At 61.9% G+C, this 53642-nt stretch carries 47 protein-coding genes; 22 read left to right on the forward strand and 25 right to left on the reverse strand.

The annotated features are described in order from the left end of the window. Positions 1 to 42 precede the first annotated feature (42 nt). The 7 genes from NA645_RS19345 to NA645_RS19375 all read right to left on the reverse strand — a co-directional run bounded on the left by NA645_RS19345 (position 43) and on the right by NA645_RS19375 (position 7358). Positions 43 to 1029 (reverse strand): TRAP transporter substrate-binding protein, encoded by a 987-nt coding sequence (locus tag NA645_RS19345; RefSeq protein WP_256050296.1) that lies wholly within the window; start codon positions 1027 to 1029, stop codon positions 43 to 45. A 55-nt stretch (positions 1030 to 1084) separates the two neighbouring features. Further along, the gene (locus tag NA645_RS19350; protein ID WP_256050297.1) at positions 1085 to 1912 is read right to left on the reverse strand and encodes an HpcH/HpaI aldolase/citrate lyase family protein; all 828 of its coding nucleotides are present in this window, start codon (positions 1910 to 1912) and stop codon (positions 1085 to 1087) included. Positions 1913 to 1946: 34 nt separating this feature from the next. Then, a complete protein-coding gene (locus tag NA645_RS19355) occupies positions 1947 to 3152 on the reverse strand; it encodes a CaiB/BaiF CoA transferase family protein (RefSeq protein ID WP_256050298.1) in 1206 nt (401 codons plus the stop codon). Positions 3153 to 3397: 245 nt separating this feature from the next. Next, positions 3398 to 4750 carry an MmgE/PrpD family protein gene (locus tag NA645_RS19360; protein ID WP_256050299.1) on the reverse strand — a complete coding sequence of 451 codons (1353 nt, stop codon included), beginning with the start codon at positions 4748 to 4750 and terminating at the stop codon, positions 3398 to 3400. After that, positions 4747 to 5139 carry a VOC family protein gene (locus tag NA645_RS19365; protein WP_256050300.1) on the reverse strand — a complete coding sequence of 131 codons (393 nt, stop codon included), beginning with the start codon at positions 5137 to 5139 and terminating at the stop codon, positions 4747 to 4749. The genes NA645_RS19360 and NA645_RS19365 overlap by 4 nt, the downstream gene beginning before the upstream one ends. Before the next feature lie 73 nt (positions 5140 to 5212). Further along, on the reverse strand, positions 5213 to 6376 hold the full coding sequence (locus tag NA645_RS19370; RefSeq protein ID WP_256050301.1) for an acyl-CoA dehydrogenase family protein: 1164 nt from the start codon (positions 6374 to 6376) through the stop codon (positions 5213 to 5215). 160 nt (positions 6377 to 6536) lie between these two features. After that, entirely contained in the window at positions 6537 to 7358 is an 822-nt protein-coding gene (locus NA645_RS19375) for an FAS1-like dehydratase domain-containing protein (RefSeq protein ID WP_256050302.1), read from the reverse strand. A gap of 208 nt (positions 7359 to 7566) precedes the next feature. On the opposite strand from NA645_RS19375, the gene NA645_RS19380 reads away from it, so the two are divergent. Together NA645_RS19380 and NA645_RS19385 are read left to right on the forward strand one after the other, a co-directional pair. Beyond that, positions 7567 to 8475 carry a LysR substrate-binding domain-containing protein gene (locus NA645_RS19380; protein ID WP_131650406.1) on the forward strand — a complete coding sequence of 303 codons (909 nt, stop codon included), beginning with the start codon at positions 7567 to 7569 and terminating at the stop codon, positions 8473 to 8475. A gap of 257 nt (positions 8476 to 8732) precedes the next feature. Continuing rightward, on the forward strand, positions 8733 to 10043 hold the full coding sequence (locus tag NA645_RS19385) for an MFS transporter (protein ID WP_256050303.1): 1311 nt from the start codon (positions 8733 to 8735) through the stop codon (positions 10041 to 10043). Between the two features lie 16 nt (positions 10044 to 10059). Here NA645_RS19385 and arfB read toward each other — a convergent pair whose 3' ends face one another. Then, positions 10060 to 10473, reverse strand: coding sequence for an alternative ribosome rescue aminoacyl-tRNA hydrolase ArfB (arfB, locus tag NA645_RS19390; RefSeq protein ID WP_256050304.1), 414 nt, complete (start codon positions 10471 to 10473; stop codon positions 10060 to 10062). A gap of 136 nt (positions 10474 to 10609) precedes the next feature. Between arfB and NA645_RS19395 the strand changes: the two genes are divergently transcribed. Further along, complete coding sequence (locus NA645_RS19395) at positions 10610 to 11650, forward strand: metal-dependent hydrolase (protein ID WP_256050305.1); 1041 nt, start codon at positions 10610 to 10612, stop codon at positions 11648 to 11650. On the opposite strand, the gene NA645_RS19400 is transcribed toward NA645_RS19395, so the two are convergent. The 7 genes from NA645_RS19400 to NA645_RS19430 form a co-directional block, all read right to left on the reverse strand. Next, positions 11637 to 12962: an APC family permease gene (locus NA645_RS19400; RefSeq protein ID WP_256050306.1), complete on the reverse strand. Its 1326-nt coding sequence runs from the start codon at positions 12960 to 12962 to the stop codon at positions 11637 to 11639. The two genes, NA645_RS19395 and NA645_RS19400, sit on opposite strands and share 14 nt — an antisense overlap. A 181-nt stretch (positions 12963 to 13143) precedes the next feature. Continuing rightward, the gene (locus NA645_RS19405) at positions 13144 to 15093 is read right to left on the reverse strand and encodes a HAMP domain-containing methyl-accepting chemotaxis protein (RefSeq protein ID WP_256050307.1); all 1950 of its coding nucleotides are present in this window, start codon (positions 15091 to 15093) and stop codon (positions 13144 to 13146) included. Positions 15094 to 15253: 160 nt separating this feature from the next. Further along, on the reverse strand, positions 15254 to 17035 hold the full coding sequence (locus NA645_RS19410) for an ABC transporter ATP-binding protein (RefSeq protein WP_336605282.1): 1782 nt from the start codon (positions 17033 to 17035) through the stop codon (positions 15254 to 15256). Next, positions 17028 to 17660: a DsbA family protein gene (locus NA645_RS19415; protein WP_256050309.1), complete on the reverse strand. Its 633-nt coding sequence runs from the start codon at positions 17658 to 17660 to the stop codon at positions 17028 to 17030. Before NA645_RS19415 ends, NA645_RS19410 begins: the two co-directional genes overlap by 8 nt. A 53-nt stretch (positions 17661 to 17713) precedes the next feature. After that, positions 17714 to 18649: a rhodanese-related sulfurtransferase gene (locus tag NA645_RS19420; RefSeq protein WP_256050310.1), complete on the reverse strand. Its 936-nt coding sequence runs from the start codon at positions 18647 to 18649 to the stop codon at positions 17714 to 17716. Positions 18650 to 18782: 133 nt separating this feature from the next. After that, entirely contained in the window at positions 18783 to 19082 is a 300-nt protein-coding gene (locus NA645_RS19425) for a BolA family protein (RefSeq protein ID WP_256050311.1), read from the reverse strand. Positions 19083 to 19097: 15 nt separating this feature from the next. Next, positions 19098 to 19622 carry a DUF2059 domain-containing protein gene (locus NA645_RS19430; protein WP_256050312.1) on the reverse strand — a complete coding sequence of 175 codons (525 nt, stop codon included), beginning with the start codon at positions 19620 to 19622 and terminating at the stop codon, positions 19098 to 19100. Between the two features lie 148 nt (positions 19623 to 19770). Between NA645_RS19430 and NA645_RS19435 the strand changes: the two genes are divergently transcribed. Continuing rightward, the gene (locus NA645_RS19435; protein WP_256050313.1) at positions 19771 to 21162 is read left to right on the forward strand and encodes a class II fumarate hydratase; all 1392 of its coding nucleotides are present in this window, start codon (positions 19771 to 19773) and stop codon (positions 21160 to 21162) included. A gap of 179 nt (positions 21163 to 21341) precedes the next feature. Here NA645_RS19435 and NA645_RS19440 read toward each other — a convergent pair whose 3' ends face one another. Together NA645_RS19440 and pap are read right to left on the reverse strand one after the other, a co-directional pair. Next, positions 21342 to 22526: a thiolase family protein gene (locus tag NA645_RS19440; protein WP_256050314.1), complete on the reverse strand. Its 1185-nt coding sequence runs from the start codon at positions 22524 to 22526 to the stop codon at positions 21342 to 21344. Positions 22527 to 22655: 129 nt separating this feature from the next. After that, on the reverse strand, positions 22656 to 24143 hold the full coding sequence (pap, locus tag NA645_RS19445) for a polyphosphate:AMP phosphotransferase (RefSeq protein ID WP_256050315.1): 1488 nt from the start codon (positions 24141 to 24143) through the stop codon (positions 22656 to 22658). A 156-nt stretch (positions 24144 to 24299) separates the two neighbouring features. On the opposite strand from pap, the gene mnmC reads away from it, so the two are divergent. Beyond that, a complete protein-coding gene (gene mnmC / locus NA645_RS19450) occupies positions 24300 to 26273 on the forward strand; it encodes a bifunctional tRNA (5-methylaminomethyl-2-thiouridine)(34)-methyltransferase MnmD/FAD-dependent 5-carboxymethylaminomethyl-2-thiouridine(34) oxidoreductase MnmC (protein WP_256050316.1) in 1974 nt (657 codons plus the stop codon). Between the two features lie 9 nt (positions 26274 to 26282). On the opposite strand, the gene NA645_RS19455 is transcribed toward mnmC, so the two are convergent. Then, positions 26283 to 26522: a DUF1127 domain-containing protein gene (locus NA645_RS19455; protein WP_256050317.1), complete on the reverse strand. Its 240-nt coding sequence runs from the start codon at positions 26520 to 26522 to the stop codon at positions 26283 to 26285. Between the two features lie 94 nt (positions 26523 to 26616). Between NA645_RS19455 and NA645_RS19460 the strand changes: the two genes are divergently transcribed. The 6 genes from NA645_RS19460 (at position 26617) to NA645_RS19485 (ending at position 35836) form a co-directional block, all read left to right on the forward strand. Next, positions 26617 to 27471, forward strand: coding sequence for a LysR substrate-binding domain-containing protein (locus tag NA645_RS19460; protein WP_256050318.1), 855 nt, complete (start codon positions 26617 to 26619; stop codon positions 27469 to 27471). A 247-nt stretch (positions 27472 to 27718) separates the two neighbouring features. Next, positions 27719 to 29491 (forward strand): N-acetylglutaminylglutamine amidotransferase, encoded by a 1773-nt coding sequence (locus NA645_RS19465; RefSeq protein WP_256050319.1) that lies wholly within the window; start codon positions 27719 to 27721, stop codon positions 29489 to 29491. A 90-nt stretch (positions 29492 to 29581) separates the two neighbouring features. After that, positions 29582 to 31324: an N-acetylglutaminylglutamine synthetase gene (ngg, locus tag NA645_RS19470; protein ID WP_256050320.1), complete on the forward strand. Its 1743-nt coding sequence runs from the start codon at positions 29582 to 29584 to the stop codon at positions 31322 to 31324. A gap of 114 nt (positions 31325 to 31438) precedes the next feature. Next, on the forward strand, positions 31439 to 32629 hold the full coding sequence (locus NA645_RS19475; protein ID WP_256050321.1) for an osmoprotectant NAGGN system M42 family peptidase: 1191 nt from the start codon (positions 31439 to 31441) through the stop codon (positions 32627 to 32629). 210 nt (positions 32630 to 32839) lie between these two features. Continuing rightward, the gene (locus NA645_RS19480) at positions 32840 to 35596 is read left to right on the forward strand and encodes a hybrid sensor histidine kinase/response regulator (RefSeq protein ID WP_256050322.1); all 2757 of its coding nucleotides are present in this window, start codon (positions 32840 to 32842) and stop codon (positions 35594 to 35596) included. Positions 35597 to 35605: 9 nt separating this feature from the next. Then, complete coding sequence (locus NA645_RS19485; RefSeq protein ID WP_131650387.1) at positions 35606 to 35836, forward strand: YheU family protein; 231 nt, start codon at positions 35606 to 35608, stop codon at positions 35834 to 35836. A 3-nt stretch (positions 35837 to 35839) separates the two neighbouring features. Here the strand turns inward: NA645_RS19485 and NA645_RS19490 are convergent, their stop codons facing one another. The 5 genes from NA645_RS19490 to NA645_RS19510 all read right to left on the reverse strand — a co-directional run bounded on the left by NA645_RS19490 (position 35840) and on the right by NA645_RS19510 (position 40623). Further along, positions 35840 to 36262 (reverse strand): hypothetical protein, encoded by a 423-nt coding sequence (locus tag NA645_RS19490; RefSeq protein WP_256050323.1) that lies wholly within the window; start codon positions 36260 to 36262, stop codon positions 35840 to 35842. Positions 36263 to 36391: 129 nt separating this feature from the next. Next, positions 36392 to 37537 carry a CynX/NimT family MFS transporter gene (locus NA645_RS19495; protein ID WP_256050335.1) on the reverse strand — a complete coding sequence of 382 codons (1146 nt, stop codon included), beginning with the start codon at positions 37535 to 37537 and terminating at the stop codon, positions 36392 to 36394. 110 nt (positions 37538 to 37647) lie between these two features. Then, entirely contained in the window at positions 37648 to 38454 is an 807-nt protein-coding gene (locus NA645_RS19500; RefSeq protein ID WP_197445711.1) for an SDR family oxidoreductase, read from the reverse strand. A gap of 199 nt (positions 38455 to 38653) precedes the next feature. Continuing rightward, entirely contained in the window at positions 38654 to 40309 is a 1656-nt protein-coding gene (locus tag NA645_RS19505) for a cation acetate symporter (RefSeq protein ID WP_256050324.1), read from the reverse strand. Then, on the reverse strand, positions 40306 to 40623 hold the full coding sequence (locus tag NA645_RS19510; protein WP_131650383.1) for a DUF485 domain-containing protein: 318 nt from the start codon (positions 40621 to 40623) through the stop codon (positions 40306 to 40308). The genes NA645_RS19505 and NA645_RS19510 overlap by 4 nt, the downstream gene beginning before the upstream one ends. Before the next feature lie 256 nt (positions 40624 to 40879). Here NA645_RS19510 and NA645_RS19515 point away from each other — a divergent pair, with 256 nt between their 5' ends. The 4 genes from NA645_RS19515 (at position 40880) to NA645_RS19530 (ending at position 44356) form a co-directional block, all read left to right on the forward strand. Beyond that, positions 40880 to 41104 carry a DUF2061 domain-containing protein gene (locus NA645_RS19515; protein WP_256050325.1) on the forward strand — a complete coding sequence of 75 codons (225 nt, stop codon included), beginning with the start codon at positions 40880 to 40882 and terminating at the stop codon, positions 41102 to 41104. Between the two features lie 260 nt (positions 41105 to 41364). Next, positions 41365 to 42657 carry a serine/threonine protein kinase gene (locus NA645_RS19520; protein ID WP_256050326.1) on the forward strand — a complete coding sequence of 431 codons (1293 nt, stop codon included), beginning with the start codon at positions 41365 to 41367 and terminating at the stop codon, positions 42655 to 42657. Next, entirely contained in the window at positions 42623 to 43420 is a 798-nt protein-coding gene (locus tag NA645_RS19525; protein WP_423836588.1) for an MlaA family lipoprotein, read from the forward strand. The genes NA645_RS19520 and NA645_RS19525 overlap by 35 nt, the downstream gene beginning before the upstream one ends. A 90-nt stretch (positions 43421 to 43510) precedes the next feature. After that, the gene (locus NA645_RS19530; RefSeq protein ID WP_256050327.1) at positions 43511 to 44356 is read left to right on the forward strand and encodes a pirin family protein; all 846 of its coding nucleotides are present in this window, start codon (positions 43511 to 43513) and stop codon (positions 44354 to 44356) included. On the opposite strand, the gene NA645_RS19535 is transcribed toward NA645_RS19530, so the two are convergent. Further along, on the reverse strand, positions 44346 to 45296 hold the full coding sequence (locus NA645_RS19535) for a lipid A biosynthesis lauroyl acyltransferase (protein ID WP_256050337.1): 951 nt from the start codon (positions 45294 to 45296) through the stop codon (positions 44346 to 44348). The two genes, NA645_RS19530 and NA645_RS19535, sit on opposite strands and share 11 nt — an antisense overlap. A gap of 189 nt (positions 45297 to 45485) precedes the next feature. Here NA645_RS19535 and minC point away from each other — a divergent pair, with 189 nt between their 5' ends. From minC to NA645_RS19565, 6 genes are all read left to right on the forward strand, one after another. Continuing rightward, on the forward strand, positions 45486 to 46217 hold the full coding sequence (gene minC, locus NA645_RS19540) for a septum site-determining protein MinC (RefSeq protein WP_256050328.1): 732 nt from the start codon (positions 45486 to 45488) through the stop codon (positions 46215 to 46217). A 91-nt stretch (positions 46218 to 46308) separates the two neighbouring features. Continuing rightward, positions 46309 to 47124, forward strand: coding sequence for a septum site-determining protein MinD (gene minD, locus NA645_RS19545; RefSeq protein ID WP_131650377.1), 816 nt, complete (start codon positions 46309 to 46311; stop codon positions 47122 to 47124). Then, positions 47121 to 47378: a cell division topological specificity factor MinE gene (minE, locus tag NA645_RS19550; RefSeq protein ID WP_131650376.1), complete on the forward strand. Its 258-nt coding sequence runs from the start codon at positions 47121 to 47123 to the stop codon at positions 47376 to 47378. Before minD ends, minE begins: the two co-directional genes overlap by 4 nt. Before the next feature lie 198 nt (positions 47379 to 47576). Continuing rightward, on the forward strand, positions 47577 to 48212 hold the full coding sequence (locus NA645_RS19555) for an RluA family pseudouridine synthase (RefSeq protein ID WP_256050330.1): 636 nt from the start codon (positions 47577 to 47579) through the stop codon (positions 48210 to 48212). Next, positions 48212 to 48784, forward strand: coding sequence for a class I SAM-dependent methyltransferase (locus tag NA645_RS19560; protein WP_256050331.1), 573 nt, complete (start codon positions 48212 to 48214; stop codon positions 48782 to 48784). Before NA645_RS19555 ends, NA645_RS19560 begins: the two co-directional genes overlap by 1 nt. 80 nt (positions 48785 to 48864) lie before the next feature. Continuing rightward, complete coding sequence (locus tag NA645_RS19565) at positions 48865 to 50154, forward strand: M18 family aminopeptidase (RefSeq protein WP_256050332.1); 1290 nt, start codon at positions 48865 to 48867, stop codon at positions 50152 to 50154. Between the two features lie 36 nt (positions 50155 to 50190). On the opposite strand, the gene NA645_RS19570 is transcribed toward NA645_RS19565, so the two are convergent. Further along, complete coding sequence (locus NA645_RS19570) at positions 50191 to 51153, reverse strand: NAD(P)H-quinone oxidoreductase (RefSeq protein ID WP_256050333.1); 963 nt, start codon at positions 51151 to 51153, stop codon at positions 50191 to 50193. Between the two features lie 286 nt (positions 51154 to 51439). On the opposite strand from NA645_RS19570, the gene NA645_RS19575 reads away from it, so the two are divergent. Then, on the forward strand, positions 51440 to 53536 hold the full coding sequence (locus tag NA645_RS19575; RefSeq protein WP_256050334.1) for a carboxy terminal-processing peptidase: 2097 nt from the start codon (positions 51440 to 51442) through the stop codon (positions 53534 to 53536). Positions 53537 to 53642: the final 106 nt, after the last annotated feature.

Raw genomic sequence — 53642 nt, forward strand, 5'->3', positions numbered from 1 at the left:
AGTCTGGTTACGCGGGCCTTTCTCATTGGGCGTCAGCGACTATCAGGACTCGTTGGTTGCCATCGCGGCTTCAATCAGATCCTTGCCGATCTCATTCTCGAACTTCTTCCAAACCGGCTGCATCGCCTCGCGCCACTTGGCGCGCTGTTCGGGGGTCAGTTCGATGATTTCACTGGTACCTGCCTTGGCGATGGCATCACGCGCTTCGCGGTTCAGGTCGTCGGCCTGGCGGTTCACTTCGACGGTGACCTCATCCATGATCGCTTTCAGCTCGCTACGAACGTCCTCCGGCAGCCCTTTCCAGAACTTGGTATTGGTGATCACCATGTAGTCGATCACACCGTGCTCGGAGTTGGTGAAGTACGGCTGCACTTCATGCACCTTCTGGCTGAAGTAGTTGGACCAAGTGTTCTCGGTACCGTTGACCACACCGGTCTGCAGCCCTTGATAAACCTCGGCGAAGCTCATCTTGCGCGGGTTGGCGCGTAGCGCCTTGAACTGCTCGTCGAGCACGTTGGAGGCTTGGACACGGAACTTCAGGCCACGCGCGTCCCTGGGCTCGTGCATCGCCTTGTTGGATGACAGCTGCTTCATGCCGTTGTGCCAGTAAGCCAACCCGGTGATGCCCTTGTCTTCCATGCTGCTCAGCAGCCCCTGGCCATGCGGGCTCGCCTGAAAGCGGTCGACCGCGGCGATATCGTCGAACAGGAACGGCAGATCGAAGATCTGGATGGGCTTGGCGTAATGCTCGAACTTGGCCAGCGACGGCGCCAGCATGTGAACGTCGCCCAGCAGCAGGGCTTCCATTTCCTTGCCGTCGCCGAACAGCGAAGAGTTCGGATAGACCTCGACCTTCACCTTGCCCGGCAGCCGTTCCTCGGCAAGCTTCTTGAACATCAGGGCGCCCTGCCCTTTCGGCGTGTTGTCCGCCACCACATGGGCGAACTTGATGGTGATCGGATCGGCGAAGGCCAGGCCGGCGGTGAGGGAAAGCGCGCAAGCGAGTGCTTTTACGGTGGTTTTCAGCATGGTGGTACCTCTGTTGTTTTTGTCAGATTTGGTACGAGTGCCGGGTGGATTGCCGTCAGGACACTCCTTGCCCGGCACGCTGCAGCAGACGACGGGCGCGACCGATGACGGGCGCATCGACCATCTGTCCGTCCACTACGAAGACCCCATCGCCGGACGCGCCGGCGGCGAGGATGCGTTGTGCCCAGTCGAGTTCTTCAACACTGGGCATCAGCGTTTCGTGCACCACAGCCACTTGGCTGGGGTGAATACACAGCAGCCCGCCGAAGCCCATGTCGCGGGCATCGGCAACCGCCTGGGCGAGGCCGTGCAGGTTCTTAATGTCGGGGAAAACGCTGTCCAGCGGCGGCGCCAGGTCAGCCAGCCGGGACTGCAACAGCACTGCATAGCGGGCCTGGTCAAGGATGCGCTCGGCGCCTGCGGTGCCGCTCGCGAGCCCCAGATCCAATCCCAGGTCCAGGGCGCCGAACGACAGACGCTCGACACCCTTTGCATGGGCGATTTCCGCTAGATGAGCAAGCCCGCGGGCGCTCTCGATGATCGGCCACACCGGTTTGCCGCAGCCAACCGCCAGCGCCACTTGCACCGCACTTTCCACCTTCGGCAGCAGGACGCCGATCACACCGGCGTGCCGCGCGCAGAGGGCTAGGTCTGCGGCCTGTTCGGCGTGGGTCGGCGCATTGATGCGAACCAGCACGCGGGCCTGCGGATGGGTATGGAGAAACTCGTCGAGATTGGCGCGCGCCTCGCTCTTCTGGCTCTCGGCGACCGCATCCTCGAGGTCGACGATCACCGCGTCGGCACCGGTCGCCAGTGCCTTGGGAATACGCTCGGGGCGGGTCGCCGGGACGAACAGAGCGGTGCGGATGATGGCAGATGTCATGCTGCGTTCCTTCTCGAATCGATTACACGGCGGTTTACACCGCGCCCTGCTCATGCAAGCGCTGGATATCACCGGCCGCATAGCCCAGCTCGGCGAGCAGCGCATCGGTGTGCTGGCCCAGCGCGGGGATCGGGTCCATACGCGGCTCAAAAGCGGTATTGCGTCCTGGAGGCAGTAACGCAGGTAACTTGCCGGACGGGCTGTCCACCTCGCTCCAGCGCTGGCGGGCCTGAAGCTGCGGGTGCGCCCAGACGCCGGCCATGTCGTTGACGTGGGCGTTGGCGATCGGTGCGTTGTCCAGACGAGCGATCACCTCTTCGGCGGTTAGCCTGGAGAACGCCTCGACGATGATGGCGCGCAGCTCGGCACGATTTTCCGAGCGCTTGGAATTCGCCGAGAAACGCTCGTCCTGGGCCAGTTCCGGCTGCAGCAGGACCTTCTCGCAGAACAGCAGCCATTCGCGCTCGTTCTGCAGGCCGAGCATCACGGTGCCGCCGTCGCCGGTGGGGAACGGTCCGTAGGGGTAAATGGTGGCGTGGGCGGCGCCAGCGCGCGGCGGCGGTGTGGCACCCTGATAAGCGTAGTACAGCGGGTAGCCCATCCACTCGACGAGGCTTTCCAGCATGGAGACGTCCACGCGGCTGCCCTCGCCGGTCTTGTCGCGCAGCATCAACGCCGAGAGCACGCCGGTGTAGGCATACATACCGGCGGCGATGTCGGCGATGGAGCAACCGGCCTTGGCCATCTCGGTCTCACCCGGCCCGCCGGTGACGGAGAGGAAGCCCCCCTCGGATTGGATCAGCAGGTCGTAGGCCTTCTTCTGTTCGTAGGGCCCTCCTTCGCCGTAGCCGGAAATGTCGCAGACGATCAGGCGCGGGAAGCGTTCGTGCAGCGCCTCGAAGGACAACCCCATGCGCGCGGCGGCACCGCGCGCGAGGTTCTGCACCAGCACGTCGGCCTTGGCCAGTAACTGGTCCAGCACCTGCGAGGCGGCGTCCTGTTTGACGTCCAGGGTCAGGCTTTCCTTGGAACGGTTGGTCCAGACGAAATGTGAAGCCAGACCGTCGACGCGCTCGTCATAGCCCCGGGCAAAATCGCCAGAGCCGGGCCGCTCGACCTTGATCACGCGGGCACCGAGATCGGCCAGCTGGCGCGTACAGAACGGCGCGGCGATGGCATGTTCGAGGCTGACCACGGTGATGCCGTCGAGGGGCCGGGGTTTGGTGGTTATGTCGTTCATTTCGTTTTCCTGCAATTCGGTTCAGGCCAGACGGTGCGTTCGCGGGCCATGCTTGTAGGAGCGAGCTTGCTCGCGAACGCTTCGGCGATAATTCGCGACCAACGTCGCTCCTACGGGTTGTTTCCCTTTTCGTCTTTCGCCGTCCTGGTGGGCTGAAGCGGAACGCCACCCGGCCCACCCTACGAGTTGCCTTCAGCACATTGATCCAGCCCGTAGGGTGGGCTTCAGCCCACCAGCTATCGCAATCAGCGGAAAACGTTCAGATCGTCGATCTCACGCAGCCGCCACACCTGCTCGATCAAGGCGTTCGCCTCATCCGCACTGCGCGCACCGGAGAACTGCACCAGGCGCTGGAACTTGTCCTCCAGCTCGGCGCGGCTCAGGGTGTTGCCCGGATCGCCCTTGGGCTCGTCGATGGTGCCGTGCAGCGTGCGGCCGTCGGTGGTGGTTACCTCGACGCGGCCCAGCCAGCGCGCCGGATAGGCGCCATCCACCTCAGAATCGAGCGTCATCGAGACCTTCTCGCGGAACTGGCCGACACGCGGGTCGGTAAGGGCGTGGGTATGGAATTCGGTCAGCCCGGCCTTGCCATACAGAGCGATCAGGCCCAGCACCGTGCCCATGGAGAACTTGGCCTGGTGCACGGTCTGCGGCACCACCACGCGGCCGAGCACGTCGATGGCGCCCTGGTGCACGTGGGTGGTGACGCTGGCGATATTTTCGGCGGTGAGCTTCTCGCGCTGCATCAGGTCCAGCAGCGCATCGGCCGCCGGATGGGTATGGCGACAGGAGGCGTGGAACTTGAACGAAGTTTCGGCCAGCGCCCAGCGGCTGCCGAGGCGATCGGAGAGCGCACTCGGATTGGCGTCCTTCGACATCCCGGCGGCCATGCCCTGCTCGCCTTCGAGAATGTTCTGCGCGCCCGTCAATCCTTCAGCGGTCAGGTAGGCCGCAAGCAGACCATCGGCGGCAGCCTTGGCGGTGTGCAGCTGCTTGGAGTCGGCGGCATCACGGAGGAATTCCCACAAGCCAGCGGCCTGAGTGCCGGCACTGCCCAGCAGATTGGTGAACTGCTTCTGGTCGAAATCCATCAACTTGCCCACCGCCACCGCGGCAGCGAGGGTGCCGACGGTCGCGGTGGTGTGGAAAATGCGGTAGTGCGAACGGCCGAGGAATTCGCCGATGCGAATGCCCGCCTCGTAGCCAGCGACCGAGGCAACCAGCAGGTCGCGACCAGACTTGCCCAAGTCCTGCGCCGCTGCGAGTGCAGCCGGGAACACCACGGTGGCCGGGTGCAGTACCGAGCTGTTGTGCAGGTCGTCCTGCTCCACCAGGTGCGAGCTGGCGCCGTTCACCAGCGCGGCAAAATAGGCGGAGCTGCTGCTGCGATTGACGAAGATGTGCGATGCACCGGACGCCGGACCCATTGTCTGCGCATAGCGCTCGAACAGAGGGATCGGGTGCGAACCGGCGCTGGCCAAAGCGGAGCCGAGCCAGTCGAGGAAAAGGTCTTCGGTGCGGGCAAGCACCGCATCGGGAATCTGCTCGTAGTGCAGCCCGGCGAGAAATTCGGTCAGCGCTTGGGTGTGCTGGCTCATGCGGTCGGCTCCAGTGAATTGGATAGTTCGATCAGGTTCAGGTCAGGGTCGCGCAGATAGACGGAGCGGATCGGCCCGGTGGCGCCGGTACGCTGGACCGGGCCTTCGAGAATGGCGACGCCTTGCCGCCCGAGGTGCGCGATGACTTCCTCCAGCGGCGTGGCGACGATGAAGCAGAGGTCCGCCGAACCCGGCATCGGGCGCTCGGCCTTGGGCTCGAATTCACGCCCGGCCTGGTGCAGGTTGATCTTCTGCCCACCAAACGCCAGCGCCTTGCGTCCTTCGCCGAAGGTCACCGCCTGCATGCCGAGCACGCGGCTGTAGAAATCCGTCGTGACGTCGAGGTCGGCAACGGTTAGCACCAAGTGGTCAAGGTGGTCGATGTGCATGGCGTCTCTCCTTTCGCTCCTTTGGTGGGCTGAAGCCCACCCTACAGTCCAGCGGTAGGGTGGGCTGGGAGCGTTAAAAAGAGCGCGGCAGCTCGAGCAAGTGCTCGGCCACGTACGACAGGATCAGGTTGGTGGAGATCGGCGCCACCTGATACAGCCGGGTCTCGCGGAACTTGCGCTCGACGTCGTATTCGTTGGCGAAGCCGAAACCGCCGTGGGTCTGCAGGCAGGCGTTGGCCGCTTCCCAGCTCGCCTTGGCCGCCAGGTACTTGGCCATGTTGGCCGCGGCACCCGCGTTGCGGCCGGCGTCGTATTCCTCGCAGGCGCGCCAGCGCATCAGGTCGGCCGCTTCCAGCTCGATGTGCGACTCGGCGATCGGGAACTGCACACCCTGGTTCTGGCCGATCGGGCGACCGAACACCACGCGGTCGCGGGCGTACTGGGCTGACTTCTGGGTGAACCAGCGGCCATCGCCGATGCACTCGGCGGCGATCAGCGTGCGCTCGGCATTGAGGCCGTCGAGGATGTAGCGGAAGCCCTTGCCCTCTTCGCCGATCAGGCTGCTGGCCGGGATTTCCAGGTTGTCGAAGAACAGCTCGTTGGTTTCGTGGTTGACCATGTTGGCGATCGGCTGCACGGTCAGGCCGTTACCGATGGCTTCGCGCAGGTCGACGAGGAAGATCGACATGCCGTCGGCCTTACGCTGCACTTCGGCCAGCGGCGTGGTGCGCGCCAGCAGGATCATCAGGTCCGAATGCTGGATACGGGAGATCCACACCTTCTGGCCGTTGATGACGTATTTGTCGCCCTGCTTGACGGCGGTGGTCTTGATCTTGGTGGTGTCGGTGCCAGTGGTCGGCTCGGTCACGCCCATGGACTGCAGGCGCAGTTCGCCGCTGGCCAGCTTCGGCAGGTAGTAGCGCTTCTGCTCCTCGCTGCCGTTACGCAGCAAGGTGAACATGTTGTACATCTGTCCGTGCACGGTGCCGGAGTTGCCGCCGCAACGGTTCACTTCTTCAAGGATGATCGAGGCTTCGGCCAGGCCCAGACCCGAGCCGCCGTACTCTTCCGGGATCATCGCCGACAGCCAACCAGCTTCGGTCAGTGCCTTGACGAAGGCCTCGGGGAAGCCCTTTTCCTCGTCGATCTTGCGCCAGTACTCGGCGGGGAACTCGGCGCAGAGGGCGCGCACGCCTTCGCGGATGGCGTTGTATTCGTCGTTCAGGTACGGGTTCATGTTTCTGGTTCCTCGAATCTTCATGTACGGGTGGCGGTTTTCCCCTCACCCCTACCCTCTCCCCTGAGGGGAGAGGGGGTTGGTCTATGCTGCTCTTGGGCTACGCAGCCCGGCGACTCTCTTCAAGGGAGGGCTAGGCTGAGGGCCGCCGCCACCCACCTCACTCAAATTCCACTTCGGCTTTCTGCGCCAGGCCGTTGTGGTCCCCGGCCCAGAGTTCGGCCTTGCCCGGCGCAACGGTGCGGCCACCGACCTCGAACGGCTGCGGCGCGATCAGCGGGCGCAGGCCGCGATAGGCGAAGCGCCGGAGACGCATATCGGGATTGGCGCGGCAGAACGCACGCAGATTGAGGGTGGCGATCAGAGGGCCGTGCACCACCAGCCCCGAATAGCCTTCGGTTTCGGTGACGTAAGGCCAGTCGTAGTGGATGCGGTGGCCGTTGAAGGTGACGGCGGAATAACGAAACAGCAGCGTCGGGGTCGGTGTTACCGCTTCGCGCCAGTCACCGGCGACCATCGGTTCGCCACTGACGGTTTTCGGCGGGCTGGGCTCGCGGTAGACGATGTCCTGTTCTTCACGAATCGCCAGGCGGCCGTCCTGCAGATACTCGTGCTGCACGGTGACGAACAGCAGCGCGCCGGTGCGGCCGTGCTTCTCCTCAATGTGCTTGATGGTCGAAACGCGAGTCGCCTCACCGCCGGCCCGCAAAGGCTCGAAGAACTCCACGCGGCCACCGGCCCACATGCGGTTGCGATTGTCAGCCGGCGGCAGGAAGCCTCCGCGCGCCGGATGGCCGTCTTCACCCAGCCCGCTTTCGGCGACCGCATCCTGAAAGAAGCACCACTGCCAGAGCGGCGGCAGCGGCTCGCCATGGGCCGGCGTCGGTTCGCCGAGCGTCGCCGCGATGCGCTTGAGCATATTGCGGCTGAGCTGGTCATGGGTTTCTTCGGTGCGGCCAATCCAGGCTGATAGGTCGGTCATCGCGAGCTTCCGGCTGTGTTGTTTTGCCGCAGCATGCTCCGAAGCCGGCGTTCCGAGAATTTGTATTTACCGACACCGGCGTTCGGCTATCCTGAACGCCGTTTCACCTCATACCAACCCGTAGGAGCGAGCTCGCTCGCGAATCGCAGCCACACAAAGCATCACCAGGGACACGGCCCCTGGCTTTTACAGACTCTAGGAATTCCGCATGCACTTCGATCTGGCCGATCTGCGCCTGTTCATTCATATCGCCGAATCCCCCAGCCTGACCCAGGGTGCACGCCGTGCGCATCTCTCGCCAGCGGCCGCCAGCGCACGGATCAAGGCCCTGGAAAGCCAGCTCGACAGCCGCCTGCTGTACCGTGACAGCCGCGGCGTGGAGCTGACACCGGCAGGCAACCGGTTACTGCAACACGCGCGGCTGATCATGCGCCAGGTCGATTACCTGAAAAGTGAATTCACCGAATACGGCGCGGACAATGCCGGGCACATCCGCATCTTCGCCAACACCACGGCGGTAACCGAATTCCTGCCCGAGGTGCTGGCGGGCTTTCTGGCCCAGCGCCCCGGCGTCACCGTCGATCTGCAGGAACGCCTCAGTCGCGACATCGTCCGTGGCGTACTCGATGGCAGCACGGACATGGGTATCATCGCCGGCCCGGTGCGTGCACAAGGCCTGCAGGTGCTGCACTTCAGCACCGATCGCCTACTGTTGGCAGTGCCAGTCGGCCATCCGCTGGCGACCGAAAAGCGTGTCAGCCTGCGCCAGACGCTGGCCTACCAGCACATCGGTCTGCACGAGGGCAGCACCCTGCTGACCTTTCTGCGCAACCAGGTGGAAAAGCTCGGCGGCAACCTGTCGCTGCGCATCCAGCTGTCCAGCTTCGAGGCGGTGTGCCGGATGATCGAGGCAGGTGTCGGCATCGGCATAATTCCCGAGTCCGCCGCGATCCGGCACAGTCGCACGATGCAGCTGGCGACGGTGGAGCTGGACGAGCCCTGGGCGGTGCGCGAACGCAGCATTCTGGTGCGCGATCTGGAGGCGTTGCCGGGTAGCGTTCGCGCCCTGATCGCAACACTCCTACCGGGACAAAACGGAAAGCTTGAGCCAAGCTGAACGCTTATATGGGCGGAGCCGCTCAGCCGTAACGGCTTTGCTGGACGCTGAGTCGGCACGTTGAAGCAGCAAGCCGCGCTGACAGGCTTCACTGGAGATTGCCGGGCGTTTTGAATCCTCAGCGCAAACTGCTGCCCAAACCGCATACGCTGAACGCAACGGTGATGCAGGTTGTCACCCGTTCTGGATGCTTTAACGGTTAGCCGCTTCTAGTCGATCGGCTCGTCACCCAGACCATTTGCATAAGGTTGTTCGCCATGACGTCGTTATTAGCCCCCATCAGTTCACTGCTGGGTGGCGTTGCATTACTACTGCTCGGCCACGGCTTGCTGAATACGCTGCTAACGCTTCGCGGCATCGCCGAGGGCTACTCCACCGGGATGATCGGCCTGCTGATGTCGGGTTACTTCGCTGGCTTTCTCGTCGGCACCTGGCTCGCCCCGTCATTGATCCGACGTGTCGGCCATATCCGCACCTTCGCTTTTTACGCCGCACTGGCAGCGATCGCCGTGCTGCTACACGTGATGATCGTCAACCCCTGGGTATGGCTGATGTTGCGCGTACTTTACGGTGTCGCGCTGGTCACGCTGTACATGGTCATCGAGAGTTGGCTCAACGCCCAGGTCAGCGGTGAAAAACGCGGCCAGGTATTCGCTCTGTACATGGCAGTCAACCTCGGCTCGCTGGCGGCTGCTCAGCAATTGCTGAGCCTCGATAGCCCGATGAATTTCACCCTGTTCGCTCTGGCCGCCATTCTTATCTGCGCCGCGCTGATGCCGATCACGCTGACCCGCCAGGCGCAGCCCGCACAGCCCGACATGCCGGCGACCGACTTGCTGCAACTGGCTCGAATCGCCCCGCTCCCCTTGATGGCTGCGGGAATTTCGGGCCTGACCCTCGGCGGTTTCTGGGGCCTGGCGCCTGTCTACGCTTCGCAGAGCGGCTTCGATGCGTCCGGCGTGGGTCTGCTGATGAGTATCACCATCCTCGGCGGCGCCGTTCTGCAGTGGCCCATCGGGCTGTTTTCCGACAAGCATGACCGTCGCCTGGTGATGCTCTGGGTCGTAGCGATCGCGGCAGTCCTTGGCGGCCTGATTACACCGCTGTCATCCGGCCCGTTGATGCTGGGCATGATGTTTCTCTGGGGCGGTCTGGCTTTCTCGATCTATTCCATCGCCGTGGCGCAGATGGTCGACCAGTTGCATCCGGACGAAATTCTGTCCGGCTCCAGCGGCCTGCTGCTGGCCAACGGTTTCGGCGCCGCCTTCGGTCCGGTGGTCGCCGGCGGCCTGATGAGCGTTCTCGGCCCCAAAGCCCTGCCGGTGTTCTTCGCCGTCACGCTGGCGTTTCTCGCCATCTATTCCTACTTCCGCTCTCGCCGGGTAATCGATCTGGTCACCGAGCCGCATGGCCACTTCACGCCGATGCTGCGTACCAGCCATACGGTGCTGGAGCTGATGCCCGATACGCCTGAAGGCGATAGCACGGAAACCCCGGCCACCGAGCCGGAAGCCGACGACGGCGTGCCCAACGATACAATCGTCGAGCAGCGCACAGGCACGCACTGACACGCCTGAGCGGCGCCTAGAAATCCACCTTCCCGCGCCCGGCCTTGATCGCGGCGCGTTTGCTCTTGCCCTCGAGGCGTCGTTTTTTCGACCCCAGCGTCGGCCGTGTCGGCCGCCGCGCCTTTTCGACTTTCGCCACGCTGCGAATCAGTTCGGCCAACCGCTCGAGCGCATCGGCGCGGTTCTGTTCCTGAGTGCGGTATTGCTGGGCCTTGATCACGATCACGCCGTCGCTGGTGATGCGGCTGTCACGCAGCGCCAGCAGGCGCTCCTTATAGAACGACGGCAAGGAAGACGCGTTGATGTCGAAGCGCAGATGCAGCGCGCTGGAAACCTTGTTGACGTTCTGGCCGCCAGCACCTTGAGCGCGAATAGCGGTCAGCTCGATCTCGCTGTCAGGTAGCTGCACGCTATTGGATATGTCGAGCATCGGCCCTTCATAAATCAAAAATGAACAAGCATTGTCCACGAGCCGGGCGACGTGGACACGTTTTTATATGATTTCGAGCCGCTACAGGCGAGTCGGTTCGGCTACTGTAGCCCGCTCGCAACAGATGGATTTCTGCATGGACTCGATTACCCAGGCCCTTCTCGGCGCTACCGTTCACGCATCCCTGCTCGGTCGCTGGCAAGGACGTAAAGCCCTGCTGTACGGCGCGGTACTCGGCACGCTACCCGACCTCGACGTGGTAATCGACTACGGTGACGCAGTCGCCGACATGACCTATCACCGCGGCTTCAGCCATTCGCTGTTCGTGCTCAGCCTGCTTGCCGTAGCGCTGGCCTGGCTGGCTCGACGAATACGGCCGAATCCGAATTACACCGGCATACGGCTGTTTTTTGCGATCTGGCTGGTGCTGATAACCCACGTCCTGCTGGATGCGTTCACCAGCTACGGCACTCAGCTGTTCTGGCCCCTAACTCCGCCACCGGCGGCCTGGTCCAGCGTCTTCATCATTGACCCTTTGTACAGCGTGCCTTTGCTGCTTGCTGTGCTTGCCGGAGCCATATTCGGCTTGCAGGGGCGCAACGTCCGCGGGCCGGCGCTCGCACTGATCGTGTCATCGCTGTATCTGGGGTTCACCCTGGCGGGCAAGCAGATGGCCGAGCGACAAGTCGAGGCTGCGATGGCCAGCAACGGCATCGAAAACGCACGGGTATTCACCACGCCCACGCCCTTCAACAGCCTCCTGTGGCGGGTCATTCTGGTGGACGGCGACGTCTACTACGAGACGCTGGTCAGTTGGTTCGACGAGACGCCGCCGCAACTGGTGCGCATCCAGCGCGGAGAACGCCTCGCCGCGCATCTCACGAACTCGCCGCAACACACCCGCTTGCAGTGGTTTACCGGAGGCGTGCTGCGTTATGACGAGATCGACGGCCAGATTCTGGTTACCGACCTGCGCCTTGGCATGACCGGTTTCCACCCCTTCCGTTTTGCCCTGGCCGAGCACAACGGCGATGACTGGCAGCTGATCACGCATGTCGAGCGGCTGCCCGCCGAGCGTGGTGACATGGATCGCCTGATGCAGATCTGGCAGCGTATCTGGCAACAGGAGCCGGGACTGCCACTCGCCGAGTGGGCGGCTGATCTCAACGCGCGCTAGCCCGACGATTCTTGTGCCAACGGCCAAAACCGTAGAGCAAGGCGCCAAGCGCCATCAACAATCCTGCTCGCAGCCAGGTGCCCGCGTCCTGCTGCGAAAGCAGTACCAGACAGGAGCCGATCGCTAGTATCGGCAGTAGCGTAGGCGTACGGAAGTGCGGCGCGGCCACATGATCCCTGCGCAGCACCAGCACCGCCACGTTGGTGCTCATGAACACGAACAACAGCAACAGCACCACGGTTTCGGCCAGCGCCGCCAGCGTACCGGTCACGGTGAGAATCATCGCCAGCAAGGTGGTGACGATGATCGCCAGCCAGGGCGTACGCCGCTCGGGTAGCACGCGAGTCAACATTGACGGCAATAGCCCCTCATCGGCCATGCCGTAGGCCAGGCGGCTGGACATGATCATGGTCAGCAGCGCGCCATTGGCCACCGCCACCAGCGCCACGGCAGCGAACAGCCAGTCCGGTATGGCATAGCCGGTCGCGCGTACGACCTCCAACAAGGGCGCAGAGGATTCGGCCAGCGTCGCTGGGGAAAGGATGGCCGTTGCCGCGACGCCGACGCCCACATAGACCAGCCCGGCCACCAGCAGCGCACCGAACAAAGCGCGCGGGTAGTTGCGCCGGATATCCTTGACCTCTTCGGCAACGTTGGCCGAAACCTCGAAGCCGACGAAGGAATAGAAGGCAATCAGCGCCGCACCCAACACGGCGATGGCCGGCGACACGCCGGGGGTGAATTCCATCACCCGCGCCGGCTCGCCCTGCCCGCTCAGAAGAAAGCGCGCAGCCAGCACGATGACGAACAGCAGACCCGAGACTTCGACGACGGTCATCACCGCATTGGCGCCGAGGGATTCCTTGATGCCGCGCGCATTGAGCAATGCGACGACCGTCAGGAACACCAGAGCGGTGGGCACCGCCGGGGTGTCCAGAAAGGCGCCGAGATAATCGCCGGCAAACGCCAGCGAAAGCCCGGCCGCGCTGGTCACGCCGGCCGCCAGCATGCAGAACCCCACGAGAAAAGAGATTAGCGGCTTGCCGAATGCACGCTCCGCGAACACGGCGGCGCCACCGGCTTTGGGGTATTTGGTGACCAGCTCGGCGTAGGACGCCGCGGTCAGCATCGCAAAGCCCAACGCAACCAGCAGCGGCACCCAGACCGCGCCGCCCGCCTCGCCGGCAATCTTGCCCACCAACGCATAGACACCGGCGCCCAGCACATCGCCAAGGATGAACAGGAACAGCGCCGGGCCGGTAATCGCCCGCTTCAACCGGGATTCGCCTGCAACGAACGCGGTGGTTTTCATCGGCGGATCGCTCCCGGAACGGGAATGACGATAACGAGCGACGGGGTGTTCAATCGAGCATCTCCACGGCGGGCGGCGACGGCCGCGTTTCTTTCTAGAGCGGTGGAGGCTCAATGGAGTTCAGCGTCATAAACGACAAAGCCCCGGCGGGCCGGGGCTTCATTGCAACAAGCGGGCAGTATCAGGTGCGGAAACGCGCCACCAGCCCCTGCAATTCGACGCCCAGGCGCGCCAGTTCCGCACTCGACGCGGCGGTCTGCTCGCTACCGCTGGCGCTCTGCTCACCGATGTCGCGCACCCGCGTCACGCTCTCGGAAATGTTCTCCGCGACCGCGCTCTGCTCCTCGGCAGCGGCGGCGATCTGCTGGTTCATCTGCTCGATGGTCGACACCGACTCGGTGATGCGTTCGAGTGCGGTACCGGCTTCGCTGGCCAGATCGACCGTGCGCTGGGTCAGCTCACGGCTGGTCTGCATCTGCTCGACGGCATTTTGCGCAACACGCTGCAGATTGCCGATCAGGCCTTCGATTTCTTCGGTGGAATCGTGGGTGCGACGCGCCAGCGCGCGCACTTCATCGGCCACCACGGCAAAACCGCGGCCCTGCTCACCCGCGCGAGCCGCTTCGATCGCAGCGTTGAGCGCGAGCAGGTTGGTCTGTTCGGCAACCGCGCGAATCACCTCCAGCACGCTACCGATGCGTCCACTTTCAGTATTCAGCTCTTCGATGGCATGGGCCGACTGCTCTACTTCGCCGGACAGGCTGTCGATCTGGCCGATAGCTTCCTTGACAACCAGATCGCCCTGACGGGCCTGCTGATCCGCTTGGCGAGCAGCGTTAGATGCCTGCTCAGCGTTCTGCGCGACTTCCTGCACGGTTGCGGCCATCTCATGCATCGCGGTGGCGACCTGATCGGTCTCCTCACGCTGCTTCTGTACACCAACGCTGGTTTGCGCGGTGACGGCCGACAGCTGCTCGGCGGCAGCGGCAATCTGCCCTACGCCACCGCCGATGCGACCGATCAGGGTACGCAGGCTTTCGGTCATGCCAAACATGGCCTGCTGCAACTGGCCAAGCTCATCACGGCGCGTGACCTTTTGCGATTGAGTGAGGTCACCGTCCGCCACGCGCTGCGCCAGCTGCACCGTATAGCGCAGCGGCACGACGACCATGCGGGAAATCGCCGTAGCCGCCGCCAGACCGATGATGACAGCCAAGGCCGTGATGACCGCGAGCAACCAGTAGGCACTGCTGCGTTGGCTCTGCATCGCCTGGTTAGCCACTGCCAGAGCCTGGTCGGCGGTATCGAGTATCCGCTGTGCCTGACCGACCATGGCCTCTTCCAAGGCAACCCGCTCCAAGCGATAACGCTGGAACTCGCCGAAGGCTTGTTCGTAGATGGCAAGCGCGGCTAGCGCGCCATCCATGGTGGCTTTCTGTTCGTCGTTGATCCAAGTCTTCAGACTGGTGCCAATGGTAGTGACATCGCCATAGGCCTCGTTCCAGGCGTCCTTGGCTTCCTGGGAGCTGTCGCTGATGAACAGGTTTTCGAAGGTGCGCAGATCGAGGATGCGCTTGGTCAGGCCCGATGCCGCCTCGGCGACCGTCAATGGATCACTGCCCTTGAGGTGATCGCCCTCAAGTCGCAGGACGCGCACCGCGTCGTACATGTCCAGTTCGATGTATTCGAATTCTTCACGGCTGGTCTGCGCGGCATCGGCCATGCGCTTACGCAGTTCCACGCCTTTGCTAATCAGTACGCCATAGTCGGCAAACTGTCGGGCATAGATCGCCGCGTCACTTCGGATCTGCTCAAGCGCCGCCTGTTCCTCAGCGCTAGAGACTTTGGCGAGATCGTCCAGGTCCCTGTTGAGCTGGTCCAGAATATCGCGCAGCGCAGCGGCCGAAGCGTCGCTGCGGGTCAGGGCGTAATCGCGCTCCTGACTGCGTGCGTCGAGAATCGCGGCGTTGATGGCCGCCAGCTGATCCGTCTGAGACGAGCGGGTCAGGATCGAATCCACGGCAAAGAAGCCGGTCCCGGCGACTCCCAGGGTCAGCAACAGCACCATGGCGAAGCCGAGCAACAGCTTCTTGCCCACGGAGAGGTTGGCGAATATGTCGACAGACTGCATCAGAAAATCCCTTGAAAGATAAGCGCACGTCATGGAGTCGGCCGGTGCTGGCCAAAGTTGAGCGCAAAAACAGGGCAATTTTAAACAACTTGCAATGGCTATTTGCCAGCGATCATTCCAAAGAATCGAACAAAACACACAGCGAAACGGAAAGCGCGACTCAATGCTGCTGCAAATGCCCGTAAAGCTTGGCGTAGAGCCCTCCGTCGGCGATCAGCTGCTGATGGTCGCCCTGTTCGGCGATACGCCCGCCATCGAATACCAGGACCCGATCGGCCTGCTTAACAGCCGAAAGCCGGTGGGCAATGATCAGCGTCGTGCGGCCCTGAAGGAAACGGCTCAGCCCTTGATGCAGCGCATACTCGGTAGCGGCGTCGAGGGCGGAGGTCGCCTCGTCGAGAATCACCACCTTGGGTTCGGCCAAGACCATTCGCGCCACCGCTAGCCGCTGCCGCTGGCCACCCGACAGGCGTACCCCGGACCGGCCGACGACACTGTCGAGCCCCGCCGGTAGCTGGCGAATGGTCTCGGCCAGCTGCGCGATCTCCAGCGCCTGCCAGCAGGCCTGATCATCGCGCTCGCGGCCCATCAGCAGATTGGCGCGCACGGTGTCGTTGAACAGCGCGGGATGCTGCAGCACCACGGCAACGTTGTCGCGAACCGTGCCCAGGCCAATGTCCTGCACATCGATCCCAGCGAAGCGAATCTGCCCTGCCTGCGGCTGATACAGGCCCAGCAGCAGCTGGACCAGCGTGCTCTTGCCCCCACCGCTGGCGCCAACGATCGCAACCTTTTCACCCGCCGCGATGGACAGATCCAGGCCCTCCAGCACCGGCTCGTCCTGATAGGAGAAGCACAGCCCGCGGACTTCGATATCCACCGTCTCCCGTCCCGCGAACGGGTCCTGCCCGCCGGCATATTGAGGCTCATCAGCACGCGCCAGTAGCTGGTTGATCCGGCTGAGCGCGCCACCGGCGGCATAGAAGGCGTACTGCAGATTCAGCAGTTGCTCCACCGGCCCGATCATGAACCACAGGTAGCTGAACACCGCGAGCATCTGCCCGATCGACAGGTCGGAAAACAGCACCGTAAGCATCGCTGCGGCGCGGAAGATATCGATGCCGAACTGGAACAACAGCCCGCTGGCACGGTTGGAGGCGTCGGTTCGCCACTGCGAGGCCACCGCATAGTCACGTACCTCGCGAGCCCGCAGGCCCAGACGGCCAAGGAAAAATCCCTGACGGTTGCCGGCTCGCACTTCCTGGATCGCATCAAGGGTTTCGGTCAGCGCCTGGGTAAACAGCGAAGTGCTGTCGTTCTCCAGTTTTTTCAGGTGCTTGACGCGCTTGCCCAGTTGCACCGTGGCGTAGATCACCAGCGGGTTGAACAACAGGATCAGCAGTGCCAGCTGCCAGTGCATCCAGACCAGAATCGCCGCCGTGCCGGCGATTGAAAGCAGTGCCACCAGGAGACGGCTGAGGGTCTCGCCGATGAATTTGTCGATGGTTTCCAGATCGGTGACCAGGTGCGCTGCAACCGTGCCGCCGCCGAGGCTTTCGTACTCGCTCAGGGCAATACGCTTGAGCCGCTCGATGAGACGGATGCGGATGCGATAGACCAGATCCTTGGACAGCCGCGCAAACAGCCGCGCCTGCAACACGTTGAAGATCAGTGCGAAGGCGCGCAGCAGCAGCGTTGCGCAGAGCATCAGGCCGATATAGCCGATCGCCGTCTCCCAGTCTGTGGGCAGCACGCGATCCATGATCTGCAAAGCGGTATCGCCCTGCCCCAACAGCACCTCGTCGACCAGCAGGGGCAGCAACAAGGGGATCGGCACGCTACACAAGGTCGCCAGCACGGCCACCAGATTGGCGAGGACCAGCGCCTTGCGATGACGCAGCGCGAGGCGACGGATCTCCGCCCAACTGAGCTGATCAGGCACGGACATTGTGTTCCAGCCAGCGATTCAACAGAGGCGAAAGCGCGTCGAGGGGCTGATAGCCGTTGGTCAGCAGAGCGAGCTGGCCGTCGTGCTCGGCAAGCAAGGTGGGAAAGCCGGCAATGCCCAGATTGCGTGCCCAATCGAAGTCGGCGGCAGTGGCATCGCGAACGGCCTGGGAATCGAAGCGGTCGGCGAACTCGCTTCGCGAAATGCCAGCCGCTTCGGCCAGTTCGACGAGTACCGGTGGCAAAGTGACGTTTCGTCCTTCGACGTAGAACGCTCTCTGGATAAGCCCGGCGAGTTTCCAGCCGGACTGCGCCTCAAAGCCACGCGCCGCAACCAGTGCGCGACAGGCCGGCTCGGTGTCGTAGACCAGCCCGTCAGGCAAACCCGCCTCGAAGTTGAACGGCTGGCCGCTTGCCTCGTGGACCGCGTGCCAGTAGGACGCCGTGCGCTCGCGAGCCGGCTGGTCCATCGCCGTGCGCTCCCGGCGCAGGCCGCCGACGATCAGCTCGGCGCCTACGCCGCGTGCCTGCGCCTGCTCAACGAGTGCCTGCACCACCGGCGCGAAACCCCAGCACCAGGAACACATCGGGTCCATTACGTAGATCAGTCGGGTGCTCATCTGGGCTCCGGGAAGCGCGAACTGCGCACCATCATCTGTTCAGACCGTTTCGACTACGCACCTTGTTTACGGTAGTTGTGACCGATCGGGTGCGGCTGGTTGCGCTTGAGCGCCAATTCGATCTGCTTCTGCCGCTCGCGGGCACTGTGGCGAGTCTTCTCGCTCAGCGTATTCCAGCAATGCGGGCAACTGATACCTGGAGCGTAGTGCTCCGATTGCCGGTCCTCCAGCGAGATTGGCGTCCGGCAGGCATGGCACTGGTCGAAGTCGCCCTCGCTGAGGTCATGGCGCACGGTCACGCGATTGTCGAAGACGAAGCAGTCGCCGCGCCAGCGCGTCTCGTCCTGCGGCACTTCTTCGAGGTATTTGAGGATGCCGCCCTTGAGGTGATAAACCTCCTCGAAGCCCTCGCCCAGCATGTAGCTCGACGCCTTTTCGCAGCGGATGCCGCCAGTGCAGAACATCGCGACCTTCTTGTGCTTGGCCGGGTCGTAATGCGCCTTGATGTAGTCGGGGAATTCGCGGAAGGATTTGGTCTGCGGATCGATCGCACCTTCGAAGGTGCCGATGGCCACCTCGTAGTCGTTGCGGGTGTCGATCAGCAGCACTTCGGGATCATCGATCAGCGCGTTCCAATCCTTCGGCTCGACATAGGTGCCAACACGCTGGTTAGGATCGACGCCTGGTACGCCGAGGGTGACGATCTCTTTCTTCAGCTTGACCTTGGTGCGATAGAACGGCTGCTCCTCGCAATAAGATTCCTTGTGATCGATATCGGCCAGGCGAGCATCGGTGCCAAACCAGGCGAGTAGCGCGTCGATGCCTTCGCGGCTGCCGGAAACCGTGCCGTTGATGCCTTCTTCGGCGAGCAGCAGCGTGCCCTTGATGCCGTTGGCGTTGAGTGTTTCGAGCAGGGGCTCACGCAACGCGACGTAGTCCGGCAGGGAGACGAACTTGTACAGCGCCGCGACGACGATGTTCTGGGTCATGCGGTTACTTCCTCCAGTGGTCACCCTCGTAAAGGGCGGACCGGGAACACGAAAACGACAACGCCGGCGTGAGCCGGCGCGGCGCGCATTCTATCAATAAACGAGCAATGGGCTTCAAGCGGCAGGCAGATGGCTACTTATGGCCACCGGCGCAAACAGGCGAGGCCGGCGCCGCGCCCTGCTCTGCCCATTCTTCAGGGGTATAGGTGTGCAACGCGAGCGCGTGTATCTGCTGCATCAGTTCGCCCATCGCGGCGTATGCCTTCTGATGGCGCTTGACCGCATTCAGCCCGGCGAACTGCTCGCTGACGATCACGGCCTTGTAGTGGGTTTCCTGCCCGCGGCTGTGCATGTGGCTTTCATCCAGCACCTGCAGATACTGAGGCTGCAGGGCCGATTGCAATGCGTTTTCGATGGTAAATAGTTTGGTCATGCCTGATGCACTCCCTCAAGGGTTCTTCTGGGTGTCGAGTTCGGCGGTCATTTCCGCCAGCAATTTATTTACCTGCGGCACAGCGCTTTCCAGCTTGGCCTGGGTCACTTGAGCCGAGCGCGCGTTGAGCTGCGGTAGCTGGGTGAGCATCTTCTTGCCCAACTCGGATTCGTAGAATTCGTTCAACTGTGTGAGTTCGGCTTCGCTGAAGGCCTCGGTGTACAACGCCACCAGTTCGGGCTTGACCTCTTTCCAGCCAATGGCCTTTTCAAGCGCAGCATCCGCCTTGGATTGATAGCTTTCCAGCAGTGCCCGTTTGCTCTCGGGAGCCTGGGTCTGGGCGAAGCGCTCGGCGAACATCTGCTGCACCTGGGCGTAGACCGGCACCGCAATGCGATCAGCGTTGACCAGTTCAAGGAAACGCTCGGCCTTGGCCGCATGGCTGGCGCTGTCGGCGTTGGCCTGGCCGCTCAGCAGCGCCAGCGATAGGGCGCTGCACAGGCCGAGGGCCCGAAGCCCAGAGGTACGAAAAGAGTGCATTGGATGTTCCTTGGCGAACGATAGATGAGCCTCAATGGACTCATTCTGCGCGCGGAGTTCCAATCGCTCAAGAAACAGCGAGCCAGCCGATTGAACCTGTGTCCTCGGCGGGCGACCTAACAGGAAGACCTCATTGATGGAGCACGGCATGACCCGCACCGAAACCGACAGCCTGGGCCCAGTGGAAGTCCCGGAACAGGCGTACTGGGGAGCGCAGACCCAGCGCTCGCTGAGCAACTTCGCCATCGGCGAACAACGCATGCCGCTTGCCGTATGCCACGCACTGGCGTTAATCAAGAAGGCTGCCGCCCGGGTCAACGACCGTATCGGCGACCTACCACCGGATATCGCGCGCCTGATCGAGCAGGCCGCCGATGAAATTCTGCGCGGCCAGCACGACGACCAGTTTCCCTTGGTCGTCTGGCAGACCGGCAGCGGCACCCAGAGCAACATGAACGTAAACGAAGTGATCGCCGGCCGCGCCAACGAGCTGGCCGGTGGTGCCCGTGGTGGTAAGAGCCCGGTCCACCCCAACGATCACGTCAACCGCGCGCAGAGTTCCAACGACTGCTTCCCGACCGCCATGCACATCGCCGTCGCCCGTGCAGTTCACCATGACTTGTTGCCGGCTATCGCCGAGCTGTCCGGCGGGATTGCCGAACAGGCTGCGCGACACAGCCAACTGGTCAAGACCGGGCGCACGCACATGATGGACGCCACACCGGTGACCTTCGGCCAGGAACTGTCGGCCTTTGTCGCCCAGCTGGACATCGCCGAGCAGTCAATTCGTCACACGCTACCCGCAGTATTCGAGCTGGCGCAGGGCGGCACGGCGGTCGGTACAGGACTCAACGCACCACACGGTTTTGCCGAGGCAATTGCCGCCGAGCTGGCCGCGCTGTCCGGCCTGCCCTTCGTTTCCGCCCCGAACAAGTTCGCCGCGCTATCCGGGCATGAGCCGCTGGTCGCGCTATCCGGCGCGCTGAAAACCCTCGCCACGGCGCTGATGAAAATCGCCAACGACCTGCGTCTGTTGGGCTCGGGCCCGCGTGGCGGCTTCGCCGAGGTGCGTCTGCCGGCCAACGAGCCGGGCAGCTCGATCATGCCGGGCAAGGTCAACCCAACCCAGTGCGAGGCGCTGTCGATGCTGGCCTGTCAGGTGATGGGCAACGACGTGACAGTCGGCTTCGCCGCGAGCCAAGGGCATCTGCAGCTCAACGTGTTCAAACCGGTGATCGTGCACAACCTGCTTGAGTCGATCCGGCTGTTGGCCGACGGTTGTCGCAACTTCAACACGCATTGCATCGTCGGCATGGAGCCGGACACCGCACGCATGGCCGAGCATCTGGAGCGTGGGTTGATGCTGGTGACCGCGCTGAATCCGCATATCGGTTATGACAAGGCTGCGGAGATCGCCAAGAAGGCCTATGCCGAAAACTGCACGTTACGAGAAGCGGCGCTGGAGCTCGGTTATCTCACCGATGAGGAGTTCGATCAGTGGGTGCGGCCGGAAACCATGTTGGAATCCAGCCGCAACTGAGTGGGACGGTGGGCTGAAGCCCACCCTACGATTGAGTCGATGTGCGGTAGCGGTGGGCTGAAGCGGAACGCCCACCCGGCCCGCCCTACGGGTTTAGTTTCGGGTGGGCTTCACTTGTAGGGTGGGCTTCAGCCCACCAAATACGCAGCCGCGGGTTCCCTTGAAACGTGCCGCTGCGTTCAACGCACCGCCTCGAACAGCCCTGACGCTCCCATCCCGCCGCCAACACACATGGTCACCACCCCGTAGCGCAGGTTGCGACGCTGCAGCTCACGGATCAGATGACCAGCGGTACGCGATCCGGTCATGCCGAACGGGTGGCCGATGGAAATAGAGCCGCCGTTGACATTGAATTTCTCGTTGTCGATCTCCAGCGTGTCGCGGCAGTACAGGCACTGCGACGCGAAAGCCTCGTTCAACTCCCACAGGTCGATGTCGTTGACTTTTAGCCCTTTGGCCTTGAGCAAACGCGGCACCGAAAAGACCGGGCCGATGCCCATTTCTTCCGGCTCGCAGCCAGCCACGGTGAAGCCACGGAAGAAGGCGCGCGGTTTGAGACCCAGTTCGAGGGCCTTGTCCAGGCTCATCACCAGCGTCATCGAGGCGCCATCGGACAGTTGCGAAGCGTTGCCGGCGGTGACCGAACCGTCTTCAGCGAACACCGGCTTGAGGCCCGACAGGCTTTCCAGCGTGGTGTCGGGGCGGTTGCAGTCGTCACGATCGACCACACCTTCGTGCTCGGTGCGCTCGCCGGTGGCCTTGTCCTCGGTGAAATAGCGGACGTTCATCGGCACGATTTCGTCTTGGAATAGACCTTCGGCCTGGGCACGTGCGGTGCGCTGCTGGCTCTGCAGCGAATAGATATCCTGCTGCTCACGGGTCACGTTGTAGCGGCGCGCGACCAGCTCGGCAGTCTGGCCCATGCTGTGATAGAGGCCAGGCACCCGCTCTTGCAGAATCGAGTTATACAGGTTGTCGGTGTTTTTGCTCTTCGCCGTCATGGTGATGGACTCAACCCCGCCGGCGACGATGATGTCGCTGCAACCGGAGGCAATCTGGTTGGCGGCGATAGCGATCGACTGCAGGCCGGACGAGCAGAAACGATTGAGCGTCATACCGGCGCACTGGATACCCAGGTTCGACAGCACCGCTACGTTACGGCCGATGTTGTAGCCCTGCGCTCCTTCATTGGAGCCGGCACCGACGATGCAGTCCTCGACCAGCTTGGGGTCCAGACCGTTGCGCGACAGCAGCGCGTTGACGCAATGGGCCGCCATGTCATCGGGGCGGGTCATGTTGAACTTGCCGCGAAAGGACTTGGCCAGGCCGGTCCGTACGCTGTCGACGATCACTACTTCACGCATGGCATACCTCGAATGGTGTGGCGAGTCATGACCACCGCGACCCACCTGTTGACGATCAGCCGAGCATAGTTGCAGGCGTTCACCGATGGCGACGACCATTCAGCAGGGATATGGTCGACCATCGTTCCGTCATTTTTCGCCGATGGCAGCCGCCAGCGCATCGTTGAGGGTACGCAGCACCTTGACCCGGGCGAAGCGCTTGTCGTTGGCTTCCACCAGCGTCCACGGGGCGATCTCGGTGCTGGTGCGATCGACCATGTCCGCCACCGCGTGCCCGTAGTCTTCCCACTTTTCGCGGTTGCGCCAGTCTTCCTCGGTGATCTTGAAGCGCTTGTGCGCGGTGTTTTCGCGATCTTTGAAGCGCTCCAGCTGCGTTTCCTGGTCGATGGACAGCCAGAACTTGACCACCACCACGCCGGCGTCCACCAGCTGCTCCTCGAAATCGTTGATCTCGGTGTAGGCACGCAGCCACTCATCCGGGCGGCAGAATCCCTCGACTCGCTCGACCAACACGCGGCCATACCAGGAGCGGTCGAAAATCGTGAACTGGCCGCGCGCTGGCACGTTGCGCCAGAAACGCCACAGCCAGGGTTGAGCACGCTCGTCCTCGCTGGGCGCCGCAACCTGAACCGTGCGATACAGGCGTGGATCCAGCGCACCGGTGATACGGCGAATGGCGCTGCCCTTGCCTGCCGCATCGTGGCCTTCGAACAGCGCCAGCACGCCACGCTTGCGTAGGCGATGGTCGCGCAGCAGCTGGGACAGTCGCGCCTGTTCCTGAACCAACTGTTGTTTGTACTCGTCCTTATCGAGCATCCGGGTAAGATCGAGGCTGGACAGCAAGCTCATGCGGTCGGTGTGTAGCTCGACCGGTGCGGCGTGCGGCTGCACGGGCGGCTGTTCGGCAGCGTCCAGCGCGGCGTTGAGCCCTTCGAGCAGCAAACGCCCAGCCGTCAGGCTGCGATAGCGCTCGTCGCTGCCCTCGATCACATACCAGGGTGCGAAGTCCCGGCTGCTGCGGCGCAGGATCAGTTCCCCGTATTTGACGAAGCGGTCGTAGGTCTTGGACTGCTGCCAGTCCAGCGGGCTGATTCGCCAACTGTGCAACGGATCGTCCTTCAGCGAATCCAGCCGCTTCATCATCTGCTTCTTGGACAGATGGAACCAGAACTTGAACACCAGCATGCCTTCCATGCAGAGCATCCGCTCCAAACGCTGCGCACGATCGATGGCCAATTCCAGATCGGCCTTTTTGGTACGGCCGTGGACGCAATCCTCGAGCATCTTGCTGTACCAATTGCCGAAGAAGATGCCGGTCTGGCCTTTCGGCGGCAGACGTCGCCAGTAGCGCCAGGCCGGCGGGTGGGAAAGCTCCTCGTCGGTGGGCACGTCGAAGCTGTCGACGCGAATCAGCCGAGGGTCCATCCATTCACTGAGCAGCTTGATCGTCTCGCCCTTGCCGGCGCCCTCGATGCCATTGATCAGAATCAGCAGCGGAAACCGCGCCTGCTCGCGCAACCGGTACTGCGCGTCCAGCAAGGCCTGGCGCAAGGCGGGTACCTCGGCGTCATAGGTTGCCTTATCGATGGTGTGGCCGATTTCCGCGGATTCGAACATCGTGTTCTCCAGGGCAGGTGACAGCGCGACAGTTCCAGCGGGCAGTGGACCGCGTCGGATGTCGCACAAGGAAAGCCATATCGATGCGACAAACCGCGCCCGCGGCAGGTTTCGCAGCGCTGCTAGAATCGCCTCCTTTCGCGCCAGGAATCGCCTATGTCCTCTCAGCCCACCACCGGTTTCCAGCATGCCGAACTCGACTGGGACGAGAATGGCCAGCCGCGATCACGGCAGTATGGTGATGTCTATTTTTCGCGCGCTTCAGGGATGGAGGAGACTGCTCACGTCTTCATACGACCCAACGCACTCGCTGAGCGATTTGCCGCGCTAGATGATGCGGAGCGATTCGTCATCGGCGAAACGGGTTTCGGGACCGGGCTGAATTTTCTGTGCGCCTGGGCATTGTTCGAGCGCACCGCGCCGTCGACAGCACAGCTGCATTTCGTCAGCGTCGAAAAGCATCCGCTGACCCATGACGATATGCAGCGTGCACTGTCTCTCTGGCCCGAGCTGAAGACCCAGGCCCGGCTGCTGCTGGGTCAGTACGTGGCGATCAACCCAGGCTTTCAGCAATTTCGTTTCGGGCGCGTGGTGCTGACCTTGCTGGTCGGCGATGCGCTCGATTGCCTGAGCGGCCTGGATGCGCAGATCGATGCCTGGTTCCTCGATGGTTTCGCCCCGGCTAAGAATCCCGAGATGTGGCAACCCGAGCTGTTCGCTCAATTGGCGCGCTTGTCCGCGCCTAGCACGACCCTGGCAACCTTCACCAGCTCCGGTGCCGTGCGGCGCGGATTGCAGGACTCAGGATTCAAAGTCGAGCGGATTCCCGGCTTCGGCAAAAAATGGGAAAGCTTGCATGGCCGTTTCCTCGGCACGCCGCAGCCGGCCGGGACTCCCTGGTACGCCCGTCCTGCGTTCAAACCGGCGCAGCGCAAGGCATTGGTGATCGGCGCGGGGCTGGCCGGTTGCGCGACTGCGGCGAGCCTCGCCGCCCGTGGTTGGCAGGTGACGTTGTTGGAGCGTCACGGGGATATCGCTCAGGAAGCGTCCGGCAACCCCCAGGGCGTGCTCTACCTGAAGTTGTCTGCCCACGGCACCGCGCTCTCGCAACTGGTTGTGAGCGGTTTCGGCTATACCCGCCGCCTGTTGGGTAGCCTGCAGAAAGAGCGTGACTGGGACGATTGCGGCGTGTTGCAGCTCGGCTTCGATGACAAGGAACGCGCGCGCCAAGCCACACTCCGCGAGGCCTTTGCGCCCAGCCTGTTGCGCGGCGTGGAGCGCACCGAGGCCGAGCAGCTGGCCGGTGTGGCGCTGGACAATGGCGGCCTGTTCTACCCCGATGCTGGCTGGGCGCACCCGCCCGCGCTGTGCCAGTCACTGCTCGACCATCCCGCTATCGAGTTGATCCGGCACCGACAAGCTGTCGACCTGCGCCGCGTTGAGGGTTACTGGCAGGCATGGGATAACGATGAGCTGTTGGCCGAAGCGCCGGTGGCGATTCTGGCCGGCGCCGCCGATGCCGCACGCTTCAGCCAGAGCGCCTGGCTGCCGCTCAAACGCATTCGCGGCCAGATCACCGGGTTGCCGGCGACCGAACAAAGCGCGGCATTACGTACCGTGCTTTGCGCCCAGGGCTATGTCGCCCCGCCACGCGACGGCCAGCACACCCTGGGCGCGAGCTTCAACTTCGCCGAAGTCGACCCGGCCCCGAGCGAAGCGGAACACCGCGCCAATCTGGACATGCTCAAGGATATTTCCGCCGACTTGCATCAGCGCTTGGCGGCCGATACCCGCGCAATCGAAGACTTGCACGGACGCGTCGCGTATCGCTGCACCAGTCCCGACTATTTACCGATCATCGGTCCGCTGGCCGATCCCGAGCGATTCGCCGAGGCCTATGCCGTGCTGGGCAAGGACGCCCGCCAGGTGCCCGACACGGCGTGCCCGTGGCTGGACGGCCTATACGTCAATACCGCCCACGGCTCGCGCGGTTTGATCACCACGCCGTTATCCGGTGAACTGCTGGCCGCCTGGCTCGATGGCGAGCCGCTGCCCTTGCCACGCGCCATCGCCGAGGCCTGTCATCCGAATCGCTTCCTGCTGCGCAAACTGATCCGGCGCACGGACTGAAGCACTGGGTCATCCTCGACGAAGGGGATCGTCCCAGAAGGGACGATTCGCTTCGGTTTCGATATCAGCGCGGCTCAGGCCGAGATCCTTGAGCATGTGGTCGCTCAGTGCGGCAAGCTGACGGCGCTGCCGATACAGCGCGTGCCAGCGACCCAGCCGCTGCCAGTAGGCGAGAAGCAACGAGGCAAATGACGCGCTGCGGCCGTTGGGCAAATATGAGGCTTTCAAAAACTCAGCATGGCTTTTCATCTGACACCTCCGAGTGGGATGGCATCAGTTTCCGGCCAGGATTATGATCAATCCAACGAATGTTTCTGATGACTTGCATCTCGGAGATTGATGAATGGCGAACTACCCCAGTATCGATGCCGAGCTGCTGCGCAGCTTCGTCGCCATCGCTGATCACGGCGGCTTCACCCGTGCGGCGGAAGCCGTCAATCGCACGCAGTCAGCCATCAGCATGCAGATGAAACGCCTGGAAGAAGATGTGCTGCAGCGGACCGTGTTCGAGCGCGACGGACGTCAGGTTCGGCTCACGGCAGAGGGCCAGATACTGCTCGGTTATGCGCGGCGGATTCTCAAACTGCACGGCGAAGTGCTGACCACATTGCGCGAGCCGCATATGGTCGGCTCGGTGCGCATCGGCACGCCCGACGATTACGTGATGCGCTTTCTGCCCGGCATTCTTTCACGCTTCGCCCAGGCTTATCCGCTGGTGCAGGTGGAAGTCCACTGCGAGCCCTCCTACCAACTGCTCCAGCGCCGCGATCTGGATCTGTCCATCGTCACGCGCGAGCCGGGTACCGAGATTGGCCAGTTGCTGCGTCGCGAGCGCTTCGTCTGGGCCGAAGCGCCGGGTTTCAACACCCATGAACAACGGCCAATGCCGCTGGCGATGTTCAATACCGACTGTTTCTGCCGGGCCTGGGCATGCAATGCCCTGGACGGTCTTGATATCCCTTATCGAGTCGCCTATACCAGCCCGAGCCTGTCGGCGCTGATGGCGGTGGTCAATGCCGGGCTGGCTGTGACCGCGCAGTTGCAGAGTTTGATCACGCCCGACATGCGCCAGCTAGGCGAGGCCGAAGGGATGCCGGAACTGCCGCTGAGCAGCATCGTGCTGCTACGCAGCGAGCGTAACCAGTCGCAGGTGAGCGAAACCCTGGCGGAGCATATCGTCGAAGGGTTCCGCCTCTAGGCCTTGTTCGGTGGGCTGAAGCCCACCCTACCGGAGCGTTGCTCGCCTTTTCTGTCGCACACTAGGTTTGACCTGAGCGCGCGGGTCTGTTTTGGTGTAAAGCTCGACTGACCCGCAGTGCGCAAATCGCGCGGCGCGGATTGCACAGCGAGCAACGCCCTAGAACGGTGCACGCTGGTCTGAAAACCTGAACTTCGCAATCTGCGCGTCAGTCACACTCCCCAACGGCAAAACCGGTAAGGATCTTATGTGTGGCATAGCTGGAGAACTTCGTTTCGATAATCGACCCGCTGACCTGGCGGCGATTGAACGCATCACTCAACACCTCACCGCCCGTGGCCCCGACGCGAGCGGCTTTCATAGCGCCGGCCCGATGGCGATGGGGCATAGACGGCTGAAAATCATGGATCTCTGCGAGGCCTCGGGCCAGCCGATGATCGATTCCGCGCTGGGCCTTTCAATGGTCTTCAATGGCGCCATCTATAACTATCCCGAACTACGCGCCGAGCTCGAAGCGCTGGGTTACAGCTTCTTCTCCGGCGGCGATACCGAGGTACTGCTCAAGGGCTTTCATGCCTGGGGCGAAGCCTTGCTGCCGCGCCTCAACGGCATGTTCGCCTTCGCCATCTGGCAACGCGATCGGCAGGAGTTGTTCATCGCCCGCGACCGTCTGGGCATCAAGCCGCTGTATCTGTCTAAGACTGGCGACCGTCTTCGCTTCGCCTCTGCCCTCCCGGCCCTGCTCAAGGGCGGCGACATTGCCGGCGTGCTGAACCCGGTGGCGCTCAATCACTACATGAGTTTTCACGCGGTGGTGCCGGCACCGGACACGCTGATCGCCGGTATCGAAAAGCTGCCGCCAGGCACTTTCATGCGCGTCGATGCCAACGGCAAAAGCAGCCAGCATCGCTGGTGGCAGTTGGAGTTCGGCGCTCGTGAGGACGAGCAAAATTACACATTCGAGGACTGGCAGGACCGTACGCTAGCGGCACTGCGTGAATCCGTGGCGCTGCGCCAGCGGGCGGCGGTGGACGTCGGCGTGCTGCTGTCCGGAGGTGTCGATTCCAGCCTGCTGGTCGGGCTGTTGCGTGAAGCCGGTGCGGCGGACAATCTGCTGACCTTCTCCATCGGATTCGAAGATGCCGGCGGCGAGCGTGGCGACGAGTTCAAGTATTCCGATCTGATCGCCGAGCATTACCAGACCCGCCATCATCAGCTGCGCATCCAGGAAAAGGAAATCCTCGAACAACTGCCCGCCGCCTTCCAGGCCATGAGCGAGCCAATGGTCAGTCACGACTGCATCGCTTTCTACCTGCTGTCGCGCGAAGTGTCCAAACACTGCAAGGTGGTGCAGAGCGGCCAGGGCGCCGACGAACTGTTCGCCGGGTATCACTGGTATCCGCAGGTCGATGGCGCCGCGGACCCCGTCGCGGCCTACCTCGCCGCCTTCCGAGACCGCAGCTACGAGGAATATGCCGACACGGTGCAGGCGCAATGGGCCAAAGGGGATTTCTCTGGCGACTTCGTACGCCAGCACTTCGCCCAGCCCGGTGCCGACGCGGCGGTGGACAAAGCGCTGCGCATCGATAGCACTGTGATGCTGGTGGACGATCCGGTCAAACGCGTCGACAACATGACCATGGCTTGGGGCCTGGAGGCGCGGGTGCCCTTCCTCGACCACAACGTAGCGGAGCTGTCGGCACGTATTCCGGCGAAATACAAATTGCCCGAAGGCGGCAAGTACGTCCTCAAGGAAGCCGCACGCAAGGTCATCCCCGCAGCAGTGATCGATCGACCAAAGGGCTATTTTCCGGTGCCCGGACTCAAGCACCTGCAGGGCGATACCCTGAACTGGGTTGGCGAACTGCTGACAGACCCGAGCCAGGATCGCGGCCTATACAACCCGGCCATGATCGAGAAGCTGCTCAACGACCCGGAAGGTCAGCTGACACCGCTGCGCGGTTCGAAACTGTGGCAGTTGGCAGCAGTCAACCTATGGTTGAGCGAGCAAGGCCTATAGCACTCGATCGTGACGACGCCCGGCATGCAGTTGCACTCAATGTTCCGCCTGCAATCCGCGGTGTCCTGAACAAGCCCCAAGGAAAACACCATGCAGAAGTCTCAAGCTTACGGACAGCGATTGTTGCGCGGCCAGACACCCACCTATGAGCGGCTGCAGGCGCGGTTTGCCGAAGATGGCCAGGACGAACCCCAAGGGCCGGTCACGCTGCATTGTGGCTGGGGCCGCATTCTCGTCGGCCACACCTATTCCGACCCGGCTGACTTGGCCGCAGCCCTGCTGGATGAGCAAGCCGGTGAACGCGATATCGCGCTCTATGTCGCCGCGCCCCATCAGGTGCTCGCCTATGCACCGCAGCAACTGTTTCTCGACCCGTCCGATACCTTGCGCATCTGGTTCACTGACTACCGCCCTGCCCACCGCAGCTTTCGCGGTTTCGGCATCCGCCGTGCGCAGAGCGAGGCGGACTGGAAGGCAATCAACTGTCTGTATCAGTCGCGCGGCATGCTGCCGGTCAATCCCGAGCTGTGCACGCCACGTGAGCAAGGTGGGCCGGTCTATTGGCTGGCCGAGGATGACGACTCCGGGCAGATCGTCGGCAGCGTCATGGGCATCAACCATCACACCGCATTCAACGATCCGGAGAACGGGTCAAGTCTCTGGTGTCTGGCGGTGGCACCGAGTTGCACACGTCCCGGTGTTGGCGAGGCGCTGGTTCGCCATCTGATCGAGCAGTACATGGGTCGCGGTCTGGCCTATCTCGATCTATCCGTGCTGCACGATAACAAGCAGGCCAAGGCGCTCTACGCCAAACTTGGGTTCCGCGATCTGCAGACCTTCACCGTCAAGCGCAAGAACACCATTAACCAGTCCCTGTTTCTCGGCCCGGGCCCGGAAGCCGAACTGAATCCCTACGCCCGCATCATCGTCGACGAGGCCCGGCGGCGCGGCATCGAGATCAACATTGATGACGCCGAAGCCGGTCTCTTCACCCTGACCCAGGGCGGCCGGAAAGTACGCTGTCGCGAGTCGCTGTCCGACCTGACCTCGGCCGTGAGCATGACGCTGTGCCAGGACAAAAGTTTGACCCATCGCACGCTGGCCCGGGCGGGCTTGAAGCTTCCCGCGCAGCAACTGGCGGACGACGAGGACAGCAATGCGGCGTTTCTCGCGGAACATGGCAGCGTGGTGGTCAAGCCGGTCGATGGCGAACAGGGCCACGGCGTATCGGTGGACCTGCGCCGCATCGAAGACGTCGAAGAAGCCATCGCCCGCGCACGCCAGTTCGATCAGCGCGTGTTAATCGAGAGCTACCACCCGGGCGCCGATCTGCGCATCGTGGTGATCGGCTATGAAGTGGTCGCAGCCGCCATTCGGCGACCTGCCGAGGTCGTCGGCGACGGTAGTCATAGCATTCGCGAGCTGATCGAAACCCAGAGCCGCCGACGCCAAGCTGCCACCGGCGGTGAAAGCCGCATTCCGATGGACGAAGAAACCCAGCGTTGCATTGAAGATGCCGGTTACGACTACGACAGCGTGCTGCCGCGAGGCCAGCATCTGGCAGTCCGTCGCACCGCTAATCTGCACACCGGCGGTACGCTCGAGGATGTCACCGATCAGCTGCATCCCGAGCTGATCGATGCCGCCGTTCGTGCGGCGCGCGCGCTGGATATCCCCGTGGTCGGGCTGGATCTGCTGGTACCGGCGGCTGATCAGCCGGAGTATGTCTTCATCGAGGCGAACGAGCGTGTCGGCCTGGCCAACCATCATCCGCAGCCGACTGCGGAGCGGTTCATCGATCTGCTGTTTCCGCTCAGCCATAACACTCATTGACGGCAATTCCGAGAGGCGAACACCGCCTCTCGGGGCGCCATGCTCCCCCGCGGCACCCATACCCGCATTCATTCAACCGCATGGCGGCAGCCTTTTGCCCCACAAGGAATGACCATGACTGCAAAACTTCCAGAGCCCGATCTCAACTACCTGCAACGCGTGTTGCTGGAAACGCTGGCCATCCCAAGCCCCACCGGTTTCACTGACACCATCGTGCGATACGTCGCCGAACGCTTGAAGGAGCTCGGGATTCCATTCGAGCTGACCCGTCGCGGCACCATCCGCGCGACGCTCAAAGGTCGCCAGGACAGTCCGGACCGCGCCATCGCGGCGCACCTCGACACCATCGGCGCCAGCGTTCGCGAAATTCATGAAACGGGCCGGCTGGGTCTGTCACCGGTCGGCTGCTGGTCGAGCCGTTTTGCCGAAGGCAGCCGCGTCAGCGTCTTTACCGATACCGGCGTCATTCGCGGCAGCGTATTGCCATTGCTCGCGTCTGGGCATGCGTTCAATACGGAGGTCGACAAGATGCCGATCAGCTGGGATCACGTCGAGCTGCGTCTGGATGCCCATACCACCTGCCGCGCCGATACCCTTGCGCTGGGGATCAATATTGGAGATGTCGTCGCGTTCGATCCGATGCCGGAGTTCACCGACAGTGGCTACATCAGCGCACGGCATCTGGATGACAAGGCTGGCGTTGCCGCCCTGCTGACGGCGTTGAAGGCGCTGGTCGAGAGCGGTCAGGAGCTGCCAATCGATTGTCATCCGCTATTTACCATCACCGAGGAAACCGGCTCCGGTGCTGCGGGCGCGCTACCTTGGGATGTCAGCGAATTCGTCGGCATCGACATCGCGCCGACAGCCAAGGGTCAGGAGTCCAGCGAGCACGCCGTCACGGTCGCGATGCAGGATTCCGGCGGGCCTTACGACTTCCATCTGTCCCGGCACCTGATCAGGTTGGCCGAAGGCCATAACATACCGGTGCGCCGTGATCTATTCCGCTACTACCACAGCGACGCACAATCGGCGGTCGCTGCCGGGCACGACATCCGTACCGCCCTGCTCGCCTTCGGCTGCGATGCGACCCATGGCTACGAGCGAACCCATATCGACAGCCTGGCCGCGATGAGCCGCCTGATATGCAGTTACCTGCTCAGCCCGCCCGTGTTCGCCAGCGATGCTCACAGCGGCCAAGGGACCCTGGAAAGCTTCAGTCATCAGCTCGAACACGAGACCCAGATGGAAAATGACACGCGAGTACCGCCAGTCGACTCGATTCTCGACAAGCGAACCGACGGTTGACGTCCAGGTTTCATGATGTGCCGCCAAGTTGAGGCGTTTGCCAATTGCGATGAATCGGCGATACGGGCAAAGTCGCAAGCCACTGATATTCATGGATCTGCAAACCAGCCGGACAATGCTGGTTTTGCCATTTGCGTATAAACCGCGCACTGTTCGCGATTGGACTGCTTCGCTTGATCCGCTGCGACTTGCACCACTCCGGGTCCCTACATGCTGCCGCGTCTTTGCCTGGCCATCTTCCTGTTCTGCCTGTCTGCCCAGGTCTGGGCTTCCACCCCGGTCCCAGTGGGCTCGGACGAATTCCGCCAACCGCTTGGCAACTGGACCTATTTCCTGCGCGATCCGGCCGCAGAGCTGGACGTCGCCGAAGTGTTCGAGCTGGCGGACAAGACTTTCGAACCGGTCACCGGCATCCACCCCAACAAGGGCAAGAACAGCGCCGCATGGTGGTTTCGGGTAGAACTTGACAACCAGCTGAGCGAGTCCATCGGCGGCTTCTTCGAAATCAACTACCCCCTACTCGACCACATCGACCTGTATCTGCGGCATCCCGATGGCAGCATAAGCCGACAGCAATCCGGCGATAGTCACCCTTTCAGTGAGCGATCGGTCAAGGTCAGCAATTTCTGGTTCCCGGTCGATCTGCAGCCCGGCACATCGACGCTGCTCCTGCGCGTGCAGAGCACCAGCACGCTGTATGTCCCGCTTTACTTCAGTAGCTATGCAGCGAACGCAGCCGCAGCCGAAGAGACAATGGGCCTCGCCGGAGCCTTCTACGGCGTGCTTTTCGCGATGTTCTGCTACAACTTCTTCCTGTTTCTGTCGCTTCGCGAGCCGGCCTACTTCTGGTACCTGGTCTACAACCTCAACGTCGGGCTGTTCACGCTCAGCTTCGACGGCATGCTGGTCAAATGGCTGAGCGGTGACGGCGGCTTCGTCACCCAGGGCATCTATGCGCTGATGCTCAGCCACTGCCTGGTCTCGATCCAGTTCAGTCGCCACTTCCTGCATACCCGCGAGTACTTTCCAAGGCTCGATCTCACGCTGCGTGTGGCGCTCGTGGCGTCACTTGGGGCGCTCCTGTCCGGGCTGGTGCTCGACATGAGAACCTGGAGCATCCTGTCCAGCGTCATGGTGATCGGCTCCTCAATCGGCCTGTTACTGACCGGAGCGTTCGTCTGGCGCCGCGGTGTTCGCTATGGTCTCTATTACACCCTGGCCTGGGGCGTGTTGCTGGCGACCTTCGCGATCGTCACCGCCGGGTCCCTGGGCTTCAACCTGTTCGGTCTGTACGGCTCCTCGGTGGTCAAGGTCGGCATCGCCTTCGAACTGATCACGTTGTCCATCGGCCTGGCCGACCGAATCAATCTACTCAAGGAAGAAGGCTTTCGGTCTCGCCAGGCCGCCGCGCGGGCCGAAAGCGAGAATCAGGCGAAAAGCCGCTTTCTGGCAAAGATGAGTCACGAGATCCGCACCCCACTCAACGGCGTAATCGGCATGCTGCAGCTGTTGCGCGGCACCTCGCTGGATCGCAAACAGCGCTTCTATCTCGACACCATCGCCAGTTCCAGTTCCTCGTTGATGTCAGTGATCAACGACATCCTGGACTATGCACGGATCGGCGCTGGCAAGCTGGTCCTCGAAGACATCGAATACGATCTGGAAGCGCTGATATCAGAAACCATCAGCCTGTTCACGGCCCAAGCGCTGGACAAACAACTCCAGTTGCATGTTGGCCTCACCGCTGGCGTGCCTAGGCGAGTACGAGGTGATCCGACCCGGCTCAAGCAGGTATTGATGAACCTGCTCAACAACGCATTGAAATTCACCGAGCACGGCTGCGTCATGCTCGAGGTGGAGGCCCAAGGCCCGGCCGATGCGCGAAGGCTGGTGTTTTCCGTGACCGATAGCGGCATCGGCATGCGCGCCGAGGAGCTCTCGCAACTGTTCGTCTCTTTCGCCCAGGCCGATTCGAGCACTACCCGGCGCTACGGCGGAAGCGGCCTGGGACTGGTGATCAGCAAGGAGCTGGTGGAAATGATGGGCGGCCAGATCGACGTGCAGAGCGCACCTGGCCAGGGCAGCCGCTTCAGCTTCGACATCTCACTGTGCGATGCCGGCGACAACCATGATCCGCTCGCCGCCCTGCTCGAAGGCCGAACCGCGGTGATCGCGTCCCAGGACGCTCATGGGCTCGATGCCATGAGCAACCTGCTCATGCGCTGGGGCATGCGTGTACTGCGCTGCGAAGAGCCGCAACGGCTGTCCCGCTACCTCGACGACCATGCCGTCGCACCGTTGGTGGTCGTGATAGCGCCATGGCCCGGCAAGCCGCGGGATTGGCTGGCGACGCTGAGCAACCAGCTCGAGCCGAACCAGCGGGTCATGTTTCTCTACCCACCGCAGAGCGAGTATCCGGTTCTGGCGCCAGCGCTCCGGCTGGTCAACCTGTCATTGCCGCTCCCACTCGGCCCGCTACGCGAGGCGCTACATCGGCTCTACCAGCCAGCGAACCCTGCAATCGAGGCGGTCGCGCCACGCGTAAACGAGACGAAGTCGTGCTCGCGTGTCCTCATTGCCGAAGACAATCCGGTCAGCCAGATGGTGGTGTCGGGTCTACTGCGCAAACGCGGTTACGAAGTGCTGATCGTCGAGAACGGACGCCTCGCCGTGACGACCTACAGCGAGAACCCTTCCGCCATTCAATTGATCCTGATGGACTGCGAGATGCCGGAACTGGACGGTTTCGAAGCGAGCCGGCAGATCCGCCGCATCGAGGCTGAACAGGGCTTGGAAGAAGTGCCGATCATCGCGCTTACCGCTCATGTCCTCGACGATCATCGCCAGCAAGGCCGCGATGCAGGGATGAACGACTTCATCGGTAAGCCGCTGGAGAGTGAGCAGCTGTATGCTTGCCTGGATCGCTTTCTCAACGAGCCGATCACCGAACCCGACCATCCAATCTGATCCGACTCCATGCTCATTCCTTACGACCAACTCGAACCCGACACCCTGACCCGCCTCATCGAGGACTTCGTGACCCGCGATGGCACCGACAATGGCGACGAGACGCCGCTGCAGACCCGTGTCGAACGGGTACGCCGGGCGTTGAGCAAGGGTACGGCGGTGATCGTGTTCGATGCGGATCACCAACAGTGTCAGTTAGCGCTCAGAAGCGACGTGCCGAAGGAGTGGCTGGAGGACTGACGCTCAGCCCAGCACGCCGCCGTCGCGCTCCCAGGCGCAACGCATCCGCAGATCGCGCTGATGAGGGCTATGCGTGCCGCTTTCGGTTTCCCAGCGGAAGGTGTGCGTGCCGTTGAGTTCGGTTTCCAGATGGACCACCGCGCTGGTCCAGTAGAGTTCGCTGAGCAGCGCCTCGAAGTTGCGCACCCATAACGCCCACTCGTACTCGACCGCGCGATAACTGGCGCCGAAGTGGATGACCTGGGTCTGATAGACGCCCTCCTCCGCGCAGCAGGAAAACATTTCCCGCCCGATGAAGGGCCACCCCTCCCCCTGCGGCAGGCTGTCCAGTGCACGGCGGTTGACGGTGCGACGCAGGCGACACTGTTCAGCGTCGACCGATGGCCAGTCGCGGATGCTGCCGTAGACGATGGATTCCGGCTCCACAAGGACACTCCAGGCGAAAGCCCGACATGTTAACCAAATCCATCCGGCGTTCCATCATCCACTAACGGCAACGCATCCTCACTCGACGTAGGGGTGACGTAGACCACACCTCGTCGCGATATTCGAGTCTCAGCTCGCCGTAGCCGCAGCCAGATCGCGCCGTGGAGCCAGACGCAAGGCAAGGACGCACATCACGGCGGACATGCCAGCCAGCACCAGGAACGGCCAGCGGTAGTCGCCGGCGATGTCACGCCCCAGTCCGGTCAGCACGGGCGTGAAGCAGGCCAGGCAGTAACCGGTGCAGAGCATCATCGCAGTCAGGCGACTCACAGCCAGCGGCGTGCTTGCTTCGTACATCGGCAGCACCAGCGACATGGAAAAAGTGCCGTTCAAAGCCACACCCAATAGCATGCAGACCACCAGCGGCTGGACCTGCGGAACCCAGGCGATGATCAACAGACAGACCGTCGCCAGCAAGCCACAGCCCGACATTAACAGGTGCCGATTGCCGAAGCGCTGCGCCAGCCAGGGCATGGCGAACGAGCTGGGCAAGCCAATCAGCATGAAGCCGCTGAAGAACGCGTTGCTCTGCAGCACGCTGAAACCGGCTTCGTGATAGCGCGCCACCAACCAGGTGGCCAGGGCGTAGAACAGCCCCGCCTGCAGCGCAAAATAGATACTCACCAACCAGGCCCGCGGCTCGCTCCAAGGCAATCCGGCCTGGCGCTCGACGGCCGCCTCCTGCTGGCTCGGCAACCGCCACCACAGCGCCAGCGCCAACACGGCCGGAATGGCCCAGAGCGACAGGCCCAAAGTCCAGCGCTGGTCCAGCAATTGCGTCGCAGGCGCCGTCAGCACGACGCCGATGGTGCCGCCCACGGCCATGCTCAGCGAATAAAAGGCTGCGGTTTTGCCCATGCGATCGAGAAAATGACGCTTGATGAAGCCCGACAGCAGCGGCCCTGCAACCGCGATGCCGGCGCCGACCATCGCCGCCGTGCCGATCAATACTGCGGCACTCTCGCCGAACAGACGCAGCACCAACGCCACACCGATGACGCCCAGACACAGGGCAATGGTCCGCTCCAGCCCGAAACGCATGGCCAGACGCGGCGCGAGGGGAGCCAGCAGCCCCATCAAGAGAACCGGCAAGGCCGTGGTCAGGCTGATCAGACCGCGGCTGAGGTTCAGCTCTTCGGCGATGCGTTCGATCAAGGGAGCGAAGGAAGTGATTCCGGGGCGAAGATTGATGGCGGCAAGCACCAGAGCCAGCATGAGAAGCCAGCGGGATGGGTTTTTCACAGTGAATCCATGGGTCGGACTGGGATCGGACCGGCAACCCTACTCCCGACCCCAGATCACGGCAAGCAAAACGGACCGGATGGTCAGGTTCTGCTCTTGTTACGCTTCTTCTCCGCCAGCGCAGCCATCTCATCGTAGATGGCTTGCGGGTTCTGCTGTTTGATCTTCCAGGCCATGCGCCCTTCGTCGTGCGGCAGAATCATGAACACGCCTTCTGCGACCTGCCGATACATATAGTCGGCGATATCCGCGGCGGTGATCGGCGATGCTTCGAGCAGCTTGCTGATCTGCGCCTTCATGTTCGGCGTCGGCCCGCGGTAGGAATCCATCAAGTTGGTCTGAAAGAACGACGGACAAACCACATGGACGCCCACTTCCTGCTGCTTCAGTTCGACCAGCAGACTTTCCGACAGCGCCACCACGCCGGCCTTGGCCACGTTGTAGTTACTCATGCCCGGCGCCTGCATCAGCGCGGCCATAGAGGCGATGTTGATGATCTTGCCGCGGCTCTTCTGCACCAGAGGCAGGAACGCCTTGCAGCCCTTGACCACGCCCATCAGGTTGATCGCGATCTGCCAGTCCCAATCTTCCAGCGAGAGCTCTTCGAAGAAGCCACCGGACGCAACACCGGCATTGTTGACCACCACGTCGATACCGCCGAGCTTGCTCTCGCAAGCCTGCGCCAGTGCAGTTAGCTGGCTGTAGTCGCGCACATCACAGCGTTGGGTAAAACCATCGCCTCCCGCCTCGCGCACCATTTTCAGGGTCTCGGCCAGACCGGCCTCGTTGACGTCCGAGAGCGCCAACTGCCAGCCCTCACGCGCCCAGCGCAGGGCGATTTCACGACCAAGGCCGGAACCGGCACCCGTGACCATCATGCGGTTTTGCATCGTTGTTGCCTTCTTGTTCGTTGAGTCGCTACGAGTCTAGCGAAAGCCGAGGCGCGCTCCGGCCTCTATCGAAATGCTGAATGACGGGCATGTTCCAAGCCCGATTGATGCCGCCAATCCAGTCCAGAGCGCCTTCACCCGTACCGAAACGACGAAGGGCAGCCCTTGGGCTGCCCTTCGTTCAATGCTCGATCAGCTGTCAGTGAGCGACTGCACCACTGGAACCCAGACCGGTCTGCGACCGCACGAACTGCGAGAAGAAACGCTCGCGTTCAAGCCCCGCCGCCTTGGACTTGTCGGTGACCGAGAAGAACCAGATCCCAACGAACGCGACGATCATCGAGAACAGCGCCGGATACTTGTAGGGGAAGATCGCCTCGGCATAACCGAACACGTCGACCCACACGGTCGGACTGATGATGGTCAGGATCAGCGCGGTGGCCAGACCTAACGAACCACCGATCAACGCACCGCGAGTGCTCAGGCCTTTCCAGTACATGGAAAGGAAAAGCACCGGGAAGTTGCAACTGGCCGCGATCGAGAACGCCAGACCCACCATGAACGCGATGTTCTGCTTCTCGAAGATGATGCCCAGCAGGATCGCCACGACGCCCAGAGTCAGAGTGGTGATCTTGGTGACGCGCATCTCGTCCTCTTCCTTGGCCTTGCCCTTCTTGATCACGCAGGCATAAAGGTCATGGGAAACCGCCGAGGCGCCCGCCAGGGTCAGACCGGCCACTACCGCGAGGATAGTCGCGAAGGCCACCGCGGAGATGAAGCCGAGGAACAGGTTGCCGCCAACGGCGTTGGCAAGATGAATGGCGACCATATTGGTGCCGCCGACGATGGCGCCCGCCGCGTCCTTGAATTCGGGGTTGGTGCTGACCAGCAGGATCGCGCCGAAACCGATGATGAAGGTAAGTATGTAGAAGTAGCCAATGAAACCGGTGGCGTAGAACACGCTCTTGCGCGCTTCCTTGGCGTCAGCGACGGTGAAGAAGCGCATCAGGATATGCGGCAGACCCGCGGTGCCGAACATCAATGCCAGACCCAACGAGATCGCAGAGATCGGATCGGAAACCAGGCCACCGGGGCTCATGATCGCAGCGCCCTTCTCATGGATGCTCACGGCCTCGGCGAACAGGCTGCCGAAGTCGAAGTTGACCGCCTTCATCACCATGATTGCCATGAAGCTGGCACCTGACAGCAGCAGCACCGCCTTGATGATCTGCACCCAGGTCGTCGCCAGCATGCCGCCGAACAGCACATACATGACCATCAGCACGCCTACCAGAACAACCGCGACGTAGTAGTCGAGGCCGAACAACAGCTGGATCAGCTTGCCGGCGCCGACCATCTGCGCGATCAGGTAGAAGGCCACCACGATTAGCGAACCGAATGCGGAGAGAATGCGAATCTGGGTTTGGCCGAGACGGTAGGACGCCACATCGGAAAAGGTGAATTTGCCCAGGTTGCGCAGGCGTTCGGCCATCAGGAACAGGATGATCGGCCAGCCGACTAGAAAGCCGATGGAGTAGATCAAACCATCGTAGCCACTGGTGTAAACCAGCGCGGAAATGCCCAGGAAAGACGCCGCCGACATGAAGTCACCGGCAATCGCCAGACCGTTCTGGAAGCCGGTGATGCTACCGCCAGCGGTGTAGTAATCGGAGGTGGATGTGTTGCGTTTGGCGGCCCACTTGGTGATACCCATGGTGAACACGATGAACGCAACGAACATGGCAATCGCTGTGTAGTTGACGCTCTGCTTCTGCACTTCGCCGGTCAGGGCGTCCGCCATCAGCAAGGGCGAGGCGAGCAGCAGAGCGGCCGCCAGTATTGAGCGCACAATCATTTTTGCTGAGCCTCGTTAAGGATTTCCTGGTTGATGCGATCGAATTCGCCATTGGCACGCTGGACATAAACGCCAGTGAGGATGAACGCCATGAAGATCACACCCACGCCCACCGGAATGCCCCAGGTGGTAACGGTATCGGCGGCAAGCGGCACGCCGAGGATTGCTGGCTCGAAGGCGATCAGCAGGATGAATGCGAGATAAGCGCCGAGCATGACGGCCGACAGCAGCCAGGCGAAGCGGCCACGCTTTGCGACCAGCTCCTGGAAGCGCGGATTGGCATAGATCTGCCGGTAGATATTTTCGTTGTTCATTGACTGTCTCCACACGATCACCGCCACTGATGAGGCGGGGCGGCTACTTTAGAGCCGGACAGACCGAACACCACCCGACCATAGTCTGGTTTTTATTTTCCGAAACGGCCGGAATAGACGGCCTGCGGCAAGCTCGTCGATACGCATAGAGCCGATCTATATGGCTTATCAAGCACGACGATTTTCAAAACCAGCGTGGCGAAGCGAGACTTCAATTCAACAGAGAATCATTCTCGACTGCATTTGGAGACCTACCATGACCAAGACCGTAACCTTCACCCTGATGCACTTCTGTATTGCCTTCGCGGTGACCTATGCCTTGACCGGTAGTCTCGCTGCGGGCGGTCTGGTGGCAGCCATCGAACCCATCTGCAATTCGGTCGGCTTCTACTTCCACGAGAAAATCTGGCAGCGTCTGGAAAAGCGCCAGGCGCCTCGTGAGCCGATCCCCGCTCACGCCTGGTTGCATCATCAAGCCTGACAGATGCACTAGCCACTCGCCCGATCCGAGCCGTTTGCATCGGCTCGCCTATCCCATAAGCTCTCCATACGCAGCAAAGAAGCCTGCAACCAGCCGGCTTGCTTGTGGTCAATGGCTAACGCGCCATGCCTTTCGCGGCGTCCCATTGTCGGGAGAGATGACGGCAGCATGCGCCTGCGGCTTAATCTGGCAACCTCGAAGACCGATCCCCCAATGCTGAAGTTTGCCGGCCACCAAGCCAGCTAAGGAGAGCTCCCTACATGCGATTGCTGCTGTGCTTGATCGCGCTGCTCACGTTGGTCGTCGCGCCTGTCCAGGCTGCGGATATCAGCGTTGAGGCGTATGGCTACCCCTTGAGCAACCCCTTCGAAGCGACCATCGCCACGACCCCCGTGGAGCTGCGCGCCGAAGTACCCAGCGATGACGACATTGATCAGGCTGACTATCGCCTGCGTCTGCGTCCCGAACGGGAATTCATCCTTCCCGAAAATTTCTGGGCAGTGACACGGCTGACCTACCGCTTGGCGCGGCAACCTGGCCCTGCCCCGCTGATGTTCATCATCTCGGGCACCGGCGCGAGCTACGCGGCGGCGAAAGCCGAGTCGCTGAAGCGACTGTTCTACGGGGCCGGCTATCACGTGGTGCAACTGTCTTCGCCAACCAGCTTCGACTTCATCGCCGCCGCCTCACGTTACGCCACCCCAGGTTACAGCCCTGACGATGCCAAAGACATGTATCGAGTCATGCAAGCCGTCCGTGCGCAACAGCACGACCTGCCTGTCACCGAGTTCCATCTCACCGGCTACAGCCTCGGCGCGCTCAACGCAGCCTTTGTCAGCAAGCTCGATGAGACGCGGCAGAGCTTCAACTTCAAGCGGGTTCTGATGCTCAACCCGCCGGTCAATCTCTACACCTCGATTAACAATCTGGACAAGCTGGTGCAAACCCAGGTCGAGGCGATCGACAGCACCACCACGTTTTACCAAGTCATTTTGGAAAAGCTCGCCCGCTACTATCGGCAAAAAGGCGCGATCAACCTCGATGAGGCTTTGCTGTTCGATTTCCAGCAGTCATCCCTGCGGCTGACTGACGAGCAAATGGCGATGCTGGTCGGCTCGGCGTTCCGTTTCTCGGCTGCCGATATCGTCTTCACATCCGATCTGATCAACCGCCGAGGGCTGATCGTACCGCCCGGCTACCCGATCGACGAGGGCACCAGCCTCGAGCCGTTCTTCCGCCGCGCCCTGCTCTGCGACTTCGATTGCTACATGACCGAACAACTCATCCCCATGTGGCGAGCCCAGCAGGATGGCGGAAGCCTGACGCAACTGGTGCAACAGGTCAGCCTGTATGCGCTGGAAGATTATCTGCGCGACAGCCCGAAGATCGGCGTCATGCACAACGCTGACGACATCATTCTGGGTGCCGGCGATCTGGGCTTCCTGCGCCGGACGTTCGGCGAGCGCATGACGCTGTATCCGCGCGGCGGCCATTGCGGCAATCTCGATTACCGGGTCAATGCTCAAGACATGCTGGAGTTCTTCCGTGGCTAGATGTCATTTGTTTGCATTGCTGTTCTTGGCCAGCGGCATCGCCCATGCACAGACGCCGATCCCCGACGAGGACGGCTTCACTCATCCGCTGAGCAATCTGAAATTCAATCCCGGGCTGGATCAGCGTGAGTTCGAGCGCGCAACCTTCGACGCGCTGGATATCCACGATCCCTGGGAATCGCTGAACCGGCGCATGTACTACTTCAACTACCGCCTGGATCAGTGGGTGATGCTTCCGGCGGTGCGCGGCTACCGCTATGTCACGCCTCGGATCGTGCGCACCGGCGTGAGCAACTTTTTCAGCAATCTCGGCGAGATTCCGACGCTGTTCAACAGCGTGGCGCAGCTCAAGGGCCAGCGGGCGATGAGCACCACGGCGCGCTTGCTGTTCAACACTATCATTGGCGTTGGCGGCATCTGGGACCCGGCGACCCGTATGGGCCTGCCGCGCTACAACGAGGATTTCGGCCAGACGCTCGGCTTTTATGGCGTTCCGCATGGGCCTTACCTGATCCTGCCCGCGCTCGGGCCTTCCAATCTCCGAGACACCGCCGGGCAGGTGATGGACTTCGGCGTGGAGCGCCAAGTCGACTATCTCGACTATGCCGAAGCCAGCGGCGGCGAATTCGGCGTTACCGCGCTACGGCTGATCGACATCCGCCACACCACCAGCCTTCGCTACGGGCAGCTCAATTCGCCGTTCGAATATGAAAAGGTCCGCTACGTCTACACCCGAGCCCGGGAATTGCAGATTGGCGAGTGATCGAATCAACAGATAATAACCTCGGGAATTTCGCATCAATCAATCGCCTGGGTCGCAGTAATCTTCACTTAACCTTCTTGGAGATATGCCATGCCCATGCGCGAGATTCTTGAAATCAGCACCGGTCGCGCCACCTCCGATGGCGCCGGTGTCAGCCTGACCCGTTTGTTCGGCGGTGACGTAGCGGAGCGATTCGATCCGTTCTTGATGCTCGACGAGTTCGGCTCCGACAACCCGGACGAGTACATCGCCGGCTTCCCACCACACCCGCACCGCGGCTTCGAGACCGTGACCTATATGATCGAGGGCCGCATGCGCCACGAAGATCATCTTGGCAATGTCGGGCTGCTCGAAAACGGCGGCGTGCAATGGATGACTGCGGCACGCGGCGTGATCCACAGCGAAATGCCGCAACAGGAAGCAGGCTTGATGCGCGGCTTCCAGCTGTGGCTGAACCTGCCGGCGAAAAGCAAGATGGGCGACCCGGGTTATCGGGATTTCACGCCAGCAGAAGTCCCACGCGTCACCTTGCCCAGCGGCATCGAAGCAGTGGTCATCGCCGGACGGTTCCAAGCCGACGGGGTGGATCAGCCAGGCGCCGTGCAACGACCGGATACCGAACCGCAACTGTTCGATCTGCATCTGCCCGCCGGCAGCCAACTCAATCCGCAGCTGGTCGATGGCCACCGGCTGATCCTGTACGTATACGAAGGAGAGATTGAAGTCGCCGGGAAGCGCTTGAGCAAGAATCAGCTGGCCAGGCTCTCCGACCAGGGCGTACTGCAACTAAGATCCGGCACTGGCGCGCAAGTGCTGCTACTGGCCGGCCAACCGATTGGCGAGCCGATCGTCCAGTACGGCCCGTTCGTAATGAACAGTCGCGAGGAAATCGAGCAGGCCCTGCGCGACTTCCGCGATGGCATTCTTACGGAGTGATCGGCTTCTTCGGCAGCTTGCGGTAAAGACTTGGCTCACCCTCTGGACGCGTCTTGAAGCGGCGGTGGGCCCACAGATATTGCTCGGGATGCTGCCGCACCGCGCCCTCCACCCACTCGTTGATGCGCCGGCAATCGGCCTCCTCGCTTTCACCCGGGAAATCAACCAGCGGTGGGTGAATGACCAATCTGTAGCCAGAGCCATCGGCGAGCCGCGTCTGCGTATACGGCACGACGCGTGCCTTGCCCAGGCGGGCGAACTTGGTAGTAGCCGTCACGGTTGCGGCGTTGATGCCGAACCAGGGGACGAACAGGCTCTGTTTGCGACCGTAATCCTGATCCGGCGCATACCAGATCGCTCGACCGGCGCGCAGCACCTTGAGCATCGCGCGTACGTCCTCACGCTCAATGGCGCTAGCGTCGAGATTGTGCCGCTCCCGCCCGCGTCGCTGGACGAAATCGAACACCGCATTCTTGTGCTCGCGATACATGCCATCGATGGTGTGACGCTGACTCAGCAAGGCCGCACCGATTTCCAGCGTAGTGAAATGCAGCGCCATCAGAATCACGCCCTGCCCCTCGGCCTGGGCCTGCTGCAGGTGCTCGAGACCTTCGACATGCGCCAGCTTCTGCAGACGATCCTTGGGCCACCACCAGCTCATCGCCATTTCGAAGAAGGCGATACCGGTCGAGGCGAAGTTCTCGCGCAGCAGTCGCTCGCGCTGCTTGTCGTTCAGCTCGGGGAAACATAACTGCAGGTTGCGCCGAGCGATTTGTCGCCTGGAGCGAGCAACCCGGTACATCAATGCACCGAGGCCGCGCCCCAGAAGCAGCAGAACGCGGTAAGGCAGCTGCACCACCAACCACAGCAAAGCCAGTCCCAGCCACAGCAGCCAGAAACGCGGATGAAGAAAGGATGCGCGAAAACGAGGACGATCCATCGGCAAGCCCGAACCGGTAAAAGCGCGCATTCTAAGCCCTTGCAGCAAAAATTGCCGGAGCGGGGAATTGACCACAGCGGATTGGTCGCTCGGCTTGGCGTTGCTTTTTCTTGCCGCTGGCCGCTTGTGGCTTGCAGCTCAACGCCTCCCCCGCTATAAGTCCTCGCCATTTACCGCAGCAGGCAGACCATGAGCCAAGCCGACCTTTCCGACCAAGCCCCCGTGTTCCAGCTCAAGGGCAGCATGCTTGCCATTACCGTGCTGGAGTTGGCGCAGAACGACCTGGACCGCCTCGATCGTCAGTTGGCCGTGAAGGTCGAGCAGGCGCCCGATTTTTTCAATAACACGCCGCTGGTCCTCGCGCTGGACAAACTGCCCGCCGATTGCGATCTCGATCTTCCGGCCCTGATTGCTCTGTGCCGCAAGCACGGCCTGCGCACCCTGGCGCTGCGCGCCGGCGACCCACAGATCATCGAGGCGGCGGCCGCGCTCGACCTTCCCGTATTGCCACCGTCCGGTGCCAAGGAGCGCAAGCTGGACCTCGCCAGCAAAACGACGACGGCACCGGCCAAACCCGCCGAACCGACCTATCGTCCTACCCGCGTAATCACTACACCGATCCGCGGCGGCCAACAGGTCTATGCCCAAGGCGGCGATCTGATTGTGCTGGCGGCCGTCAGCCCGGGCGCGGAACTTCTCGCCGATGGAAACATCCATGTGTACGGTCCGTTGCGCGGGCGTGCCTTGGCCGGCATCAAGGGAGATACCGACGCACGCATTTTCTGTCAGCAGCTCGCTGCCGAAATGGTCTCCATCGCCGGGCATTACAAGGTCGCCGAAGACCTGCGACGCGACCCGTTGTGGACCGAAGCCGTACAGATGAAGCTATCCGGCGACGTGTTGAACATCACCCGCCTTTAACGGATACTGCCGCGAATTTTCAAGCACCAAAACGGGCGTACCGCGAGCCGAATTGGCTACGGTCCCGACTTCATATTTAGGGTGAATCACCTTGGCCAAGATCCTCGTAGTCACTTCCGGCAAGGGTGGCGTCGGTAAAACCACTTCCAGCGCCGCCATCGGTACCGGCCTCGCTCTGCGCGGCCACAAGACCGTCATCGTAGATTTCGACGTTGGCCTGCGTAACCTGGACCTGATCATGGGCTGCGAGCGCCGCGTGGTGTATGACTTCGTCAACGTCATTCAAGGCGACGCCACCCTCACCCAGGCCCTGATCAAGGACAAGCGCCTCGAGAACCTGTACGTGCTGGCCGCCAGCCAGACCCGTGACAAGGACGCCCTGACGCTCGAAGGCGTTGGCAAGGTGATCGATGAGCTGGCGAAGACCTTCGAATTCGTGATTTGCGACTCCCCGGCCGGCATCGAGAAAGGTGCTCACCTGGCAATGTATTACGCCGACGAGGCCATCGTCGTAACCAACCCGGAAGTCTCCTCGGTTCGTGACTCAGACCGCATGCTGGGCCTGCTGGCCAGCAAATCCCGTCGCGCCGAAAACGGCGAAGAGTCGATCAAGGAGCATCTGCTGCTGACTCGCTACAACCCCGAGCGTGTGGTCAAGGGCGAAATGCTTGGCGTCGAAGACGTCGAGGAAATCCTCTCGATCCGCCTACTGGGTGTCATTCCGGAATCCCAGGCGGTACTCAAGGCTTCCAACCAGGGCGTACCGGTCATCCTCGATGACCAGAGCGATGCGGGCCAGGCGTACAGCGACGCAGTGGATCGTCTGCTAGGTAAAGAAGTGAACCATCGCTTCCTCGACGTTAAAAAGCAGGGCTTCCTGCAACGATTGTTCGGAGGTCGCGAATGAACCTTCTCGACTTCTTTCGTGAGCGCAAGAAGAAGGAAACGCCCGCCAACATCGCCAAGGAACGCCTGCAGATCATCGTTGCGCATGAGCGCGGCCAGCGTACGCAACCGGACTATTTGCCCGCTCTACAGAAAGAGCTGGTCGAGGTGATTCGCAAGTACGTGAACATCGAAAGCGATCAGGTGCAGGTCGCACTGGAAGATCAGGGCAGCTGTTCGATCCTTGAATTGAACATTACCCTGCCGGATCGTTAAAAATCTGCCTGGATCTGCTGCGCGTCGGCCCTGCGGCGTTAAAAACAGGCTCGGAATGCTCATTTACAACAGTAAACTCCGCTTCCTCGCCTGTTTTTGCCTTGCATGGCTCTAGCTCGCGAGTTCCAGAATAGATTTTCAGTAACCTCTGACGGACGGCGACCCACGGGTCGCCGTCTTCGTTTATGGGAAACGCAGATGCCGTTAAGCAACATCCAGATTCTTCACCAGGACGCCGCTCTGTTGGTGATCAATAAACCCACCCTGCTACTCTCGGTACCCGGCCGCGCCGAGGATAACCGTGACTGCCTGGTGACCCGCCTGCAGGAAAATGGCTACCCCGAAGCGCGCATCGTGCATCGGCTGGACTGGGAAACCTCCGGCCTGATCGTGCTCGCCCGCGACGCCGACAGTCACCGCGAGTTGTCGCGCCAATTCCACGATCGCGAGACGGAAAAAGCCTACACCGCGCTGTGCTGGAGCGAACCGGAACAGGACAGCGGCAGTATCGACCTGCCCCTGCGATACGACCCGCCAACCAAGCCCCGGCACGTGGTCGATCATGAACAAGGCAAGCATGCATTGACCTACTGGCGCGTCCTGGAGCGCTGCGGTCACTACAGCCGCGTCGAACTGACCCCCATTACCGGCCGCTCCCACCAGTTGCGCGTGCATATGCTTTCCATCGGCCATCCGCTACTCGGCGACCGCCTCTATGCTCACGAACAGGCGTTGAACGCCCATGAACGACTGTGCCTGCATGCGAGCATGCTCGTGCTGACTCACCCGCAGAGTGGCGAGCGGATGCGCTTCGATTGCCCTGCGCCATTTTGATGACTCGCTTCATCGATGCAACCCGAGGCGCCCCAGCTCACCCGAGCCTGCATAAAGCACTCGACCTTTGGGCGCACAGTCCCGGCCTGGCGCTGGATCTAGGCTGCGGTGCCGGGCGCGATAGCTTGGCGTTGCTTCGTGCAGGCTGGAAGGTCGTCGCGCTCGATCGGGACCCAGAGGCATTGTGCGCTCTGCAGGAACAGGCAGCTGCGTATGCGCCCGGTGCGCTCACAGCACTGTGCCGGACATTCGAGGACGCCGCTCCGTTGCCGACAGTGGACTTCATAAATGCCAGTTTCGCACTGCCGTTCTGTCGACCAGAGGCATTTGCCGACTTCTGGATGCGAATCACCCAGGCGCTACGGCAAGGTGGTCTGTTCACCGGGCATTTTTTCGGACCTCAAGACGACTGGGCGGCGAAGGGCCTCAGCATCCACAGCCAAGACCAGCTCCGACGTCGGTTCGAACGCTGGGAGCTACTGGAACTTAATGAATTCGAATATGACGGAAAGACTGCGATAGGACGGGCCAAACACTGGCATATGTTTGAGGTCATTGCACGGCCCGGCTGAAACGTCGCGCTAAAGCGTCGAAGACTGCAGCCACTCCACCGATGGGATAGACTTTTCAGCCTTGCCGTCCGGAGCTACCCATGCGCAATGAACTCAACCAGGGTCTGATCGATTACCTCAAGGCCTCGCCAACGCCGTTTCACGCCACCCGCAGCCTTGCGTTAAGCCTTCAGGCGGCCGGCTACAAGGCGCTGGATGAAAGCGAAACCTGGCATACAGAGCCGGGTGGTCGCTATTACGTCACTCGTAACGACTCCGCGATCATCGCCTTCCAGCTCGGCACGAAATCCGCCATCGAATACGGCGCGCGCCTGGTTGGTGCTCATACCGACAGCCCCTGCCTGCGCGTCAAGCCGCAACCGGAGCTGCAGCGTCAGGGTTTCTGGCAGTTGGGGGTGGAAGTTTACGGCGGCGCCTTGTTGGCGCCCTGGTTCGACCGCGATCTGTCCCTGGCTGGCCGTGTCACCTATAGCCGCGACGGGAAGATCGAAAGCCAGCTGATTGATTTCAGGCTGCCCATCGCCGTGATCCCAAGCCTCGCCATTCACTTGAACCGGGACGCCAATCAAGGCTGGGCGATCAATCCGCAAAACGAACTTCCGCCGATTCTGGCGCAGATCGCCAGCGAAGACAGCCCGGATTTCCGCGCCTTGCTGGCAGATCAGCTCAGCCGCGAACACGGCCTGGTCGCCGATGTGGTGCTGGATTTCGAGCTGAGCTTCTACGATACCCAGGGCGCGGCGGTTATCGGCCTGAACGGCGAGTTCATCGCTGGCGCGCGGCTGGATAACCTGCTGTCCTGCTTCGCTGGTTTGCAAGCCCTGCTGCGGGCAGGCCCGGACGAAACCTGCGTACTGGTCTGTACCGATCACGAGGAGGTGGGCTCGGCCTCTATGTGCGGCGCCGATGGCCCGTTTCTGGAGCAGGTGCTGCGTCGTGTACTGCCCGAGGGAGAAGCATTCCAGCGCTGCATCAATCGCTCACTGCTGATCTCGGCAGACAACGCCCATGCGGTACATCCCAACTACATCGACAAGCACGACGGCAATCACGGGCCGAAACTCAATGCCGGCCCGGTAATCAAGGTCAACAGCAATCAGCGCTACGCCACCAGCAGCGAAACCGCCGGCTTCTTCCGGCATCTATGCCTGGAAAACGAGGTATCGGTACAGAGCTTCGTCACGCGCAGCGACATGGGTTGCGGCTCGACCATCGGCCCGATCACGGCCAGCCAGCTGGGCGTACGCACCGTGGACATCGGGCTGCCGACTTTTGGTATGCATTCGATCCGCGAACTGGCCGGCAGCCAGGACCTGGCGCATCTGGTCAAGGTGCTCAGCGCCTTTTATTCGAGCGCCGAGCTGCCCTGACTCGGAAGATCCAGGCGAGCGCCCGCCTGGATTCGATCACTCGATACTCTCGTCGATAACGAGCGCGACCTTGCCCGAGACTTGATTGCTAGCCAACGCAGCGAAGGCAGCTTCCACATCGCGGATCGGGAAGCTGCGCTCCAATCGCGGCGAGAGGGTTTTATCGGCGAACAACGACCAAACCCGGTCGTGCATGTCCGCGAGCAGCTCGGCCTTGTCATCGGCACTACGACTGCGCAGCGTCGAGCCAATCAGCTGGATGCGCTTGGCCAGCAAGCCGCCCAAATCCATCTCGGCCTTGCGACCGCCCATCATGCCAATGATCACCCAGCGCCCTTCCGTTGCAAGCAACTGAGTATTGAGTGCCACATACTTGGCGCCGACCGGATCAAGGATCACATTGAACGGACCGAAGTCACGAAGCGCTTCCAGCGACTCATTGCGCAGCACGCCGCCCTTCGCGCCCAACGACTCGCAGTAGGCCAGGCGTTCCGCCGAACCGACACTGACCCAGCACGGGCTGCCGAACGCCTTGCATAACTGGATGGCAGCCGACCCGACACCGCTTGCGCCAGCGTGAAGCAAGACTTTCTCGCCAGGTTGTAGCGCGCCCAGGCGGAACAGATTCAGCCACGCAGTAGCGTAGACTTCCGGAATCACGGCAGCTTCCGTCAGCGAAAGGCCTTGCGGCACCGGAAGCACGTGACGGGCATCGACAACTACTTCCTCAGCCATGCCGCCGCCAGCCAGCAAGGCGCAGACTCGGTCGCCTATATGATGAGAAACGCCGGGCCCTACCTCACTGATCACACCGGCACACTCCAACCCCAGGATATCGGTCACGCCCGGTGGCGGCGGATAATGCCCGGCACGCTGCAACAGATCGGCCCGATTCAGGCCGGCAGCCGCCACCCGAATCCTTACCTGCCCATCACCGCACACCGGAGCGGCGCGCTCCACCCACTCGACCTGCCCCTCGACGCCTTGCAATGCCTTCATGCTGCCTCCATAGTGCTTAACACCTGCGCCCGCTCAACCGTTACTTGCCGGCGATGCAGGCCGCTGATAATTGCTGCATCAGACCATATGGCTATCCCTTACCACGAATTGCCGATTCGGTATGGCGTGGCGCCGGGGTTAGCCTGCCGGCTGATGCGATCTCTGTCGCGGCGTGTTAGCCGCCAGGTATCATCGGGCTGTTGTTATTCCGTCGGGCGGATGCCGCTCGACGCCTGATTGATGGCCTAATATGCGTTATTACCCAGCCTCGCGTCGCCCCTTCGAAATGAAACGATCATTGACCGCCGGTTTTCTAGCCTTGCTGCTAGGCCTTCAGGCCAACACCGCCCTGGCCAAGCCAGCCGACGGAAATGACTGGGATTACTTGCAGCCCGACCGTGACCAAGTGATCGCCAGCCTCAACGTGGTAGAACTGCTCAAGCGCCATCATTACAACAAACCCCCGCTTAACGACGCCCGCTCGGCAAAAATCTTCGACAGCTACATCGCAATGCTCGATCCGTCGCGCAGTTATTTCACTGCGGGAGATCTTGCCGAGTTCGAGGGCTGGCGCAATCAATTCGACGACTTCCTCAAGAACGGCAATCTCGAGCCCGGCTTCGCGATCTACAAGGTGCACCTTGAGCGCTTGCAGAGCCGGCTCGAATACGCGCGAGGCCTGCTGAGCGAAGGCGTGGACAGCTTCGATTTCACCCTCGACGAAGAGTTACTGGTCGACCGTGAAAATGCCGCCTGGCCCAAAGACGAAAAGGAACTGGACGATCTATGGCGCAAACGCGTCAAGGACGAGGTTCTGCGATTGAAGATCGCCGGCAAAGCGCCCAAAGCCATCGAGGAGTTGCTGACCAAACGCTACAAGAATCAGCTGGCGCGTCTGGAGCAGACCCGTGGCGAGGATGTATTCCAGACCTACATCAACGCGTTTGCCCAGTCCTATGATCCTCACACTCAGTACCTGTCGCCCGACAATGCGGAAAACTTCGACATCAACATGAGCCTTTCCCTGGAAGGCATCGGTGCCGTGCTGCAGAGCGACAACGAGCACGTCAAGGTCGTGCGCCTGGTCCCGGCTGGCCCCGCAGAGAAGAGCAAGCAGATCGTCCCTGCCGACAAGATCGTTGGTGTCGGCCAAGGCGACGAAGAAATGGTCGACGTCATCGGCTGGCGCCTCGACGAGGTAGTCAAGCTGATCCGCGGTCCGAAGGGTTCGGTTGTTCGCCTTGAAGTCATCCCGGCAAGCAACGCACCGAACGATCAAAGCAGCAAGATCGTCGCCATTACCCGTGAAGCAGTGAAGCTCGAAGAGCAGGCGGCGAAGAAATCGGTGCTCAATCTGGAGCAGGACGGCCGCAGCTACAAGCTCGGAATCATTGAGATTCCCGCTTTCTACCTTGATTTCAAGGCCCTGCGCGCCGGAGACAAGGATTACAAGAGCACCACCCGCGACGTGAAGAAGCTGCTGACGGAGCTGAAAGACGAAAACGTGGATGGCGTCGTCATCGATCTGCGCAATAACGGCGGTGGTTCGCTCCAGGAGGCGACGGAGCTGACGGGCCTATTCATCGATCAGGGCCCGACGGTGCTGGTACGCAACAGCGATGGGCGTGTCGACGTGCTTGCCGACGAGCAGCAAGGCGCGTTCTACAAAGGCCCCCTTGCCGTTCTGGTCAATCGGCTGTCAGCGTCGGCGTCGGAAATTTTCGCTGGCGCCATGCAGGATTATCATCGCGCTCTCATCGTCGGTGGCCAGACCTTCGGCAAGGGCACCGTGCAAACGGTCCAGCCTCTCAATCATGGAGAGCTGAAGCTGACGCTGGCCAAGTTCTATCGTGTCTCCGGCCAAAGCACCCAGCATCAGGGCGTGATCCCCGACATTTCTTATCCCGCCGAAGTCGACACCAAGGAAATCGGCGAAAGCGCCCTGCCCGAAGCACTGCCGTGGGACAGCATCCGCGCCGCGATCAATCCTGAGATCAATCCGTTCAAACCATTCCTCGCAGAACTCAAGGCACGCCACGAAGCACGCACGAACGAGCACCCTGATTTCGTTTTCACCCGTGATCGCCTCGCGCTCACACAGGAGCTCATGCACGAGACGAGTGTCAGCCTCAACGAGGAGAAGCGCCGGGCGCAGCAGGAAGGCATCGAGAAGCGGCAACTGGCGCTGGAAAATACGCTGCGCAAGGCCAAAGGCGAGGAGCCGCTGGCCAAACTCGAACGGGAAGATGAAACGATCCCGGTCATTGACGAGAAAAAGGTAAAGCCAGAGGACGATGCCTACCTTTCGGAAAGCGGCAGAATTCTGCTGGACTACCTCGGACTGCAGGACGCAATGGCTGGACATACCGCCGTAGAGCGATAGCCACTCAAGATGTCATTAAAATGACATCATCGAGTAGTGAAATACGAAGGTCGCCACTGTCAGACTGTGTGAAAACGTAGCGAGCGAAGGTTAGGCAAGGACTAGG

This window comes from Stutzerimonas stutzeri (genome assembly GCF_024448955.1).
Lineage (GTDB): Bacteria > Pseudomonadota > Gammaproteobacteria > Pseudomonadales > Pseudomonadaceae > Stutzerimonas > Stutzerimonas stutzeri_AQ.

Coding starts and splice junctions, on each gene's coding strand:
- NA645_RS19345 (WP_256050296.1), bottom strand. CDS start 1,029: ATGCTGAAAACCACCGTAAAAGCACTCGCTTGCGCGCTTTCCCTCACC.
- NA645_RS19350 (WP_256050297.1), bottom strand. CDS start 1,912: ATGACATCTGCCATCATCCGCACCGCTCTGTTCGTCCCGGCGACCCGC.
- NA645_RS19355 (WP_256050298.1), bottom strand. CDS start 3,152: ATGAACGACATAACCACCAAACCCCGGCCCCTCGACGGCATCACCGTG.
- NA645_RS19360 (WP_256050299.1), bottom strand. CDS start 4,750: ATGAGCCAGCACACCCAAGCGCTGACCGAATTTCTCGCCGGGCTGCAC.
- NA645_RS19365 (WP_256050300.1), bottom strand. CDS start 5,139: ATGCACATCGACCACCTTGACCACTTGGTGCTAACCGTTGCCGACCTC.
- NA645_RS19370 (WP_256050301.1), bottom strand. CDS start 6,376: ATGAACCCGTACCTGAACGACGAATACAACGCCATCCGCGAAGGCGTG.
- NA645_RS19375 (WP_256050302.1), bottom strand. CDS start 7,358: ATGACCGACCTATCAGCCTGGATTGGCCGCACCGAAGAAACCCATGAC.
- NA645_RS19380 (WP_131650406.1), top strand. CDS start 7,567: ATGCACTTCGATCTGGCCGATCTGCGCCTGTTCATTCATATCGCCGAA.
- NA645_RS19385 (WP_256050303.1), top strand. CDS start 8,733: ATGACGTCGTTATTAGCCCCCATCAGTTCACTGCTGGGTGGCGTTGCA.
- arfB (WP_256050304.1), bottom strand. CDS start 10,473: ATGCTCGACATATCCAATAGCGTGCAGCTACCTGACAGCGAGATCGAG.
- NA645_RS19395 (WP_256050305.1), top strand. CDS start 10,610: ATGGACTCGATTACCCAGGCCCTTCTCGGCGCTACCGTTCACGCATCC.
- NA645_RS19400 (WP_256050306.1), bottom strand. CDS start 12,962: ATGAAAACCACCGCGTTCGTTGCAGGCGAATCCCGGTTGAAGCGGGCG.
- NA645_RS19405 (WP_256050307.1), bottom strand. CDS start 15,093: ATGCAGTCTGTCGACATATTCGCCAACCTCTCCGTGGGCAAGAAGCTG.
- NA645_RS19415 (WP_256050309.1), bottom strand. CDS start 17,660: ATGAGCACCCGACTGATCTACGTAATGGACCCGATGTGTTCCTGGTGC.
- NA645_RS19420 (WP_256050310.1), bottom strand. CDS start 18,649: ATGACCCAGAACATCGTCGTCGCGGCGCTGTACAAGTTCGTCTCCCTG.
- NA645_RS19425 (WP_256050311.1), bottom strand. CDS start 19,082: ATGACCAAACTATTTACCATCGAAAACGCATTGCAATCGGCCCTGCAG.
- NA645_RS19430 (WP_256050312.1), bottom strand. CDS start 19,622: ATGCACTCTTTTCGTACCTCTGGGCTTCGGGCCCTCGGCCTGTGCAGC.
- NA645_RS19435 (WP_256050313.1), top strand. CDS start 19,771: ATGACCCGCACCGAAACCGACAGCCTGGGCCCAGTGGAAGTCCCGGAA.
- NA645_RS19440 (WP_256050314.1), bottom strand. CDS start 22,526: ATGCGTGAAGTAGTGATCGTCGACAGCGTACGGACCGGCCTGGCCAAG.
- pap (WP_256050315.1), bottom strand. CDS start 24,143: ATGTTCGAATCCGCGGAAATCGGCCACACCATCGATAAGGCAACCTAT.
- mnmC (WP_256050316.1), top strand. CDS start 24,300: ATGTCCTCTCAGCCCACCACCGGTTTCCAGCATGCCGAACTCGACTGG.
- NA645_RS19455 (WP_256050317.1), bottom strand. CDS start 26,522: ATGAAAAGCCATGCTGAGTTTTTGAAAGCCTCATATTTGCCCAACGGC.
- NA645_RS19460 (WP_256050318.1), top strand. CDS start 26,617: ATGGCGAACTACCCCAGTATCGATGCCGAGCTGCTGCGCAGCTTCGTC.
- NA645_RS19465 (WP_256050319.1), top strand. CDS start 27,719: ATGTGTGGCATAGCTGGAGAACTTCGTTTCGATAATCGACCCGCTGAC.
- ngg (WP_256050320.1), top strand. CDS start 29,582: ATGCAGAAGTCTCAAGCTTACGGACAGCGATTGTTGCGCGGCCAGACA.
- NA645_RS19475 (WP_256050321.1), top strand. CDS start 31,439: ATGACTGCAAAACTTCCAGAGCCCGATCTCAACTACCTGCAACGCGTG.
- NA645_RS19480 (WP_256050322.1), top strand. CDS start 32,840: ATGCTGCCGCGTCTTTGCCTGGCCATCTTCCTGTTCTGCCTGTCTGCC.
- NA645_RS19485 (WP_131650387.1), top strand. CDS start 35,606: ATGCTCATTCCTTACGACCAACTCGAACCCGACACCCTGACCCGCCTC.
- NA645_RS19495 (WP_256050335.1), bottom strand. CDS start 37,537: ATGCTGGCTCTGGTGCTTGCCGCCATCAATCTTCGCCCCGGAATCACT.
- NA645_RS19500 (WP_197445711.1), bottom strand. CDS start 38,454: ATGCAAAACCGCATGATGGTCACGGGTGCCGGTTCCGGCCTTGGTCGT.
- NA645_RS19505 (WP_256050324.1), bottom strand. CDS start 40,309: ATGATTGTGCGCTCAATACTGGCGGCCGCTCTGCTGCTCGCCTCGCCC.
- NA645_RS19510 (WP_131650383.1), bottom strand. CDS start 40,623: ATGAACAACGAAAATATCTACCGGCAGATCTATGCCAATCCGCGCTTC.
- NA645_RS19515 (WP_256050325.1), top strand. CDS start 40,880: ATGACCAAGACCGTAACCTTCACCCTGATGCACTTCTGTATTGCCTTC.
- NA645_RS19520 (WP_256050326.1), top strand. CDS start 41,365: ATGCGATTGCTGCTGTGCTTGATCGCGCTGCTCACGTTGGTCGTCGCG.
- NA645_RS19525 (WP_423836588.1), top strand. CDS start 42,623: ATGCTCAAGACATGCTGGAGTTCTTCCGTGGCTAGATGTCATTTGTTT.
- NA645_RS19530 (WP_256050327.1), top strand. CDS start 43,511: ATGCCCATGCGCGAGATTCTTGAAATCAGCACCGGTCGCGCCACCTCC.
- NA645_RS19535 (WP_256050337.1), bottom strand. CDS start 45,296: ATGGATCGTCCTCGTTTTCGCGCATCCTTTCTTCATCCGCGTTTCTGG.
- minC (WP_256050328.1), top strand. CDS start 45,486: ATGAGCCAAGCCGACCTTTCCGACCAAGCCCCCGTGTTCCAGCTCAAG.
- minE (WP_131650376.1), top strand. CDS start 47,121: ATGAACCTTCTCGACTTCTTTCGTGAGCGCAAGAAGAAGGAAACGCCC.
- NA645_RS19555 (WP_256050330.1), top strand. CDS start 47,577: ATGCCGTTAAGCAACATCCAGATTCTTCACCAGGACGCCGCTCTGTTG.
- NA645_RS19560 (WP_256050331.1), top strand. CDS start 48,212: ATGACTCGCTTCATCGATGCAACCCGAGGCGCCCCAGCTCACCCGAGC.
- NA645_RS19565 (WP_256050332.1), top strand. CDS start 48,865: ATGCGCAATGAACTCAACCAGGGTCTGATCGATTACCTCAAGGCCTCG.
- NA645_RS19570 (WP_256050333.1), bottom strand. CDS start 51,153: ATGAAGGCATTGCAAGGCGTCGAGGGGCAGGTCGAGTGGGTGGAGCGC.
- NA645_RS19575 (WP_256050334.1), top strand. CDS start 51,440: ATGAAACGATCATTGACCGCCGGTTTTCTAGCCTTGCTGCTAGGCCTT.